60 protein-coding genes and 1 tRNA gene (2 of these 61 running past the window's edge) are annotated in these 53,708 nt (G+C 66.3%); 40 read left to right on the top strand and 21 right to left on the bottom strand.

Going from position 1 to position 53,708, the window contains the following annotated elements:
- The 4 genes from fliF to ACFQ24_RS18175 form a co-directional block, all read right to left on the bottom strand.
- Positions 1-1,228, bottom strand: partial view of a flagellar basal-body MS-ring/collar protein FliF gene (gene fliF / locus ACFQ24_RS18160; protein ID WP_380913814.1) — the 5' portion only. The gene continues 542 nt to the left of window position 1, outside the view; the window shows 1,228 of its 1,770 coding nt (coding positions 1-1,228); it begins with the start codon at positions 1,226-1,228; its stop codon lies off the left edge, out of view.
- Positions 1,229-1,231: 3 nt separating this feature from the next.
- Positions 1,232-1,591, bottom strand: coding sequence for a flagellar hook-basal body complex protein FliE (fliE, locus tag ACFQ24_RS18165; RefSeq protein ID WP_380914361.1), 360 nt, complete (start codon positions 1,589-1,591; stop codon positions 1,232-1,234).
- A gap of 20 nt (positions 1,592-1,611) precedes the next feature.
- A complete protein-coding gene (locus ACFQ24_RS18170; RefSeq protein WP_380913817.1) occupies positions 1,612-2,889 on the bottom strand; it encodes a sigma-54 interaction domain-containing protein in 1,278 nt (425 codons plus the stop codon).
- 67 nt (positions 2,890-2,956) lie between these two features.
- Entirely contained in the window at positions 2,957-3,283 is a 327-nt protein-coding gene (locus tag ACFQ24_RS18175; RefSeq protein ID WP_380914405.1) for a hypothetical protein, read from the bottom strand.
- Between ACFQ24_RS18175 and ACFQ24_RS18180 the strand changes: the two genes are divergently transcribed.
- The 3 genes from ACFQ24_RS18180 to mdoH all read left to right on the top strand — a co-directional run bounded on the left by ACFQ24_RS18180 (position 3,228) and on the right by mdoH (position 7,712).
- Positions 3,228-4,052 carry a flagellin N-terminal helical domain-containing protein gene (locus ACFQ24_RS18180; RefSeq protein ID WP_380913819.1) on the top strand — a complete coding sequence of 275 codons (825 nt, stop codon included), beginning with the start codon at positions 3,228-3,230 and terminating at the stop codon, positions 4,050-4,052. The two genes, ACFQ24_RS18175 and ACFQ24_RS18180, sit on opposite strands and share 56 nt — an antisense overlap.
- Before the next feature lie 232 nt (positions 4,053-4,284).
- On the top strand, positions 4,285-5,772 hold the full coding sequence (locus tag ACFQ24_RS18185) for a glucan biosynthesis protein (protein ID WP_380913821.1): 1,488 nt from the start codon (positions 4,285-4,287) through the stop codon (positions 5,770-5,772).
- Between the two features lie 59 nt (positions 5,773-5,831).
- Entirely contained in the window at positions 5,832-7,712 is a 1,881-nt protein-coding gene (mdoH, locus tag ACFQ24_RS18190; RefSeq protein ID WP_380913823.1) for a glucans biosynthesis glucosyltransferase MdoH, read from the top strand.
- 21 nt (positions 7,713-7,733) lie between these two features.
- Here mdoH and ACFQ24_RS18195 read toward each other — a convergent pair whose 3' ends face one another.
- The 8 genes from ACFQ24_RS18195 to ACFQ24_RS18230 all read right to left on the bottom strand — a co-directional run bounded on the left by ACFQ24_RS18195 (position 7,734) and on the right by ACFQ24_RS18230 (position 14,009).
- Positions 7,734-8,465 carry a sigma-70 family RNA polymerase sigma factor gene (locus tag ACFQ24_RS18195; RefSeq protein WP_380913826.1) on the bottom strand — a complete coding sequence of 244 codons (732 nt, stop codon included), beginning with the start codon at positions 8,463-8,465 and terminating at the stop codon, positions 7,734-7,736.
- Between the two features lie 14 nt (positions 8,466-8,479).
- The gene (flhA, locus tag ACFQ24_RS18200; protein WP_380913828.1) at positions 8,480-10,600 is read right to left on the bottom strand and encodes a flagellar biosynthesis protein FlhA; all 2,121 of its coding nucleotides are present in this window, start codon (positions 10,598-10,600) and stop codon (positions 8,480-8,482) included.
- Between the two features lie 9 nt (positions 10,601-10,609).
- Positions 10,610-11,425, bottom strand: a complete 816-nt coding sequence (locus ACFQ24_RS18205; RefSeq protein ID WP_380913830.1) for a lytic transglycosylase domain-containing protein — start codon at positions 11,423-11,425, stop codon at positions 10,610-10,612.
- Between the two features lie 145 nt (positions 11,426-11,570).
- Positions 11,571-11,879, bottom strand: a complete 309-nt coding sequence (locus tag ACFQ24_RS18210) for a hypothetical protein (protein ID WP_380913832.1) — start codon at positions 11,877-11,879, stop codon at positions 11,571-11,573.
- 11 nt (positions 11,880-11,890) lie between these two features.
- On the bottom strand, positions 11,891-12,163 hold the full coding sequence (gene flgM, locus ACFQ24_RS18215; protein ID WP_380913834.1) for a flagellar biosynthesis anti-sigma factor FlgM: 273 nt from the start codon (positions 12,161-12,163) through the stop codon (positions 11,891-11,893).
- A gap of 45 nt (positions 12,164-12,208) precedes the next feature.
- Positions 12,209-12,745 carry a flagella basal body P-ring formation protein FlgA gene (locus ACFQ24_RS18220; protein WP_380914363.1) on the bottom strand — a complete coding sequence of 179 codons (537 nt, stop codon included), beginning with the start codon at positions 12,743-12,745 and terminating at the stop codon, positions 12,209-12,211.
- Positions 12,746-12,846: 101 nt separating this feature from the next.
- Entirely contained in the window at positions 12,847-13,344 is a 498-nt protein-coding gene (locus ACFQ24_RS18225; protein WP_380913836.1) for a flagellar motor protein MotB, read from the bottom strand.
- The gene (locus ACFQ24_RS18230) at positions 13,341-14,009 is read right to left on the bottom strand and encodes a motility protein A (protein ID WP_380913838.1); all 669 of its coding nucleotides are present in this window, start codon (positions 14,007-14,009) and stop codon (positions 13,341-13,343) included. Before ACFQ24_RS18230 ends, ACFQ24_RS18225 begins: the two co-directional genes overlap by 4 nt.
- 241 nt (positions 14,010-14,250) lie before the next feature.
- On the opposite strand from ACFQ24_RS18230, the gene flgB reads away from it, so the two are divergent.
- The 13 genes from flgB to ACFQ24_RS18295 all read left to right on the top strand — a co-directional run bounded on the left by flgB (position 14,251) and on the right by ACFQ24_RS18295 (position 24,592).
- A complete protein-coding gene (flgB, locus tag ACFQ24_RS18235) occupies positions 14,251-14,619 on the top strand; it encodes a flagellar basal body rod protein FlgB (protein WP_380914365.1) in 369 nt (122 codons plus the stop codon).
- Between the two features lie 17 nt (positions 14,620-14,636).
- Entirely contained in the window at positions 14,637-15,029 is a 393-nt protein-coding gene (flgC, locus tag ACFQ24_RS18240; protein ID WP_380914367.1) for a flagellar basal body rod protein FlgC, read from the top strand.
- Positions 15,026-15,682, top strand: a complete 657-nt coding sequence (locus ACFQ24_RS18245; protein WP_380913839.1) for a flagellar hook assembly protein FlgD — start codon at positions 15,026-15,028, stop codon at positions 15,680-15,682. The genes flgC and ACFQ24_RS18245 overlap by 4 nt, the downstream gene beginning before the upstream one ends.
- 39 nt (positions 15,683-15,721) lie before the next feature.
- Positions 15,722-16,561 (top strand): flagellar hook-basal body complex protein, encoded by an 840-nt coding sequence (locus ACFQ24_RS18250; protein WP_380913841.1) that lies wholly within the window; start codon positions 15,722-15,724, stop codon positions 16,559-16,561.
- A gap of 23 nt (positions 16,562-16,584) precedes the next feature.
- The gene (locus ACFQ24_RS18255) at positions 16,585-17,328 is read left to right on the top strand and encodes a flagellar basal body rod protein FlgF (protein WP_380913843.1); all 744 of its coding nucleotides are present in this window, start codon (positions 16,585-16,587) and stop codon (positions 17,326-17,328) included.
- Positions 17,329-17,412: 84 nt separating this feature from the next.
- The gene (gene flgG, locus ACFQ24_RS18260; RefSeq protein WP_066770620.1) at positions 17,413-18,201 is read left to right on the top strand and encodes a flagellar basal-body rod protein FlgG; all 789 of its coding nucleotides are present in this window, start codon (positions 17,413-17,415) and stop codon (positions 18,199-18,201) included.
- Between the two features lie 9 nt (positions 18,202-18,210).
- The gene (locus ACFQ24_RS18265) at positions 18,211-18,888 is read left to right on the top strand and encodes a flagellar basal body L-ring protein FlgH (RefSeq protein WP_380913845.1); all 678 of its coding nucleotides are present in this window, start codon (positions 18,211-18,213) and stop codon (positions 18,886-18,888) included.
- A 20-nt stretch (positions 18,889-18,908) separates the two neighbouring features.
- Entirely contained in the window at positions 18,909-20,009 is a 1,101-nt protein-coding gene (locus ACFQ24_RS18270) for a flagellar basal body P-ring protein FlgI (RefSeq protein WP_380913847.1), read from the top strand.
- Positions 20,009-20,353: a rod-binding protein gene (locus ACFQ24_RS18275; protein WP_380913849.1), complete on the top strand. Its 345-nt coding sequence runs from the start codon at positions 20,009-20,011 to the stop codon at positions 20,351-20,353. Before ACFQ24_RS18270 ends, ACFQ24_RS18275 begins: the two co-directional genes overlap by 1 nt.
- Complete coding sequence (flgK, locus tag ACFQ24_RS18280) at positions 20,350-21,684, top strand: flagellar hook-associated protein FlgK (protein WP_380913851.1); 1,335 nt, start codon at positions 20,350-20,352, stop codon at positions 21,682-21,684. Before ACFQ24_RS18275 ends, flgK begins: the two co-directional genes overlap by 4 nt.
- Before the next feature lie 17 nt (positions 21,685-21,701).
- The gene (locus tag ACFQ24_RS18285; RefSeq protein WP_380913853.1) at positions 21,702-22,547 is read left to right on the top strand and encodes a flagellin; all 846 of its coding nucleotides are present in this window, start codon (positions 21,702-21,704) and stop codon (positions 22,545-22,547) included.
- A 119-nt stretch (positions 22,548-22,666) separates the two neighbouring features.
- Complete coding sequence (gene motA / locus ACFQ24_RS18290; RefSeq protein WP_066770629.1) at positions 22,667-23,530, top strand: flagellar motor stator protein MotA; 864 nt, start codon at positions 22,667-22,669, stop codon at positions 23,528-23,530.
- Positions 23,531-23,533: 3 nt separating this feature from the next.
- Positions 23,534-24,592, top strand: coding sequence for a flagellar motor protein MotB (locus tag ACFQ24_RS18295; RefSeq protein WP_380913855.1), 1,059 nt, complete (start codon positions 23,534-23,536; stop codon positions 24,590-24,592).
- Between the two features lie 56 nt (positions 24,593-24,648).
- Here the strand turns inward: ACFQ24_RS18295 and ACFQ24_RS18300 are convergent.
- Positions 24,649-24,738, bottom strand: a tRNA-Ser gene (locus ACFQ24_RS18300).
- Between the two features lie 122 nt (positions 24,739-24,860).
- Here ACFQ24_RS18300 and hspQ point away from each other — a divergent pair.
- The 6 genes from hspQ to ACFQ24_RS18330 all read left to right on the top strand — a co-directional run bounded on the left by hspQ (position 24,861) and on the right by ACFQ24_RS18330 (position 28,712).
- On the top strand, positions 24,861-25,250 hold the full coding sequence (hspQ, locus tag ACFQ24_RS18305; protein ID WP_380913857.1) for a heat shock protein HspQ: 390 nt from the start codon (positions 24,861-24,863) through the stop codon (positions 25,248-25,250).
- Entirely contained in the window at positions 25,207-25,965 is a 759-nt protein-coding gene (locus ACFQ24_RS18310; RefSeq protein WP_380913859.1) for a GDSL-type esterase/lipase family protein, read from the top strand. Before hspQ ends, ACFQ24_RS18310 begins: the two co-directional genes overlap by 44 nt.
- A 108-nt stretch (positions 25,966-26,073) precedes the next feature.
- Positions 26,074-28,011, top strand: a complete 1,938-nt coding sequence (locus ACFQ24_RS18315; RefSeq protein WP_380914369.1) for an OPT family oligopeptide transporter — start codon at positions 26,074-26,076, stop codon at positions 28,009-28,011.
- 84 nt (positions 28,012-28,095) lie between these two features.
- On the top strand, positions 28,096-28,272 hold the full coding sequence (locus ACFQ24_RS18320) for a DUF3606 domain-containing protein (protein WP_380913861.1): 177 nt from the start codon (positions 28,096-28,098) through the stop codon (positions 28,270-28,272).
- A gap of 50 nt (positions 28,273-28,322) precedes the next feature.
- A complete protein-coding gene (locus ACFQ24_RS18325; RefSeq protein ID WP_380913863.1) occupies positions 28,323-28,517 on the top strand; it encodes a hypothetical protein in 195 nt (64 codons plus the stop codon).
- Positions 28,518-28,520: 3 nt separating this feature from the next.
- Positions 28,521-28,712, top strand: coding sequence for a DUF3606 domain-containing protein (locus ACFQ24_RS18330; RefSeq protein WP_380913865.1), 192 nt, complete (start codon positions 28,521-28,523; stop codon positions 28,710-28,712).
- A gap of 56 nt (positions 28,713-28,768) precedes the next feature.
- Here ACFQ24_RS18330 and ACFQ24_RS18335 read toward each other — a convergent pair whose 3' ends face one another.
- Positions 28,769-31,540, bottom strand: coding sequence for a TonB-dependent receptor (locus ACFQ24_RS18335; RefSeq protein WP_380913867.1), 2,772 nt, complete (start codon positions 31,538-31,540; stop codon positions 28,769-28,771).
- A gap of 199 nt (positions 31,541-31,739) precedes the next feature.
- On the opposite strand from ACFQ24_RS18335, the gene ACFQ24_RS18340 reads away from it, so the two are divergent.
- Positions 31,740-32,816: a phytase gene (locus tag ACFQ24_RS18340; RefSeq protein ID WP_380913869.1), complete on the top strand. Its 1,077-nt coding sequence runs from the start codon at positions 31,740-31,742 to the stop codon at positions 32,814-32,816.
- A gap of 44 nt (positions 32,817-32,860) precedes the next feature.
- Here ACFQ24_RS18340 and ACFQ24_RS18345 read toward each other — a convergent pair whose 3' ends face one another.
- Entirely contained in the window at positions 32,861-35,512 is a 2,652-nt protein-coding gene (locus ACFQ24_RS18345) for a M1 family metallopeptidase (protein WP_380913871.1), read from the bottom strand.
- A 161-nt stretch (positions 35,513-35,673) separates the two neighbouring features.
- Positions 35,674-36,135 (bottom strand): preQ(1) synthase, encoded by a 462-nt coding sequence (gene queF, locus ACFQ24_RS18350; protein WP_380913873.1) that lies wholly within the window; start codon positions 36,133-36,135, stop codon positions 35,674-35,676.
- Between the two features lie 91 nt (positions 36,136-36,226).
- Between queF and ACFQ24_RS18355 the strand changes: the two genes are divergently transcribed.
- The 6 genes from ACFQ24_RS18355 to ACFQ24_RS18380 all read left to right on the top strand — a co-directional run bounded on the left by ACFQ24_RS18355 (position 36,227) and on the right by ACFQ24_RS18380 (position 42,247).
- Positions 36,227-37,432, top strand: coding sequence for a hypothetical protein (locus ACFQ24_RS18355; RefSeq protein ID WP_380913875.1), 1,206 nt, complete (start codon positions 36,227-36,229; stop codon positions 37,430-37,432).
- 112 nt (positions 37,433-37,544) lie between these two features.
- On the top strand, positions 37,545-38,390 hold the full coding sequence (locus tag ACFQ24_RS18360) for a sulfurtransferase (protein WP_380913877.1): 846 nt from the start codon (positions 37,545-37,547) through the stop codon (positions 38,388-38,390).
- Positions 38,345-39,610, top strand: a complete 1,266-nt coding sequence (gene metC / locus ACFQ24_RS18365; RefSeq protein ID WP_380913879.1) for a cystathionine beta-lyase — start codon at positions 38,345-38,347, stop codon at positions 39,608-39,610. Before ACFQ24_RS18360 ends, metC begins: the two co-directional genes overlap by 46 nt.
- Before the next feature lie 25 nt (positions 39,611-39,635).
- Positions 39,636-40,157 carry a beta-carotene hydroxylase gene (locus ACFQ24_RS18370; RefSeq protein ID WP_380914371.1) on the top strand — a complete coding sequence of 174 codons (522 nt, stop codon included), beginning with the start codon at positions 39,636-39,638 and terminating at the stop codon, positions 40,155-40,157.
- Between the two features lie 301 nt (positions 40,158-40,458).
- Positions 40,459-41,844, top strand: coding sequence for a class II fumarate hydratase (fumC, locus tag ACFQ24_RS18375; RefSeq protein ID WP_380913881.1), 1,386 nt, complete (start codon positions 40,459-40,461; stop codon positions 41,842-41,844).
- A gap of 40 nt (positions 41,845-41,884) precedes the next feature.
- Positions 41,885-42,247 (top strand): hypothetical protein, encoded by a 363-nt coding sequence (locus tag ACFQ24_RS18380; RefSeq protein WP_380913883.1) that lies wholly within the window; start codon positions 41,885-41,887, stop codon positions 42,245-42,247.
- Here the strand turns inward: ACFQ24_RS18380 and ACFQ24_RS18385 are convergent.
- The gene (locus ACFQ24_RS18385; RefSeq protein WP_380913885.1) at positions 42,244-42,816 is read right to left on the bottom strand and encodes a DUF2585 domain-containing protein; all 573 of its coding nucleotides are present in this window, start codon (positions 42,814-42,816) and stop codon (positions 42,244-42,246) included. The genes ACFQ24_RS18380 and ACFQ24_RS18385 overlap by 4 nt on opposite strands.
- A 54-nt stretch (positions 42,817-42,870) precedes the next feature.
- Between ACFQ24_RS18385 and gmk the strand changes: the two genes are divergently transcribed.
- Positions 42,871-43,536, top strand: a complete 666-nt coding sequence (gene gmk, locus ACFQ24_RS18390) for a guanylate kinase (RefSeq protein WP_380913887.1) — start codon at positions 42,871-42,873, stop codon at positions 43,534-43,536.
- A gap of 45 nt (positions 43,537-43,581) precedes the next feature.
- Here gmk and ACFQ24_RS18395 read toward each other — a convergent pair whose 3' ends face one another.
- Together ACFQ24_RS18395 and lgt are read right to left on the bottom strand one after the other, a co-directional pair.
- Positions 43,582-44,661 carry a class I SAM-dependent methyltransferase gene (locus ACFQ24_RS18395; protein ID WP_380913889.1) on the bottom strand — a complete coding sequence of 360 codons (1,080 nt, stop codon included), beginning with the start codon at positions 44,659-44,661 and terminating at the stop codon, positions 43,582-43,584.
- Positions 44,651-45,517: a prolipoprotein diacylglyceryl transferase gene (gene lgt, locus ACFQ24_RS18400; RefSeq protein WP_380913892.1), complete on the bottom strand. Its 867-nt coding sequence runs from the start codon at positions 45,515-45,517 to the stop codon at positions 44,651-44,653. The genes ACFQ24_RS18395 and lgt overlap by 11 nt, the downstream gene beginning before the upstream one ends.
- A 522-nt stretch (positions 45,518-46,039) precedes the next feature.
- On the opposite strand from lgt, the gene ACFQ24_RS18405 reads away from it, so the two are divergent.
- Positions 46,040-46,432 (top strand): endonuclease domain-containing protein, encoded by a 393-nt coding sequence (locus ACFQ24_RS18405; RefSeq protein WP_380913894.1) that lies wholly within the window; start codon positions 46,040-46,042, stop codon positions 46,430-46,432.
- A gap of 13 nt (positions 46,433-46,445) precedes the next feature.
- Here the strand turns inward: ACFQ24_RS18405 and ACFQ24_RS18410 are convergent, their stop codons facing one another.
- Positions 46,446-46,925, bottom strand: a complete 480-nt coding sequence (locus tag ACFQ24_RS18410; protein ID WP_380913897.1) for an SspB family protein — start codon at positions 46,923-46,925, stop codon at positions 46,446-46,448.
- 84 nt (positions 46,926-47,009) lie between these two features.
- Between ACFQ24_RS18410 and hisB the strand changes: the two genes are divergently transcribed.
- The 7 genes from hisB to ACFQ24_RS18445 all read left to right on the top strand — a co-directional run bounded on the left by hisB (position 47,010) and on the right by ACFQ24_RS18445 (position 51,067).
- Positions 47,010-47,597 carry an imidazoleglycerol-phosphate dehydratase HisB gene (hisB, locus tag ACFQ24_RS18415; protein WP_380913899.1) on the top strand — a complete coding sequence of 196 codons (588 nt, stop codon included), beginning with the start codon at positions 47,010-47,012 and terminating at the stop codon, positions 47,595-47,597.
- Positions 47,598-47,603: 6 nt separating this feature from the next.
- A complete protein-coding gene (locus ACFQ24_RS18420; protein ID WP_380913901.1) occupies positions 47,604-47,900 on the top strand; it encodes a YciI family protein in 297 nt (98 codons plus the stop codon).
- On the top strand, positions 47,897-48,514 hold the full coding sequence (gene hisH / locus ACFQ24_RS18425; RefSeq protein WP_380913903.1) for an imidazole glycerol phosphate synthase subunit HisH: 618 nt from the start codon (positions 47,897-47,899) through the stop codon (positions 48,512-48,514). Before ACFQ24_RS18420 ends, hisH begins: the two co-directional genes overlap by 4 nt.
- Complete coding sequence (gene hisA / locus ACFQ24_RS18430) at positions 48,511-49,248, top strand: 1-(5-phosphoribosyl)-5-[(5-phosphoribosylamino)methylideneamino]imidazole-4-carboxamide isomerase (RefSeq protein ID WP_380913905.1); 738 nt, start codon at positions 48,511-48,513, stop codon at positions 49,246-49,248. Before hisH ends, hisA begins: the two co-directional genes overlap by 4 nt.
- A 4-nt stretch (positions 49,249-49,252) precedes the next feature.
- Positions 49,253-50,017, top strand: a complete 765-nt coding sequence (gene hisF / locus ACFQ24_RS18435; RefSeq protein ID WP_380913907.1) for an imidazole glycerol phosphate synthase subunit HisF — start codon at positions 49,253-49,255, stop codon at positions 50,015-50,017.
- A 71-nt stretch (positions 50,018-50,088) separates the two neighbouring features.
- The gene (locus ACFQ24_RS18440) at positions 50,089-50,409 is read left to right on the top strand and encodes a phosphoribosyl-ATP diphosphatase (RefSeq protein ID WP_380913909.1); all 321 of its coding nucleotides are present in this window, start codon (positions 50,089-50,091) and stop codon (positions 50,407-50,409) included.
- An 82-nt stretch (positions 50,410-50,491) separates the two neighbouring features.
- The gene (locus ACFQ24_RS18445) at positions 50,492-51,067 is read left to right on the top strand and encodes a hypothetical protein (protein ID WP_380913911.1); all 576 of its coding nucleotides are present in this window, start codon (positions 50,492-50,494) and stop codon (positions 51,065-51,067) included.
- Here the strand turns inward: ACFQ24_RS18445 and ACFQ24_RS18450 are convergent.
- Positions 51,064-51,969, bottom strand: a complete 906-nt coding sequence (locus tag ACFQ24_RS18450) for a histone deacetylase family protein (RefSeq protein ID WP_380913913.1) — start codon at positions 51,967-51,969, stop codon at positions 51,064-51,066. The two genes, ACFQ24_RS18445 and ACFQ24_RS18450, sit on opposite strands and share 4 nt — an antisense overlap.
- 72 nt (positions 51,970-52,041) lie before the next feature.
- Between ACFQ24_RS18450 and ACFQ24_RS18455 the strand changes: the two genes are divergently transcribed.
- Together ACFQ24_RS18455 and ACFQ24_RS18460 are read left to right on the top strand one after the other, a co-directional pair.
- Complete coding sequence (locus tag ACFQ24_RS18455) at positions 52,042-53,487, top strand: L,D-transpeptidase family protein (protein ID WP_380913915.1); 1,446 nt, start codon at positions 52,042-52,044, stop codon at positions 53,485-53,487.
- Between the two features lie 6 nt (positions 53,488-53,493).
- Positions 53,494-53,708: the 5' portion of a hypothetical protein gene (locus ACFQ24_RS18460; protein WP_380913917.1), read on the top strand. 97 nt of this gene lie beyond the right edge of the window; only the first 215 of its 312 coding nucleotides appear in the window; the start codon lies at positions 53,494-53,496; the stop codon falls past the right edge of the window.

Here is a 53,708-nt window from a genome sequence, read left to right on the forward strand (position 1 = left end):
CCGACAGGCGCTTGACCGTGCCGATCGCATCCTTGGTCACGGACACTTCGCGACCCAGTTCGAAGCTGCGGTTGAAGGTTTCTTCGGTCTTCATCAGCGGATTGGGCGGCGTGCCGGGCTGGCCCGCCTGCGCACCCTGGGCCGTCTGCCCCTGCGCCACGGCCTGACCGTTCGGATTGGTCTGGGTCACGGTGGGATTGACCGGCGCCTGATTGCTCAGCGCACCGGGGATGCCTGACGCTTCGCCAGCGCCCTGGCCGCGCGGGTCGGACGCCCATGTGCCCTGTTCGGTGCGCAGCCGCGCTTCGTCCTGCGGATAGGTTTCCCGCGTCGCCTGACGCTCGGCGAAATTCAGTTCCGCATGAACCTCGGTCGAAAAATTGCCCTGCCCCAGGATCGGGGTCAGCAGCGCGATCACCGACTGGCGATAGCGGTCTTCCATCTTCGACTGGACGGCGAGCTGGCGATCGTCGGCGGCATTGCCGTCATTGTTGCTGAGCAGGCGGCCATTCTGGTCCACCAGCGATATGTCGTCCGGGCTGAGTTCAGGGATCGAGGAAGCAACGAGATGGACGATGGCGCTCACCTGCTGGTCGGTCAGCGTGCGGCCGTTGGCAAGGCGCAGCATGACGGACGCAGAAGGCTTCGCCCGATCGCGCAGGAAGACGCTGGGCGGTTCGACCGCAAGGTGCACCTTGGCGCTTTCGACGCTGTCGATTGCCTCGATCGTGCGGGCAAGGTCCATTTCGCGGGCGGACCGCAGCTTTTCGCCCTCCACCGCGCGGCTTGCGCCCATGGGCAAGCTGTCGATCATGCTGTTGCCGTCGGGTGCGCTCTTGGGCAGGCCCTGGGCGGCGAGCATCATCTTCGCCTTGAAATAGTCGCCTTCGCCGACGGTCATCGCGCCGCCATTGTCGAAGTCGTACTTGATGCCGTTCTGGTCCAGCACCTGCGCCACCGCGGACTTGTCGGCATCGGGCAGGCCGCGGAACAGGTCGCGCTGCGGCGGCTCCCGCAGCGCCAGCCAGGCCGCGCCGGCCACGGCGACCGTGCCCAGCAGGCCGATCAGCGGCAGGCTCTTGGCGACCGCCGGCTGCCTCATGAAGCCGGTGAAGCGCGCCTTGATGGCGTCCATGCCCATGGGGCCGGTCCCGAAGGATGCGGCCGGGGCGGCGGGAAGAGCAGGCGCAGCAGCGCCGACCGAGGTGGAGAGTGCGTTCTCGCTCATCGTTTATACCGGCATGCTCATGATGTCCTTGTAGGCGGACAGGAGTTTGTTGCGGACCTGGAGGGTCGCTTCGAAGCTGACCGACGCCTGCTGCTTGGCCAGCATCACGGCGGCAATGTCGGTTGTTTCGCCCCGTTCGAACGCGGCGGCGGCTTCGCCCGCCTGGTTCTGAAGGCCGTTCACCTGCTGCAGCGCGTTGCTGAGCGCTTCGGTGAAGGCACCGGGCTTGGCGTCCTGTGCGCCGCCGACCGGAGCGTTGCCGCCGACGGTGCCGGTCGAAGACACGTCGCGAAGCGCGGCGTTCTTCTGCAGGATGGCGTTGCGGATCGCCATCACGCTGTCGGTCGGGGATAGGCCGTTGATCGCCATGGTTCAGCGCTCCTTCAAGCCGCGGCCAGCTCGCGCATCTCGGCGAGCCGGTAGCGCAGCGTGCGTTCGGAAATGCCCAGCTTGCGGGCGGCGGCGGCGCGGTGTCCGTCCGTCTCGCGAAGGGCGGTGCGGATCGCCTCCAGCTTGGAATGGCGGGCGACGTCCCTCAACCGGATCGGCTCGGCAGGCGCGAAGGAAGCCGGTGTGACGATCGGCTGAGCGACCGCGGGCGTAATCTGCGGTGCCGACCCCATATGCAGGTCGTCCGCTTCGATCCGGTCGCCGTCACGCAGCACCAGCGCACGCTGCAGGATGTTGCCCAACTCGCGCGCGTTACCTGGCCAGCTATGGGCGGCCAGCTTCTCGATGGCATCGGCAGTCGGCCAGACCAGCCCTGCCTTGCCTAGGTCCGACAGGCGCAGCAGCATGGCGGCGGTGATGGCGCTCACGTCGCCGCGACGCTGGTTGAGCGGCCGCAGTTCGAGCGGCATGACGTTGAGGCGCCAGTAGAGGTCTTCGCGGAAGCGGCCTGCAGCGACTTCCTCGGCAAGGTTGCGGTTGCAGGCCGCGATGACGCGGACATTGACCGGTACGGGATGGGTCGCGCCGACGGGCAGCACTTCGCCTTCCTGCAGTGCGCGCAGCAGCTTGGCCTGGAGCGCCAGCGGCAGTTCGGCGATTTCGTCGAGGAACAGCGTACCGCCGTCGGCGGCAAGGAAAAGGCCGTCGGACGCATTGGCCGCGCCGGTGAAGCTGCCCTTCTTATGGCCGAAGAGCATGGCTTCCATCATGGTTTCGGGAAGCGCGGCGCAATTGACCGCGATGAAGTCGTGAGCGGCGCGACCGGACTGGGCATGGAGGAAGCGAGCCATCCCCTCCTTGCCGGTGCCGGTATCGCCCTGGATCAGGACGGTGGCATCGCTGCGTGCGACCCGCCCGGCCAGCGTCATGAGGCGCGCGCTGCCAGCGTCGCCAACAGCGGGAACGAAGGCGGGGCGCGCCAGTTCGGCGATCAGGGCGAAGGCAAAGCCCATATCCTCCATGCCGAAGGCGACCCGCGCAGGCAGGCCATTCGCCGCGGCGACGAGTGAAGGGGCGCCATCGATCAGGTTGATGAGGATGTCGCGATGCGTGGCATGACCGATTTCGGTCGCCAGCAGCACGCGGCGGCTCTCTTTGTCGCGCGGGCTGGCGGCGTCGACGATCCGCACGGCGTAAAGCGCATTTTCGAGCCAGTGCTGCAGCCCAGGAACGAGCGCGCAGACGCCACGGCTCACGTCAAGCGATGACATGAACAGGAACCCCAAATTCGACTGGCTTGTACCCCCGTACGCCCCAGGCACCTTCGATGGTTAATGTTTACGCCTGCGTGGTTATCAGATGGTTAATGCCGTCCGGCAGCTTGCCGGTCGGCGGCAATTTTTTTCCGGCAAAAACGGCAATTTCTTCGACCTTGATATGACGCGCGCGCGTTGTGCGCACGTAAGGGCCGGAAAAGACCGTCGATTCGGCCCGCCGATCAAAAAAATCGCGCGACGTGTTAAAGGCTCCCGACCGCCTGCCGTTATCCCCTTTCGAGGCCGCAAGCGCTTTGATGGCAGCGACCTGATAGACACGGAAAGGGAACATCATGACTGTTATCGGAACCAACTCGCCGGCCCTGCGCGCATCCAACTCGTCGGCCATGGCCAACAAGGCTCTGCAGACCGCGATGGAGCGCCTGTCAACCGGCAAGCGCATCAACAGCGCGAAGGACGACGCCGCCGGCCTCGCCATCGCCTCCAGCATGACCGCCTCGATCCGCGGCATGACCCAGGGCATCCGCAACGCCAACGACGGCATCTCGATGGCGCAGACGGCGGAAGGCGCGCTGGGCGAAGTCAGCAACATGCTGCAGCGTATGCGTGAACTTCAGGTCCAGGCTGCCAACGGCACCTACTCGACGACCGACACCGCCAACATCCGTTCGGAACAGCTGGAACTCAAGAACCAGATCAACGACATCGTCACCAAGACCTCGTTCAACGGCAAGCTTCTGTTCGACGCCACCGCCGCAACCGGCTTCTCGATCCAGACCGGCGCCAGCGCCACCGACACCGTCACGCTGAAGTCGGTCGACCTGACCGCGGCTGCCGGCGGCGTGGGCGTCATCAACGCCGAAACCTTTGCCGACGCCGCGAACGTCGCGACGCTGGCGGAATATGACACTGCTCTCTCGCAGATTTCGAACGCCCGCGCCGCCCTTGGTGCAACGCAGAACCGCCTGGAATCGGCCGTCAACAACATGACCGCGAACGTCACCAACCTGACCGACGCCCGCAGCCGCATCGAAGACGCCGACTTCTCGGCCGAAACGACCGCGCTCGCCAAGCAGCAGATCCTCAGCCAGGCTTCGACCGCGATGCTGGCGCAGGCCAACCAGAGCCAGCAGGGCGTGCTGAAGCTGATCGGCTAATACCTGACTAGAAATTGGTCGGCTGAGGTCATGGTCACCTGACAGCCGCCCAAGTGGTCCCCGGCGCATCAACAGTCCCCACCGCGCCGGGGGCGACACCTTCGATCGAACGACCAGAAATCCCGAAGCCTCCGTCCCCCCGGGCGGAGGCTTCATCGCGTCGGCCGGTCTCCGGTGCGGATCGTGGATACAAGGCTTGGCTTGGTCGTTCTGGCGTTCCATGATCGATCCCATGACAAAGCTAGACCGGCGCGCGATGATCGCCGCCACCGGTGCCGCCATGTTCCTGCCCTTCCCCGCCGCCGCGCAGGACGGATCGCGTTCGTTTTCATGGCAGACTGTCGTGGACCAGGCCCGGGCGCTGGCCCGCGCGCCCTATCGCGACACCCCCCTCTATCCCGCCGCGGCGAAGGTCGATTATGACGCGCTGCATGCCGCGCGCTTCCGCGACGACCGCACGCTATGGGGCGATCTTCCCGGAGACACCGGCATCCGTTTCTTTCCGCTGTCGGCCAATGCGGCCCAGCCGGTTCAGATCGCGATCGTGAACAAAGGGCGTGCCACGCCGTTGCGCTACGATCCGACCATGTTCGACGCGCCTGCCGGCAATGCCGTCGCCGCGCTCGGGCCGGATGCCGGCTTTGCCGGGTTCCGCATCATGAACGCCGCGCGCGACGGCGACTGGCTCTCCTTCCTCGGTGCCAGCTATTTCCGCGCGCCCGGCCCGACCAAGCAGTTCGGCCTGTCCGCCCGCGCCGTTGCAGTGAACACCAGCATGCCGGGGCGGGAGGAATTTCCGCGCTTCACCCATTTCTGGCTGGAACGGACCGGCGCGAGCAGCGTGACGGTCTACGCCCTGCTCGACGGCGCATCCATCACCGGGGCTTATCGCTTCATCAACAGCCTGGGCCGGGCAGGCGTGAGGCAGGAGGTGACCGCCGCCCTCTTCCCTCGCCGTGCGATCGAGGAACTCGGCCTGATGCCGATGACCAGCATGTTCTGGTACGACCAGTCGAGCCGGGCCAAAGGAACGGACTGGCGACCGGAAATCCATGATTCCGACCTCCTGTCCATCGCCAGCGCGGACGGCACGGCCCAGGCCCGACCGATCGTCAATCCTTCCACCCCGCATTTCAGCGCCTTTCGGGAAACCAGTCCCAAGGGGTTCGGGCTCCTGCAGCGCGACCGGGACTTCGATCATTATCAGGATGACGGCGTCTTCTACGACCGGCGCCCATCCCTGTGGGCAACGCCGACCCGTCCGCTTGGCGCGGGCCAAGTCCGCCTCTACGCCTTTCCGACCGATAGCGAATATACGGACAATGTTGCGGCCTTCTGGACCCCAGATGCCCCCACCAGAGCCGGTTCGAGGATCGACATCGCCTATCGGCTCGACTGGACGGCCGACCGCACGCCGGCGGGCAACGGCATGGCCATATTGCAGGATGTCTGGCGTGGGCGCGGCGACGATGCCGGGTCCGAGCGCCTCATACTCGACTTTTCGGGATTACGCGCAGGGACGAAGCCTGACATCTGGACCGATATCGCGCGTGGCACCTTGCTGAAAAGAGCCGGCTATCCGCTTGTGAACAAGGCCGGCATCTATCGCGTCATCCTCGACCTGAGGCGCGCGGGCACCGCCCCGGCCGATATTCGCGTGCAATTGCGGTCCGGCAATCGCGCGTTCAGCGAATATGTGCATTATCCTCTGGGTGCGTAACGGAACCGACCGGCTTAACATAGGTTCCCACGCCTGGGTTAACAGCGGACGAGTGGATCATGGCAAATCGAGGCACGCCGGTGGCAGGCGCCCCGGCAGAGGACCGGCCGTTGGCGCGCGCTTTTGAAAGCGTGCCGGCAGAAAGTCCGCTGGCCATGCCGGAACAGGATTTCGCATCCCGGCCCGTGTCGTCCGACCGCCGCCCCCTCAACATAGACATCTGGGCGCGCCGCCTGCTGGTCGTGGCGCTCGCCCTGCTACCGGCGGCGGTCGCCGCGCACGAGATGCGCCGGTCTATTGGGCTTGACGGGATCAGTCCCATGGAGGGCATCTATCTCGTCCTCTTTATCGCGCTCTTCGCCTGGATTGCGTTCGGCTTTTCGACAGCGACCATCGGCTTCCTGCTGCTGACGGTGGGCAAGGGCCGGGGCGTCACCCCTCGCCCATTGCATGCATCGGAACGGCTTCAGGGCAGGACGGCAATCCTCCTCCCGGTATGCAACGAGGATTTCCTGGGCGTATTGGGACGGCTGTCGATCATGGAGCGGTCGCTGGCGCAGGTACTGGGCGGCGAACGGTTCGAATTCTTCATCCTGTCGGATTCGAACGCGGACAATGGCGAGGCGGAGCGGCGCGCCTATCTCGAAATGCGCGACTCCTTCTCCCGCCCCGTCCATTATCGTCGCCGGGCGCTCAACATCGGCCGCAAGCCGGGCAATATCGCCGAATGGGTGCAGCGGTTCGGCGGCGCCTACGACTATATGGTGGTGCTGGACGCCGACAGCGTGATGAGCGGCCAGACCATGGCGCGCCTCGCCGCAGACATGGAACGTCACCCACATGTCGGCCTCATCCAGACGGTGCCGACCGTCATGGGCGCGGCGACGCTGTTCGCTCGCTGGCAGCAGTTCGCGAGCCGCCTGTTCGGGCCGATCTCGGCTGCCGGCATGATCTGGTGGGCGGGGTCCGAAGGCATGTTCTGGGGCCATAATGCCATCGTGCGAGTGCGGGCCTTCGCGGAAAGCTGCGGCCTGCCCGAACTGCCTGGCCGCGCACCGTTCGGCGGCCATATCATGAGCCACGACATGCTGGAGGCGGCGCTGCTCCGCCGGCGCGGCTGGGACGTCCACATGGTGACGGCGGACGACAGTTTCGAGGAATTCCCGCCCTCCATGCCCGATGTCTTCACGCGCGACCGGCGCTGGTGCCAGGGCAATATCCAGCATGTGCCGCTGCTTTTCCGCGTAGCCGGGCTGCATCCGGTCAGCCGGTTCCAGCTTTTCGTCGGCGCCAGCGCCTATTGCACGTCGCCCATGTGGCTGGCGCTGATCCTGGTGGTGCTGGGCGGGGCGGCGAGCGGCCTGTGGCCGCCGGCCGCCGTGCTTCCTTCGGGCGCCCTGCTGGCGGTGACGGCGGTGCTGCTGTTCGGCCCCAAGATACTGGCCATCCTGTGGGCGATGGCAGACCCCGCGCGGCGCATCGGCTTTGGCGGCGCCACGACCATGATCCGCGGCGTGATAGCTGATATCATCCTGTCCATCCTGATGGCTCCGGTCGCCATGCTGACGCAGACGATCAATCTGTTCGGTATCCTGATGGGCCGGAAGAGCAGCTGGAACGGGCAGACCCGCGATCGGGACGGAATGGCGATCTTCAGCGCGATCTGGCTGTTCAAATGGCACCTGTTGCTCGGCGCAGGACTCACGGCGCTCGCGATCCGCGCCGGCGCGCTTGGCTGGACCCTTCCCGTGGTGGCCGGTCTGTTCGCCGCTCCCTTGCTGGCGGCGATCACGGCGCGCAAGGATCTGGGGCGCAAGGCCGAACAGGGCGGGCTGTTCAGGGTGGCGGATCCCTGGTGGCGGACGCAAAGCTATCGCCCCCTGCGCTTCCGCTGGCCGACCGGTGCCGAGCGGCCGGTGATCGCTGCGAACGACGAGTGAAACGGCCCCGCGCCGGCTGCGTTAATCGTTCCAGTCGCGCAGCTTTTCGCGCAGCTTGTCCAGCGCCGATTTCTTGATCTGGCACACGCGCGCCGCGCCTATGTCCAGCGTCTGGCCGATTTCCTCCAGATTGAGTTCCTCGACGAAATAGAGCTGGAGCACCATCGCCTCGCGCTGCGGCAGTTCGCCGATGCAGGCGGCCAACGCCTTTTTGAGCGATTCCCGCTCCATCACCGCGTCCGCGCGGTCCTCAACATCGGCGAACCACATGGACTGGTCCGAATAGACCTCGTCCATGCTGGTGTGCTGCACCATCTCGACGCTGTCGGCCACTTCGCGATAGGCGGCAGGATCCAACCCCATGTCGGCGGACATTTCCGCTTCGGTCGGCAGGCGGCCGAGCTTCTGTTCCAGCCGGTTGCGCACGCCCGCCAGTTCCTTGCGCTTGGCCATGGCGGACCGGCATAACGTCGCCTGCCGCCGCAGATGATCGATCATCGCGCCGCGAACCCGCAACTGCGCGTAGGCCGCAAAACCCAGGCCCCGGTCCTCGAAACTGTTCGCCGCCTCGACAAGGGCGACCATGCCGATCTGAAGCAGGTCTTCCACTTCGATGGCGGTCGAAACCCGGCCATGGACGTGCCAGGCGATCTTGCGCACCAGCGGCATATATTGGCGGGCGAGCCGTTCGGGGCTGTTTTCCCCAGGCTTGCCATAGGTGTGGGTGCCGGCCGCGATCTTGTTCATGTACATGGCTCAGTCTTCCCTCAGGCCACCCGTTCCCGTTGCGGCAGCGGATCGTGCCGCGGCGTGGGCCGTGATTCGTTTCCTACGACCGCAACCACTTCCACTCCCTTACCGTCGGGAATTTCGAGGAATGACAGAACCGGCGTTTCGGGCAAATGCGGCTTGAACAGGCGGGCGAGCGCGCGGCGCGCCACCGGCGATGTGACGATGGCGAAGTTGCGAGCCTGACCCATGATCGGGCGGGCCGCCTGGACGACCTGTTCGACGATGCGGTTGGCAAGGCTGGGTTCGATCGGATGCTTGGCGTCGCCCGCCACGCGCATCGCCTGCGCCAGCATGGCTTCCAGCTCGCCGTCCAGCGTGATGACGGGCAGCGGCATCTTCACCGGCACCAAGCCCTGGATGATGAGCGCGCCGATGCGCTGGCGCACCGCCTCCACCAGCTGCTCGTGGCTCATGTCCGGCCGTGCCGCGTCTACCATCGCCTCGCAGATGCGGCGGAAATCCTTGAGCGCAATCCCTTCGGACAGCAGAGCGCGGCAGAGCGCGCTGATCTGCGTCAGGCTCAGAACGCCCGGCGTCAACCCATCGACCAGTTGCGGCGCAGCGTCCTTCAAATTGTCGAGCAGCTTGCGCGCTTCGTCCAGACCGAACATTTCCGACGCGTTCATCGCGATCAGCTGATTGAGATGCGTCGCGACGACCGTGGGCGGATCGACCACCGTGTAGCCCGCAACCACCGCCTCGCTGCGCTTTGCCTGCGAAATCCAGACCGCATCGAGGCCGAAGGTCGGATCCTTGGCGACGCGGCCCTGCACCGTCCCTTCCAGTGCGCCGCTGTCCAGCGCCAGCAGGTCGTCGGGCCAGATCTCGTCTTCACCAACAACGACGCCGGCTATGGTGATGCGATATTGATGTGGCTCCAGCGCCAGATTGTCCTTCACGCGCACCATCGGCACGACGAAGCCCAATTCCTTGGACAACTGGCGACGGATGCCGGTGATGCGGGCCATCAGCGGCGCGCCCTTGCGCTCGTCCACCAGGGAGATAAGGCCATAGCCGATCTCCAGCCCCAGGATCGCGCCGTCCGACACGTCGTCCCATTCGATGACGGCGGGGTTGGGTGCGGGGGGCAGCGGCGCGGGTTCGGCCGCCTTCTTCTGGCTCGCCTTGCGCAGCTGCCAGGCGATGCCGCCCGCAACCGCCGCGGCGGGCAGGATTATCATGTGCGGCATGCCGGGCAACACGCCCAGGAAGCCCAGGATGGCGGCGACGGGAACCCAGGCCTTGCCGGTGCCGAACTGGCCCGCGACCTGCGCCGACAGATCCTGCTCGCTCTTGACGCGGGTGACGATGGAGGCCGCCGCGATCGAAAGCAGCAACGCGGGGATCTGCGCGACCAGCGCGTCGCCGATCGCCAGGATGACATAGGTCTGCGCCGCCTCGCCGATGGGTAGCTTGTGGCTGACGACGCCCAGGATGATGCCGCCGACGATGTTGATCGCCAGGATCAGGATGCCGGCAACGGCGTCGCCCTTCACGAACTTGCTCGCGCCGTCCATCGAACCGTAGAAATCGGCTTCGGTCGCGACTTCCTGCCGGCGGACCTTGGCCTCCTCGGGCGTCAGCAGGCCTGCGTTGAGGTCCGCGTCGATCGCCATCTGCTTGCCCGGCAAGGCGTCCAGGGTGAAGCGCGCCGACACTTCGGACACGCGGCCCGCGCCCTTGGTGATGACGACCAGGTTGATGATCATCAGGATCGCGAAGACGAAGATGCCCACGACATAGTCGCCGCCGATCAGGAAGTGGCCGAACGCCTCGATCACCTGCCCCGCCGCGTCCGATCCTTCATGGCCCTGCACCAGCACGACCCGGGTCGATGCGACGTTGAGCGCCAGCCGCAGCAGGGTAGCGAACAAAAGGACCGTCGGGAAGCTGGAGAAATCGAGCGGCTTGGCCGCGTTCAGCGCCACCATCAGCACCGCAAGGCTGATCATGATGTTGATGATGAAACCGATGTCCAGCATGATCGCGGGGACCGGCACCATCATGAACAGCACGACCATCAGCGTGGCGATAGGCAGCACCGCCCCCTTGGCGGCGCTCATCCAGATCTTCGCTTTGACTTGGGCGGGGGTCATATCGGGCCGTTACCTTCCGAGGGTGGCGAGCATGAGATAGGCGAGGCGTGCGGTCTGCGGTTGCGGCGCGACGGTGACGTCGGGCCGTTCGGCAAGGCGCTGGGTTTCGATCCGCACATAGTCGGCGGGCTGCACCGTCTTCGCGCCCGAAGGCAGCGAGGCGTCGGCATATTGGACGGGGCCGCCGAGCATGTCGGAACCCTTTTGCAGCTTGGCGGCGAAGCGGTCCCGGATTTCGGTGAAGCTGCGCGGCGTGCCTTGCCGGTCGTAGAAGATGGAACGGTTGGCGCGCGCTGCCGCTGGAAAGAGCGACGCGGCGGTGGCGTCGGGCGCGCGATCGTGCGCGGACAGGAATTTGGCCGCGCCTCCCACGCCCAGGAAATGGGCAAGGTAAAGGTCCACCGGCTGCGCCTCGCGGCCGAGACGGCCTTCCAGATAGGCCTTGTTGTCTGCGGCATGTTCGGCCGCCATGACCGACGCAGTTTCGGGATGTTTGCGCAGGTCCAGGATCTGCTGACGGAGTTCGGGATCGGCGACATAATAGCGACCGCCGCTCTGCTGGATGGCATCGGCCGCCCAGCCCAGCCCATATTGCGCGCCATGCTTGTCGACGATGGCAAGCCAGCTCTGGTCGATAAACTGGTAAAGGCCGGTCGCGGAGGATGTCGCCGCGCGGGCAGTGGGATTGAGGCTCGATTCGATCTTCGCCTGCCCTAGGAGATAGCTGAAGTCGACGCCGGTGCGCCGGCTCGCCATGGCGATCGCGTTGGTGACGCGATTGCCCGCCGATCCTGCGGTTGCCGAAATGTCAGCGAAAAGCGACACGAACCCGAATGTCCTCACTTGCTAGCGAGGACATTAGAGCAAGGCTTGTGCCAAGATTTGGTTAACGCGCCTTCATCAAAATGGCGGGTAAAACGAAAAACGACGCCGATCGGCGCCGCTTTAGAGACATGCGATAAAATTTAGCTCAGCGGCCGTAAGTCAGGGGCGCGGTGCTGGATCCGTGCGACGCCAGTAAGGCGAGACGCTGATTCGTGTGGTCGGCGAGCAGGCTGGTGCGGATGCGCGCGCTTTCCAGCAGCGGCAGCATCGCGTTCAGCCGTTCGGTCACGGCGGCGTCGGACCGCCACGCGCCAATGGCGCGAACGGCAGCCGTCGCGCGGCTTACACGCTCACAGGCCGCTTCGATGGTGACCGCATCATTCCCGTCCAGCGCACCGCGAAGCTCCTCGAACGCATCGAAGAGGTCATCCAGCGCGGCCAGACCCAGTGGCATGGGACGCTCGTTCAGGCCGGCAGGTCGAGCGCGATCATGCGCTCGGCGATGGCATCGGGATCGACAGGATAGTTGCCGGACGCGATCGCGGCCTTGATCTGTGCGATGCGGTCCAGGTCGACCGGTGCACCTTCCGCTGCCATGCGGGCGGCGGGGCTGGCCGACGTCGAGGCTGCAGCAGATACGCTGGAGCCGGTGGCAGTGGATGCACGCGTCTTGCCGCTTTCACGCAGGCTGTTCGCGCCGATCGCGCTGCTGATGCCTTGGCCAACGGAGTTGATCATTGGGTTCAATCCTTCACTCGTCCCTACCGCCTATAACGGACAAGTTCAAAAATCATTAAATCCCGGAATGCGCACAACCCCCATTTCCACGACCTGCGCGAAAATCGGCGCGCTTTTCTTGTCTTCGCGCACGCGAATGGTCTCGCCGGCGGCGCCATCCTCATCCGCGACCATCATGCGCGACACGCTGAAAGCCGCATTGCCGGCCATCAACTGCACCGGGTCGCCCTTGCGCACCACGGCTTCACGCGGAGCTGCGGCGGCGGGGCGCGCGAACCGGGATGCGGGCACCGCGGCGGTGCGCGGCACCGGCCCGGCGGTAGCCGCAGCCCCGCCTGCCACCAGCGGCACGCGAATGCGCCAGCCCAGCGCGTCGCACTTCACCATTGCCGCACCGAGCACCGGTCCTTCGACAGTGGGCGTGGAAGGGCAGGCCGCCAGTCGCAGGCGACGATCGACCGGCGCAGCGGGGCCGCCCGGCTCACCGAGGTTCGCGCCCACGGTCATCGCGACCAGGCTGTCGATACGATCGAGATTCTCGAATTTCTGCTGCGCGAGCGCGGGCTGAACACCCGCCAGCATGGCGACGGCAGAAAGAAGGAACGAAGGGCGGAACACGGCCTGTCTCCTGATAAGGCGGACACTCTATGCCGCTTCATCAGCAAAATCCGTGCCATCCGGTATCAACGGGCACCGGAGGGCCTAGTCGCAATGCGGATCGTCTGCCCCCTGCCCGGCCCGTCCTGCGCCTGGTCCAGTCCGCGAATGACCAGGCGGTGCTGCGCCACGCCATTCGCGCGCAAGGCCCGCGCGACAGCGCCCAGCCGCGCCGCCGCCAGATCCCATCCGTCGAAGCGACGGGCGGACGAATCGATGCCGTCGCTGCTCAGTTCGATGCTGCCCTGCGATCCGCTATCGTGTGCGATCTGCGCCAGTCGCGCTCGCCCTCTCGGACTCAGCAGCGCCTCATCCGGCAGGAACAGGTCAGCGGCGCGCAGCTCGATGCCGCGTCGCACTGCCTTTCCCCCGAATTGTGCGCTCACCTGCGCCAGCATGGCATCGCGCTTGCCGCCGCTCGCCTGCAGCAGGACGAAGAAGCCCAGCAGCAGCAGCAGCAGGTCGGCAAAGCTGATTGCCCAGCGATTGCGCCGGGCGGCAGCGGTCGCAGCGGGGCCGGTCATGCGACCTCGCGGATCGTCGCGCGGCGCAGCGGCGCATTTTCGCGTCGCGCGATCAGCAGCATCCGGTCGGCAACCTCCTGCTGCCATGCCAGCTCCCGTTCCGACAGGTCGGCAAGGCGGGCGGCAATGGGCGCGGCGATCATGTTGGCGATGACGACGCCATAAAGGGTGGTGAGCAGCGCCAGCGCCATCGACGGACCCAGTTTGGCGGGGTCGTCCATTGCCGCGAACATGCCGACAAGGCCGATGATCGTACCCGCCATCCCCAGCGCGGGCGCGGCGTCGGCGATCGACAGCCATGATTTGTGGACGGCACCGTGGCGCTGGGCGCGATCGGACAGCGTCTGCGCCGCCCATTGCTCGAACTGTTCGGCGCGCTCGCAATTGGCGAGCTTTCGCGCGGCCTCGGTCAGGAAGGCATTGGCGGTCTTCACCCGGTCGGTGCAGGCAAGGCCGCGCAGCTGCGCCACCTGATCGATCTTCAGCATCGCGGCGCGCGCGCCATCGCGGGCGCGATCGGGGTCGGCGGTCAGCAGGGGCCGCAGCGCCGCGAAGGCACGCGCCATGGACGCCCAGCCATTCTGGAACAGCGCCACGAGCGCGATCCCGCCCAGCATCGCTACGAGAGTTACGGGATCGAACAAATGGCCGAAAATCGCGATCATAATGCCCGTCCCTCGTCATCCGCACCTGCGGCGGCAACAGCCTGCCGCCGGCCGGCAAAAACTTGCCGCCCTTGCCGCCCGCCTACGCACAAGCCCGGTTTCCCGCCGATTTCCGCACCAACCCTGCGTCACCCACGCAAATTGGCACGGCTCTTGCTGATTACAGGCTGGATCACCCGCAGGAGACGCCGTCAGGGTTCAGAACGGCGGGTGAAGGCAAAACTTTAGAGCGAATATGAGCATGTCGGTCGAAGACAATCTGTTCGGGATACACGGGAAAGCGCTGGCGCTGCGGTCGCAGCGCCTGTCCCTGCTCGCGTCCAACATCGCCAACGCCTCCACGCCCGGTTACAAGGCCCGGGACATCGATTTCGAGGCGGCGCTGAAGGAAGCCACCGCCCAGGGCGGCGGGTCCGCGACCAACGTGTCGAAGGCGGTGGACGATGCGATGGGCTATCGCGTCCCGCTCCAGCCCAGCCTGGACGGCAACACGGTCGAACTCAGCACCGAACAGACGCTATTCGCGGAAAATGCGGTCAAATATCGCACCACCCTCTCCTTCCTTGAGGGCCGCATCAACACCATCAACCGCGCGCTGAAGGGAGAATGAGCATGAGCAATCCGCCCATGAACGTCTTCGATATCGCCGGCCGCGCCATGAGCGCGCAGCTGGTCCGCCTGAACGCCACCGCATCGAACATGGCGAACGCCGGCAACGTCACCGGAAGCGCCGGCGAAGCCTATCGCGCGATCAAGCCGGTGTTCGAATCCGTCACCGACACGCCGGGCGTATCGACGGTGAAGGTCAAGAATGTCGTCACCACCAACGCGCAGCCGACCAAGCGCCACGACCCCAATCATCCGCTCGCGGACGCGAACGGCGACGTATGGGAGGCGGCGGTGGACGAGAATGCCGAGCTGGTCGACATGATCGAGACGGCCCGCATGTACCAGAACAACGTCCAGGTGCTGAACACCGCCAAGTCGCTGATGATGGAAACCATAAGGATCGGCAAATGACGACGACCACCGCCACCGATGGCGCGGGCCTTTCGGTCTATAATCCCAAGGCCAATGTCGGCACCGGCAGCGCGACGATGGACCAGTCGAGCTTCCTGACGCTGCTGACGGCGCAGATGCAGTTCCAGGATCCGTTCGAGCCGGTGAAGAACAGCGACATGGTGGCGCAGATGGCGACCATCACCAATTCGTCCGGCATCGCGGAAATGAACGCGTCGATAAAGGCGCTCGCCAGGGAAATGACCGGCACCCGGCTGGGCGACGCCGCCAGCTGGATCGGCAAGTCGATGCTGGTGAAGAGCAACATCGCCGCGCCCGACGCCGCCGGCACCTATGCTGGACAGGTCACCTTGCCCGCTGCGGTCGATGGGGCGTCGATCGATCTGGTCGATGCCGCCGGCAATATCGTCAAGACCATCGACATGGGTCCGCAAAAGGCCGGCGACGTCACCTTTTACTGGGACGGCAAGAATGACGCCGGCGAGACGGTCGCCACCTCCGCCCTCCAGGTCAAGGTCAATGGCGCGACGCCCACCAAGGTCGCGACCTGGGCAACCATCGCTGCGGTCCAATCGCCCGCCGACGGATCCTCCTCAAAGCTCATCACCGCGCTCGGCAGCTACAGCCCGTCCGACGCGATCAGCCTCATGTAACTTCTTCTAACCCATCCTTTTCACCCAAGGAGCAACGCCATGTCCTTCTACATCTCCCTCTCGGGCCTCAAGGCTTCGCAGGTCGATCTTGCGACAATCTCCAACAACGTCTCCAACGTGAGCAGCACCGCCTTCAAGAAGAGCAAGACGATCTTCGGCGACATCTTCGCCGCCGCGCCGATGCAGACCACCAACCAGGTCGCAGGCCAGGGCGTGCGCGTCCAGGGCGTGACCCAGCAGTTCACGCAGGGCACGCTGGAAACCACTGACAAGACGCTGGACCTCGCCATCGCGGGCGAGGGCTATTTCACCGTGAAGGGTGAGGATGGCACGATCAGCTACACCCGCAACGGCGCCTTCGCAGTCGATGACAACCGCTTTGCCGTCGACACGACCGGCGCGCGCATCCAGATTTTCCCCGTCGATCCGCAGACCGGCGTGACGACGATCGATCCCACGACGGCGACGCCCGCCAACCTCGTTGACCTCAACATCCCGACCAACAACCCCAATACACCGACCGCGCAGCTCACCAGCGTCGGCGTGGACAAGAAGGGCCTGGTTTCGGCAGTCTATGCCGATGGCAGCACGCTCTATCTGGGTCAGGTCGCCATGGCGTCCTTCAACAGCCAGGAAGGCCTGCGCCAGGAAGGCGATGCGCACTGGAGCGCCACCGTCGCCAGCGGCAATCCGCTGCTGGGCACCGCCAACCAGGGCATGTACGGCAGCGTCAACAGCGGCATGCTGGAACGCTCGAACGTCGACATCACCGACGAGCTGGTGGCGCTGATCGCCGCCCAGCGCAACTTCCAGGCGAACAGCAAGGCGATCGAGGCGGCCAACACGCTGACCACCACCATCGTCAACCTGCGCACCTGATCGAATAGGAGAAGGGGCAGCCCATGGATCGGCTCGTCAACACGGCGCTTACGGCGATGCGCGGCGCGATGGCGCGGCAGGCGTCGGTCGCGAACAACCTCGCGAACGTCAACACGGTCGGCTTTCGCGCGGAAATCGCCAATGCCGAGACGCGCTGGATCCAGGGCGACACCTTCGACACGCGGGCGCAGGCGTCCGAACAGGTGATCGCCGCCGACATGGCGCAAGGCGCGGTCACCGCCACCGGCAATTCGCTGGACGTGGCCATGGACGGAGACGCCCTGCTCTCCGTCCAGGCCGCGGACGGCAGCGAAGCCTATACCCGCCGGGGCGACCTGCGCGTCACGGACAGCGGCCTCCTCACCACCGGCGAGGGCCTTGCCGTGCTGGGCGAAGGCGGCCCCATCGTCCTGCCGCAGATGGACAGCATCTCGATCGCGCAGGATGGCAGCATCTGGGGCGTGCCGCAGGGCGGCGATCCCGCCAATCCGCAGCAGGTCGACAAGCTGAAGCTCGTCAACGCGGCCGGATCCAGCATCGCCAAGGGCAAGGACGGCCTGTTCCGCGAAGTGAATGGCGGCGCCCTCCCCTCCGATCCGCTGGCGACCGTCACGTCGGGATCACTGGAGGGATCGAACGTCAACGCGACCGCCGCCCTTATTCAGATGATCGAGGCCAGCCGCGCCTACGAAACGCAGGTCAAGATGATCGACACCGCCAAGCAGCTGGACGATGGCGGCGCTTCGCTGATGCGCCTCGACGGCTGACGATAATGGTTAATATTGGCACGCCTCTTGCTTTGATGCGTGCATGAGCAGCCCGACCAGGGGCCGCACCACGGAGAAGTCACGATGAGCAACGCCGCCCTTCATGTCGCCCGCACCGGCCTCGACGCGCAGAACACGAAGATGCGCGTGATCGCCAACAACCTGGCGAACGTCAACACGACCGGCTTCAAGAAGGACCGGGCCGATTTCGAGACGCTGGCCTATCAGCAGATCGTCCAGGCAGGCTCCAACTCCGACAGCGAAAACAAGTTCGCCAACGGTCTGAACCTGGGATCGGGCGTCGCCCTTCAGGGCACCAGCAAGATCAACACGCAGGGCACGCTGAACCAGACCAGCAACGTGCTGGACATGGCGATCGAGGGCTCCGGCTATTTCCAGGTGCAAAAGCCCGACGGCTCCATCGCCTACACCCGCGCCGGCAATTTCAGCGTCACGGCGGAAGGCACGATCGTCACCGCCGACGGCCTGCCGCTGATCCCGCAGATCACGGTGCCGCAAGGCGCGACCTCGGTCTCCATCGGCAATGACGGCACCGTGGCGGCGACGCTGCAGGGCGAAAGCGAACCCAGCCAGCTCGGCCAGATCGAACTGGCGAGCTTCATGAACCCGGCCGGCCTCCAGTCGCTGGGTGGCAACCTGCTCGCGGAAACCGCCGCCAGCGGCACACCGCAGGTGGGCGTGGCGGGGCTGGAAGGCCGCGGCATGATCCGCTCGGGCTATCTCGAAACCTCCAACGTCAACATCGTGGAGGAACTGGTCGACATGATCGAGACGCAGCGCGCCTATGAGGTCAATTCCAAGATGATCAAGGCCACCGACGAAATGCTGCAATACGCCAACCAGAATATCTGAGCCTGATCGATGCGCCCCTCCCTCATCCTTGCCGCCCTCCCGGTCTTGGCGCTTGCCGCCGCTCCCGCCGACGCGGGCCGCAAGAAGCGCGACGTCGAACGCGAATTTTACGCGCCGACCGTGGTGGCTCAGCCGCCAGCGCCGGCGGCCAACGGTTCCATCTTCCAGGCGTCGATGGGCTACACCCCGCTCACCAGCGGCGCGCGCGCGACCAGCGTGGGCGACATCATCACCATCGTCCTCGTTGAACGCACGCAAGCGACCAAGAGCACCAGCGCCGACACCAGCCGCACCGGCAATATCGGCCTGACGCCGCCATCCACGGGCATCTTGTCAAAGCTCTTCTCGTCCAGCGACGTCGCGGCCGGCGGCCAGAACAGCTTCACCGGCAAGGGCGGGGCCAGCCAGTCCAACGCCCTGTCGGGCGAGATCACGGTGACGATCGCCGCCGTCTATCCCAACGGCACCATGCTGGTGAAGGGGGAGAAGGCGCTGACGCTCAACCGCGGCGACGAATATATCCAGCTGAGCGGCCTCGTCCGCCAGGCCGACATCGCGCCCGACAACCGCATCGCATCGACCCGCGTGGCCGACGCCAAGATCATCTACAAGGGCAAGGGCGAGATCGCCAATGCCAGCCGCCAGGGCTGGCTCCAGCGCTTCTTCTCCGCGATCAGCCCCTTCTGACGAGGGATTTGGATAGCATCATGACCCGCCTGTTCCGCTTCCTCCTCGCAGCGCTGGCACTCGCTTCGGCGCCTGCCGCCCATGCCGAGCGCGTCAAGGATCTCGGCAGCTTCCAGGGCGTCCGCCCGAACCAGCTGACCGGCTATGGCATCGTGGTGGGCCTTGCCGGCACGGGCGACGACAGCATCCAATATGCGACCGAAGGCATGAAGGGCGTGGTCTCGCGCTTCGGTCTCACCCTGCCGCCGGGCGTCAACCCGGCGCTCAAGAACGCAGCGGCGGTGCTGGTCACGGCCGACCTCCCCGCCTTCGCCAAGCCCGGCCAGCGGCTCGACGTCACCGTCTCTGCCCTTGGCAAGGCCAAGTCGCTGCGCGGCGGCACGCTCATCATGACGCCGCTGCGCGGTGCGGACAATGAAATCTACGGCATGGCGCAGGGCAATCTCGCCGTTGGCGGCCTTGGCGTTTCGGGCGCTGACGGCAGCCAGGTGTCGGTCAACATTCCCTCCGCCGGCCGCATTCCTGGCGGCGCAACGGTGGAGCGCGCAGTCGCGACCGGCTTCGACACTGCGCCGACCCTGACCTTCAACCTTGCCGAAGCCGACCTGACCACCGCACTGCGCGTCGCGGATGGCATCAATCGCGCCTTCGGCGACAAGCGCGCCAGCGCCGTCGATGCCGTGTCTGTCTCCATCGCCGCGCAGCCCGGTGCTGAAACCCGCATCATGATGATGGGCATGATCGAAAATATCGAGATCGCCCCTGCCGATGCGCCCGCCAAGGTCATCGTGAACGCGCGCACCGGCACGGTCGTCATCAACGGCGCGGTCAAGATCCATCCCGCCGCCGTGGCACACGGCAAACTGACCGTCAGCGTCAACGAAAGCCCCCGCGTCGTGCAGCCCGCCCCCTTCAGCCAGGGCCGCACCGCCGTCGAGCAATCGAGCAGCATCAGCATCGACGAGCAGAAAAAACCTATGGTTAATTTTAAAGGCGGGGCCTCGCTGGCCGATATAGTCAAGGCGGTGAACGCCATCGGCGCTTCGCCGGCGGACATGGTCGCGATCCTGGAAGCGCTCAAGCAGGCGGGCGCGATGAAAGCGGAACTGGTGGTGCTGTGATGCAGGTTTCTACACTTTCTGGCGCGTCGGCTCCGGCCGCCGCCAGCCAGCCCGGCAAGGCCGCGCTCGAAAAAGTCGCGCAGCAGTTCGAGGCGGTGTTCCTGCGCCAGATGATCGGCGCCATGCGCTCGGCGTCCCTCGCCGAGGGCATCACCGATTCGAGCGCCACGCAGCAGTTCCAGGACATGGCCGACGCGCGCACCGCCGACGCCATGGCCTCCAAGGGCGCGATGGGCATTGCCGAGCTTCTGATCCAGCAGTTCGGTTCGCGCGTCGCCCCTGCACCCGCCGACAAGCCTTCTCCCACGGCGCCCGATGGCCCCACCCCGGCTGAAGGCGCATGAGCGACCTTTTCATCATCGGCGCATCGGGAACGAAGGCCTATCGCTCGGCGATGGCCGCCATTTCCGAAAATATCGCCAATGCAAGCACCGCCGGCTATGCCCGCCGTTCCGTCTCCACGATGGAGTCCGGATCGTCCACGGCGACCATGGCGACCTATGTCTCTCGCGCCAATTTCGGTGGCACGCAGGTCAGGAGCATCAACCGCGCGGCCGACCCCTATCTGGACTCCACCATGCGGTCGACCGGCATGGCGCTGGGCAGCGCAGCGGCGCGCCTGCGCTGGCTGAGCGACGCGGAAAACGCGCTCAACGACAGCAGCACCGGCATCGGCCAGTTGATGAGCGGCATGTATCAGAATTTCGAGAAGCTGGCCGCCAGCCCGTCGGACAAGTCGCTGCGGGTCACCACGCTCGACAGCATCACCCGCGTCGCGCAGGCCTTCAACCAGACCGCGTCCGACCTTCAGACCGTGTCCAGCGGCATCGCCACCGAAGCCCATTCGTCGATCGACACGATCAACGAATCCCTGTCGGCACTGGCGAACATCAACAACAGCCTGCTTCGCGCGCAGCCGGGCACGTCGGCCTATGCGCAGTTGCTGGACAGCCGCGATTCCGCGCTCCAGGATCTGTCCGCCAACCTGAACGTGACCGTCACTTTCGGCGCGCATGACAGCGCGCAGATCACCTACGGCAGCCAGACCCTGGTCAGCGGCGATCAGGCGGCGAGCGTCGCCGTGACGGCGGGCACGGATGGTCGACTGTCTTTCGCCCTGGCCGGCGGCGGGGCCCTCGACACGCCGGCGAGCGGCACGCTGGGAGGGCTTTTCTCCGCAGCCGGGACGGTGGCGACCCGGCGGGAAAGCCTGGATACGCTGGCGGCGCAATTCACCGCAGACCTCAATGCCTGGCACGCACAGGGGCGGACGGACGCCGGAACCGCGGGCGCGCCGCTGCTGTCGGGCACGACCGCAGCCACGGTCACCGCGCTGATCAGCGACCCGACGGCGCTTGCGACCCGGTCCACCGACGGCAAGCTCAACGGCAACCTGATCGCCGCTAACACCGTCCTGCGCGGTAACGGCAGCGTCGAACAGAATTGGACGGCGCTCATTTCCACGCACGCGACACTGCTTGCCTCGACCAAGGCGGAGCATGACACCGCCACCAGCCGCAACGATCAGGCCGTCGCCGCGCGCGAATCCGTCAGCGGCATCGATCTCGACATGGAGGCGGCCGATCTGCTGCGCGTCCAGCAGGCCTATTCGGCCAGCGCCAAGGTGCTTCAGATCGCCAAGGAAACGATCGACTCCATCCTCAACATCATCTGACCGCGAAGGGCTGACCCATGGTAGGCATCACCAGCAAGATCATGATCGCCGAAATGCGCCGGCAGCAGCAATTGTCGCAGGGCATCGTCGACGGGCAGACCGCCATTTCCAGTGGCGTGTCCCTGACCAAGCCATCGCAGGACGTGCTTGCCTGGGTCCAGCTGTCCGAAGTCGGCCGCGCCCAGGCGCAGCAGTCCGCCTGGCAGTCCAATATCAGCTATGGTTCGGCCCGCGCTGGCAATGCCGAGGCTAACCTCTCGGAAATGGATAATCTGCTGAAGCGCGCGCAGGAGCTGGTGACATCGGCCCGCAACGGGTCGCTGAACGACACCAGCCGCGCGGCGTTGACGGAGGAATTGTCGACCATCCGGGCAACCGTCAACGAACTGCTGAACCAGAAGGATTATCAGGGCACGCCCGTCTTCGACGACGGGCAAAGCGTGCTGGTGCCGGTCAGCCGCGGCCTCAATCTGGCCGTGGTCGGGACGAGGCAGGAAATATCGGAAGGCATCGACGTGAACGGCACGCCGATGTCGATCGACGACATCCTTGGCCAGAGTATCGCCGCGATCCAAACCGGCGGCGACGCCGGCATGGAGGCCGCGTTGAAGGCTGTTCAGGCGGCGCAGGGCCACATCGTCCTTGAACAAGCCAAGCAGGGCGTGCGCGCCGATCGGCTCGAAACGGTGGGCGATCGCCTGACCGATGTGGACCTCGACCTGGGAGACCGTCGCGAGGATCTGGAATCGACCAATCTGCAGGAAGTCATCTCCCGCGTGCAATCGCAACTGCTGCAGCTGGAAGCGGCGCAATCCGCCTTCGCCCGCATCAACCGCCAGACGCTGTTCGACCTCATCCGCTGAATAAAAAAGGCGGCGACTTTCCTAAACCGGATGTCAACCAGGCCGTATTAACCATCTCACAGGCATCGGGTGCGATGCTCAAACGCTTGGCGCCTTCGGGCCATTTTTCGGGGATATTCATGTTCGCAATCATCGGCCTGGTCGTCCTGCTCGGCATGGTGTTCGGCGGCTTCATCTTCACCGGCGGCGACATCGGCCCCGTGCTGCACGCGCTTCCCCATGAAATGATCATCATCGGCGGCGCGGCGGTCGGCGCGCTCATCATCGGCAACAGCGGCGCGGACCTGAAGGCGCTGGGCGGCGGCCTCGGCAAGGTGTTCAAGGGGCCGCAATATAAGAAGCAGGATTTTCTCGACTGCATCTTCCTCGTCAGCAAGCTCATGAAGACGCTGCGGGTCGAAGGGCCGGTGGCGCTGGAGCCGCATATCGAGGATCCGGCCAGCTCGACCATCTTTTCCGAATATCCCAAGCTGATGAAGGACAAGACCCTCATCCACCTGATCAGCGACACGCTGCGCCTGGTGGTCGTGTCGTCCGGCACGCTCGATCCGCATGCGGTCGAGGAGGTGATGGACAACAGCCTCAAGACTCACCACCACGAAGCCTTGAAGCCCGCAGACAATCTGCAGGGCCTGGCCGACGCCCTCCCCGCGCTCGGCATCGTCGCGGCGGTGCTCGGCGTGGTCAAGACGATGGGCTCCATCGACCAGCCGCCTTCGGTGCTGGGCGCGATGATCGGCTCGGCGCTGGTCGGCACCTTCCTGGGCGTGCTGCTCGCCTATGGCATGGTCAACCCCTTCGCCAACCGCTGCCGCGCGGTGATCGAGCAGGACGGCGCCATGTATCATGTCGTCAAGCAGATCATCATCGCCTCGCTCCACGGCCATCCGCAGCCGCTGGTGATCGAAGCCGCGCGCTCCAGCCTGATGCACGCCAACCAGCCCGGCTTTGCCGAGGTGTTCGACGGCATGCGGGGCAAATAAGCGATGGCCGAGAAGAAACGCGGCGCGAACGAGCCTGAACCAAGGCCCATCATCGTCAAGAAGATCATCGTCGACGGACATGGCGGCCATCATGGCGGCGCGTGGAAGGTCGCCTATGCCGACTTCGTGACGGCGATGATGGCCTTCTTCCTGCTGATGTGGCTGCTTGGCGCGACCACCGAGAAGCAGCGCAAGGGCCTGGCCGACTATTTCACGCCGACGCTGGTCGAGCTGAAGATGGCGTCGGCCGGATCGACCGGCCTGATGGGCGGCGACAGCATGATGAGCAAGGAAAACTACCCGACCACCGGCGGTCAGGGCAATCTCGCCATCACCATCCCGCGCGACGCCACCGGCACCAAGGATCAGGGCGGCAAGGCGATGCGCGCCGCCGACCGGCAGAAGTTCGAGGCGATCAAGAAGAGCCTTGAGAATCGCATGGCGAAGAAGGGGCTTGCCAAGCTGCGCAAGAACATCCGCTTCACCGAAACGCGTGAAGGGTTGCGCATCGACCTGATCGACGAAGCCGATTTCGCCATGTTCAAGTCCGGCACGGACCAGCTGGTGCCGCAGGCGCGTGCGCTGATCGCGGAAGTGTCGCAGGCGCTGCAGACCATGCCCAACCCGCTGATCGTGCGCGGCCATACCGATGGCCTGCCCTACGCAGCCGGACGGACGATGAACAACTGGATGCTGTCCTCCGCGCGCGCCGAATCGACGCGCCAGGTGCTAAGCCAGAGCGGCATCCCCAATGCCCGCTTCGCCCGGATCGAGGGGGTCGCCGACCGCGAGCCCTTCATCAAGACCGACGTCTATGATCCGCGCAACCGGCGCATGTCGATCATCCTGGGCTGGACCCGGGGCGGCGCAGGCAGCGACGACAGCGAGATGGACGCGGAAACCCGCGCCGCCATCAAGGAACGCGACGATCCGGTCCGGGTTGCGCGGGAGGAGACGCGCAAGCTCGACATGGGCGGCACTGGATTGCCCAGCGGCGTCCAGCTCATCAACCCCACCGCCGGCAGCAAAGAAGGCAAGGTCGGCAAGACGAGCAAGCACTAACGTTCCGGCCATTGGGGCCGGGCCGTCAACAGCAGGGCCGTATTGTACGGCTTGACTGGCGGAGAGGGTGGGATTCGAACCCACGGTACCCGTAAAGGCACACCGCATTTCGAGTGCGGCGCATTCGACCACTCTGCCACCTCTCCGCAGAAGGTTCGGCGCTGCCGACCCGGTCGAGCGGCGGCCATTAGCGAATGAAATCACCGTTGCCAAGCGGCCAGGCGGGTATTTTTCTTGTGTCGTGCAACAACGCCCCTAAATTGGGCGTATGAAAGACATGATCCAGAATTTTGGCTCCGGCAGCATCTTCGGCGCGGGCGTCACCGCGCCCCCCATCGTCCACGCCCGCTTCAGCATCGGCGACGTCGTCAAGCATCGCATGTTCGGCTTTCGCGGCGTGGTTTTCGATATCGATCCGGTCTTCGCCAACAGCGAGGAATGGTATGACGCCATTCCCGAAGGCGCCCGGCCCGACAAGCATCAGCCTTTCTACCACCTGCTGGCGGAAAATGGCGAATCCAGCTATGTCGCCTATGTGAGCCAGCAGAATCTGGACGCGGACGACAGCGATGAGCCGGTCGACCATCCGGCGATCCTGGGCATGTTCGGCGCCTATGCCGATGGCAAATATCGCCTGCGCCCGCTCCACCGCCATTAAGCGGATCGCCCTCGTCGCCGCGCTGGCCTGCACCGGCGTGACGGCGGCGGTGGCGCTCCCTGTGCGTCCGCCCGCCACGCCCAACGCGGACCCGGTCTTCCCCTTTTCCAATGAGGTCGAAGCGTTCGCCAGAGCCGACGCCAGCGGCCCGGCGGTGGCCGACGCCGTCCTGTTCCTCGGCAGCTCCAGCATCCGCCTCTGGGACATAGCGGCCAGTTTCCACGACATCGGCACGGTCAATCGCGGGTTCGGCGGCGCGACCACCGCGCATGTCCTCCATTATTACCGGCGGCTGCTGCCCACTGTGCCGCCGCGCGCGGTGGTCGTCTATGTCGGAGAGAATGACCTCGCCGCCGGGACGCCGCCGGATCGGGTCGCGCGCGACATCGCCGCCCTGCTCGGCCGCCTGCGCAAGGATTATCCCCGCGCGCCCATCGCCTTCCTGTCGCTCAAGCCCAGCCCGCTGCGCTGGGCCTTGCACGAAAGGATGACCGCGGTGAATGCCAGCGTCATCGACCTGACGAAGAAGCTGGACATCCGCTATCTCGATGTCGGCCGGCTGCTGCTGGCGCCGGACGGCCTGCCCGACGCATCCCTGTTCCGGCCCGACGGACTGCACATGAACGCCCGTGGCTATCAGCGCTGGACGGCCAGCGTTGACGCCTGGCTCGACAGCCTGCCGCCGTCCTCCGCCGCGCGGGCGAGCGCCTCCTGACACTTTACGATTGATCCACGCCCTCGCAACATTATTACCGGAGCTTTACGACGAGCGGACAATCGAGGGGAGTCGCCGGTGGCAACGGACAGAGCAGCAAGCGGAGCGATGGCGGAACTGACGCTGCGCGGCGTCATTCTCGGCGCGCTCATCACCCTCGTCTTCACCGCGGCGAACGTCTATCTGGGCCTCAAGATCGGCCTGACCTTCGCCACCTCCATTCCGGCGGCTGTCATTTCGATGGCGGTACTGCGGCTGTTTTCGACCGGCACGATCCTGGAAAACAACATCGTCCAGACGATCGCCTCCGCCGCCGGCACGCTGTCGGCGATCATCTTCGTCCTGCCCGGCCTCGTCATCATCGGCTGGTGGCAGGGCTTCCCCTACTGGCTGTCCGCCTTCACCATCGCGCTGGGCGGCATATTGGGGGTCATGTATTCGGTGCCGCTGCGCCGCGCGCTCGTCACCGGCTCCGACTTACCCTATCCCGAAGGGGTCGCAGCCGCCGAAGTGCTGAAGGTCGGCGCGGGATCGCGCGAGGGGCTTGAGGAAAATAAGCGCGGCCTGGCCGCCATTCTCGCCAGTTCGCTCGCCGCCGCCGCCTTCTCCATCGTCGCCAAGACCCGGCTGATCGCGGAAGAAGCCGCCACCTTCTTCCGCTTCGGCGCGGGCGCAACGTCCGTTTCGACCAGCTTTTCCATGGCCCTGATCGGGGTCGGCCATCTCGTTGGCCTGTCGGTCGGCGTCGCCATGTTCATCGGCCTGCTCATCAGCTGGATCGGCCTCGTCCCCTATCTCACCGCGCCGCTGCCGGCAGGAGCGGACCTCGCCGACATCGTCGGCACCGCCTTCCGCATGAAGGCGCGCTTCATCGGCGCAGGGACGATCGGCGTGGCGGCGATCTGGACCCTGCTCAAGATACTGGGACCGATCGTCAGCGGCATCCGGTCCGCGCTCGCGGCCAACGCCACGCGCAAGGCGGGCAACGCCGCCAGCCTGGACATCACCGAGCGTGATCTGCCCATCGGCATAGTCGGCGGCACCATCCTGCTGACGCTCGTGCCCATCGGCGTCCTGCTCTGGATCTTCGCGCAGGGCGGACCGATCGCGGCCAACCCGGTTCCGGTCATCGGCCTGACGCTTGCCTATGTGCTTGTCGCAGGCATCGTCATCGCGTCGGTCTGCGGCTATATGGCGGGATTGATCGGCGCATCCAACAGCCCGATCTCCGGCGTCGGCATCCTTGCCGTGCTCGGCGCGTCGCTGCTGCTCGCCGCCCTCTACGGGTCGGGCGGAGACCCGTCGCAGACGCAGGCACTGATCGCCTATGCGCTGTTCACCACCGCCATCGTCTTCGGCATCGCCACCATCTCCAACGACAATCTTCAGGATCTGAAGACCGGCCAGCTTGTCGGCGCGACGCCGTGGAAGCAACAGGTGGCGCTCGTGCTGGGCGTCATCTTCGGCGCACTGGTGATCCCGCCCGTGCTTGACCTGCTCAACAGCGCCTTCGGCTTTGCCGGCGCGAGCGGCGCGGGCGCCAACGCCCTGCCCGCCCCGCAGGCCGCACTCATCTCCGCCTTGGCGAAGGGCGTGCTGGGCGGCGATCTCGACTGGAACCTCATCGGCATCGGCGCGGGCATCGGCGTGGTCGTCATCGCCATCGACGAAGCGCTGGGCCGCGCGGGCAAGCTGCGCCTCCCTCCGCTGGCGGTCGGCATGGGCATCTACCTGCCGATGGCGCTGACGCTGCTGATCCCGGTTGGCGCGCTCATCGGCCATCTCTACAATCGCTGGGCGCTGCGCCAGTCGAACCCGGAATTTGCCGAACGCATGGGCGTGCTGATGGCGACCGGCTTCATCGTCGGGGAAAGCCTGTTCGGCGTGGCCTTCGCCGGCATCGTCGCGGGCACGGATAGTGACGCGCCGCTGGCGCTGGTCGGGGAAAGCCCCTGGGCGGTGCCGCTCGCCATCCTGATCTTCACCGCCGTGATCGCGGGCCTCTATGTCCGGCTCCGGCGCTGGGCCGCCGCCCCGCTGGCCTGACGCCCTGTCCTAAAGGGAAGCGGAAAAACCGCCCGATTTATGCGCTTCTCTCCTTTTGACGGCAAAAGGAGAAGGAAGGCCGGCATGAGCGATCAGGAACCCGACCGCGTGACGCTGGGCGACGAGGCGTCCATTCTCTACTGGACCTACCGCTTTGACGTCTCGCGCGAGGAGCTGGAGGAAGCGGTCGAGACAGTCGGGGACAGCGCAGCGGCGGTCGCCGCCTATCTCAATGTCGATCCGGCGCAGCGGCGCGGATAGTTCGCCCTTCCCGCGCGTTGCCTTTTTCGAACCGAGAAAGGAATTGCGCCATGACCCAGGATCATCAGCCCGACACATCGCGGGAACCCGCTGAAGGCCGCCCCGACATCCCTCCGCCCGAACAGGGATCACCCGGCGGCGACAGCGGCGAGGTCGATGAGGAGACGGCGAAGCGAACCGAACAGGGCGAGCATGAAGACCCCAACCCGCTCGCGCCGCCGGTCAATATAGAAGCGGGAAGCTGAACCATGACGGCCGCGCAGGAACCGCCCGTTCCCGCCGACCTCAAACGGATCAGCCTCGACGCGCCGCTTGATCGCCAATATTGGTCCAACCGCTTCGACGTGCCACCCGCGCTGCTCGAACGGGCGGTTGGCGCGGTGGGGAATGAGGTCGATGCCGTCGCCGCATGGCTGCGCCAACAGGAAGAAGACGGCTGACGAAAAAGAGGCGGCGGATAGGTTCCGCCGCCCCACACTAATCCAGGTGCCTCCGATCAGAAATTCACGCGAACGCCGCCGCTGTAACGGCGTCCGAACCGTTCCCATTCGATCGTCTGGTTCGTGACGCTCTTCGTCGGAATGCCTGTCGCGGTCAGCAGGCTTGCAGGATCGGAGAAGCGACGCCCCGGATGGTTGAGCAGGTTCGACGCGTCGAAATAGATTTCGACATTCTTGGTGATCGCGTAGCGCGCCGAAAAATCCAGTTCGTCGTCCGAATCCCAATAGGTGTCGCCGCCATCGGTCAGCGTGTCGGCGATCGTATCCAGCCACTTGCTGCGGTTCTGATATTGCAAGCGCAGCGACAGGCCATATTTCTCGTAATAGCCGCCGATATTGTAGACGAAATCGGACGTGCCGGGCAGCCGCACGTTGCGCGCGGGGATCGCGCCGACGCCAGGCTTTTCCACCTTGCTGTCGTTCAGCGTCACGTTGGCCGAAATGCCGAAGCCGCCCAGAAATTCGGGCAGGCCCAGATCCTGGGTCCAGGGTTCGAGCTGCAGCTGCGCCGCCGCCTCCATGCCGAAGATGCGGCCGGTGCCGCCATTGACGATGCCGCTATAGACATAGTCGGACCGGTCGATGCCGTTGCTGTTGAGCGCGGTCGAATTGAACGTCCGCGACGATGTGTAGAGCACGTCCTCGATCTTCTTGTAGAAGGTGCCGATCATCAGATAGCCCTGCGGACGCAGATACCATTCGAAATAGGCGTCCACGCCATAGGCGCGTTCGGGCTTAACGGCAGGGTTGCCGCCCGAAATGGTGCCGGCGGCATCGTTGACGACGACGTTGGGCCGCAACTGGTCATAGTCGGCCCGCGCAGCGCCGCTGTTGAACGACAGGCGCAGCTTCTTCGTGTCGTCTATATCATAATTGACGTGGAGGCTGGGGAAGGCGAGCGTCTGGCTGGCCTCGGCCACGACCAGGCCGGGCGTCGCGCCGATCGTGCCGATGGCGCGCCCCTCATTCCTGATATGCTCGACCCGAACGCCGCCCACGACGCTGCCCCAGTCGTAGCGGACCGTGCCCATCAGATAGCCGGCGAACACCTCTTCCTTGACGTTGTAATTGTTCCCGCTGTTGGGCGTGAAGGCGAAGGCCTTCTGCGCCGCCTGCGACGCCGCCCGCATCTTGTCCTGGTCGAAATAGCGGAACGTATATCCCATCGGGATCTTGCCCAGGAACTTCTGGTCCAGCGAGAACTGGTTGTAGTCGGTAGGCAGGACCGTCGCCGCCTGCGCCGCGTTCAACGTGATCTGGTTTTCATCCGCGATCTTGTTGCGGCGGTCATATTGGAAGCCCGCCTTCAGCGTCGCATCGTCCAGTTCGCGCGCCAGCACGACGCGGCCGGTATAGGCCTTGGTCGTGTCCACCGCATCCAGCACCGTGAAACCGCTCAGCGGCTTGGTAAAGCTGTCGACCGCCGTTACCTGCGCGCCCGCCGTGTAGCGCGTGGCCGCGCCGGTGCCGGTCTGGACGGTGTTGAAAAGCGTCAGCCGCGAATGGTTGGGATCGGTGAAGTCATAGGCGACCGTCGGGCGCAGGGTGCGGGTCGACGGGCTGTCCCAGGTCGCTTCGCCCACCACCGAACGGTCGTCCTTGGATTCGGTATAGTTGCCGACCCAGCTCAGCTTCCATCCGTCGGCGATGTCATGGCTGCCTTCCAGCGTGTTGGTGAAGACCGACTGGCGGAACGCGCGCAGCGTCGAACGCTGACGAATGTCGATGCCGTAGATGATGCCCTTCTGCGGCAAATTGCCTGCACAGATGTCGGCATAGCCCGACGTCGTGTTGGCCGTGCTGGCGCCGCAGGCCGCGCTGCTGTTCGACAGGTCGGACTCGCGGTCGTCGAGGTCGAATCGGTAATTGTCGCGCGCCTCGTCGTCGGTGAAGATGGTGTAGATGGACCGCGCCGAAATGGTGTTCCGGTCGTCCGGCTTCCAGTCGAGCCGGCCCGACACCGACCAGTTCTTGCGGGTCAGGCGATACAGCTTGTTCTCCGTCTCATGCACCCAGAAGCGGGTCGCGTTGCCGGGGCGCTGGTCGCGCGACACCCGCTCATAATCATTCTCGAAATTGTCGGTGATCATGTTGCGTTCGTAATAGCTGCCCGACAGCAGCACGCCGATCTCGCCGATGCCGGTGTCGAACCGGTCGGACACGACCATATTGGCTTCATATTCCTTGCGGTCGCCCAGTTCCGCAAAGCCAAGGCCCGCCTTCCCCGCCAGGTGGAACCCGTCATAGTCGAAGGCCGAACGCGTGACGACGTTGACGTTGCCTGCCACCGTCTCGCCGGGCATGTCGGGCGTCACCGCCTTCGACACGATGATCTTGGCCGCGATGGCGGACGGGATGGAATCGAACCGCGCGTCGCGCCCTTCCGGGCTCACCACATTGATGCCGTCGAACGACAGGGTGGTCCAGGTCTTCGGGCTGCCGCGCAGGTTGATGTAGCGCGCCTGGCCCTGGTCGCGCTCGACGCTGATGCCGGGCAGGCGACTGGCAGCCTGCGCGATATTCTGGTCCGGCAGGCGGCCGACCGAATCCGACGCCGCGACCGTGACCAACGAGTCCGTATTCTTCTGGATTTCCAGCGCCAGCGCCTCGGACTCCGCGATCGGGCGCGTGCCGGTGACGACGATCGCCTCCGCGTCCGCCTCGGCCGCCGGCGTCTGTGCGATGGCGAGGCCGGCAGGCGCGGCTGCGCTGGCAAGCAGGCACAGGATCAGGTCGCGGCGCACTGGCCGCTTGCGCGTGGAAGTCATGGTTGGTCCCCCGTATGGATCGCGCCTTGTCGGCGTTCCGGGCGGCACTTAAGCGCCGCCTGCTACGTCCAAATGACCCTTTGAAGTCAGTTCGATTTCATTCCCCGCGCCTTTTGCGACAATAGTGTCACGCAGGAGTCATCATGCTGTCACCACCGCTCTTCAGCAGGGCCGCGCTATCAGATCGGGGGATTCATCCATGTCCAGACGCCTGTCCATGGCCGCGCTCGCGGCCGGCCCGCTCCTGCTCGCCGGCTGCGCCACGGGCGAAACGGAGGTGCCCGTCGCCATGCGCATCGCCAACGCGACGCCGGCGGTCAGCGTCACGGCACGTGGGGAGACGACCCCGGTCGGCACGCCCAACGCCGACGCGGCCGACGATCCCGCCATCTGGCGCAACGCCGCCGATCCGCTCAAGAGCCTGATCGTCGGCACCGACAAGAAGGCGGGGCTCTATGTCTATGGCATCGACGGCCAAGCGCGCGACTTCCTCGACGCGGGGCGCGTGAACAATGTCGACCTGAAGGACGGCGTGGCGATCAGCGGCACGACCGGGATCCTCGTCGCGGCGTCCGACCGCAACGACATCGCCCATGCGAAGATCGCGCTGTTCCGCCTGGATCCCGCGACGGCGAAGCTGACGGCGCTCGGCAAATTGGATGGCGGCGCGGGCGAAGCCTATGGCATCTGCCTTGGCCGCGACGAAGCGGGCCTGTCCGCCTTCATCGTGCTGAAGGACGGCACGATCCACCAAGTCCTGATCGATGCGTCCGGCGCAGCGCCCACCGGCCGGATCGTCCGCACGATGAAACTCGGCACCCAATCGGAAGGCTGCGCGGTCGATGACCGCACCCACATCCTCTATGTCGCGGAGGAAGATGTCGGCCTCTGGCGCTTCGACGCGCGCGCGACCGGATCGACCACGCCGACGAAGATCGCTGCGGCGGACGGCCGGAACCTCGTCCCGGATGCAGAAGGCGTCGCCATCGCGCCGATCGGCGCAAAGGACGGTTACGTCCTCGTCTCCAGCCAGGGCGACAATGCCTATGTCGTCTACCGCCTGCGCGACGACAGCTATGTCGGCCGCTTCCGCGTCGTCGACGGCACGATCGGCGGGTCGAAGGAAACGGACGGGATCGAGTTGATGCTCGGCGATTTCGGCCCGGCCTATCCCGGCGGCCTCTTCATCGCGCAGGACGGCCATAATGCAGCCGCGGCACAGAATTTCAAGCTGGTCGCCTGGGACGACATCGTGAAGGCGCTCGGCCCCAAATAGGAAAAGGGGGCGGTGGATCGCTCCACCGCCCCAGCCCTTCGGCGTTAGCGCTTGCCGGCGAACCAGGCCGCCAGCGGTGCCTTCAAGCGTCCGCGCGTTTCGATCCGGGTCTTGATCGAAGAGATCGCCCGATCGACGACCTTGCGCGATTCCGGCGTCAGATACTGGGTGGCATAGGCATCCAGCTTGGCGGCCATCGCCGGATCGGCCGACCCGCCGCCCAGCCGCGCCAGCGCCTGGCTGCGCGCCGATACGTCGATCAGCGCCTCATATTGCTGGCGATGCGCCAGCACATAATCGACCGCCAGCATCGGATGCTCGTAACCCACCGCGCTGATGATCGCCGCGCTGGTCGTCTTGCCCGGCTCGTCAGTCAGCGCCAGGTCCAGTGCCTGAGCGGCAAGCTTCTGGTCCTTCGCCCCGCCCAGCAGGGCATAGGTGCTGCTCTTCTCCAGATCGGACTTCGCGCCCTTCGCCATGGCGCGCAGGCGGTCCCAGATCGCCTGATCGGCATTCTTGGCGATGATCGACAGCCATGTGTTGCGCAGCGGCCCGTCAAGCGCCGTCGGATCGGTCGTTAGCGCGGCGAACCGGCGATTGGCTTCGGCCACCACCGCCTTGTCGCCCATGTCGCCCAGCGTCGATACCAGCGACTGGCGCAGGACGGGAACCTGCGGGCCTTCGCCAGCCTTGGGATCATAGCCGATCGACGCCAGCACCGGCGTCAGCTTGCGCGAGGCATAGGCGATCACCCGGCCCTGCGCCGCCGCGTCGCCGTCCAGCATGTCATAGGCGCTGCTGAGGTAGGACGGCACTTCGGCCATCACCGCAGGCGTGGCCGACGCCGGCACCGCGTCCACCAGATCCAGCGCCAGCCCGATCGGCTGATAGCCCCCAAGGCCAAGCTGGAAATTGTCCGCGAGCAGGCCGGTCTGGTCGATGCTGGCCAGCTTCGTGAAGTCCTTCGCCAGCGCCTTCACATTGGCTTGCGGATAGAGCGAGCGGAAATAGCCCGTCTGCCCGGCATTGACGATGTACGCGCCGCAGCCCGGCAGCGTGACCTGGCCGTTGCCCTGAAGGATCAGGCGCTGCGCCTCCCCGCCGATCGTCTGCGCCTTCACCGGCACGTTCCACTTGAGCGGCGTCTTGCTCTTCTGGTCGCGGCTGAATTCGCCCTGGCTCAGCGTCAGGACGGTCTGGCCGCCCTTGCACTGGGCGCTGTCCACCTTGACCAGCGGGATGCCCGGCTGGCTGGTGAAATCGTGGGCGATGCTGACCAGCCCCTTCGCGCCCGCGCCCTCGACCGCCTTCCACAGGTCGTCGGTGACGGTGTTGCCGTAAGCGTGCGCCTTCATATAGGCCTGAATGCCGGCCTTCCAAGCATCCTCGCCGGCATAGCCTTCCAGCATGGTGATGACCGCCTCGCCCTTCTGGTAGGTGATGGCGTCGAACGCCTGGTTCACCTGATCGACGGTCGTGATCTTCTGCACGACGGGGTGCGTGGTGGCGAGCGAATCGAGGCTCATCGCCGCCTCCCGCCCGTCGACGCGGGTCAGCAGCATCTCCCAGTCGGGCTGCAGCTTGTCGGTGACCTTGGTCGCCATCCAGCTGGCAAAGCCCTCGTTCAGCCACAGATCGTCCCACCAGGCCATGGTGACGAGGTCGCCGAACCACTGGTGCGCCATTTCATGCGCAACGGTTTCGTAGATGCGGCGCTTGGTCGCTTCGGACGTGAAGCGCGGATCGACCAGCAGCGCGCGTTCGAAGGTGAAGATCGCGCCCCAATTCTCCATCGCGCTGAAGAACTGGCTCTGACCCGGCCCTGCGACATTGTCGAGCTTGGGCAGCGGATAGGGCACGCCGAAATAATCGTTATAATAGGGCAGGATCGCCGCCGACGCGTCGAGCGCCAGCTGCGCCTTGCCGGTGTTGCCCTTGCCGGTGATCACGCCGACTTCGGTGTTGCCCGCCATCTTCGTCGCGCGGTCGAGTTCGCCAAGGCCGAAGAAGAGCAGGTAGGACGACATTTTGGGGCTGGTGCCGAATGTCACCCGCGTCTTGCCGCCGCCCAGGTCCGTGGACGATTTGACGGGCATGTTGCCGACCGCCATCTGTCCTGTCGGCACCACGGCCGACAGGTCGAACGTCGCCTTGTAGCTCGGTTCGTCGAAGCTCGGCACGAAACGGCGCGCGTCGGGCGCCTCGAACTGGGTGAAGAGCGCGCGCTTCGCCGCGCCGGCATTGTCCGTATAGTCGAGCGCGAACAGGCCGTTCGCCTGTTGGTTGATGACGCCCGCATAGGCGATGGCGAGCTGATAGCGGCCCGGCGCGACCGGCTTGCCGAAATCGAGCGTCACGGTCTGCGCCTCGGCATCGACCTTCGCCGTCCCCTTGACCGGCTTGCCGCCCGCGCCCGTCAGCGTGACCTCGCCGAAGCTCAGGTCAGCCGCGTTCAGCACCAGCACGGGTTGGCTTTGCGCGACCGTCACGTCGATCACCGTCTTGCCGGTGAATTTGAGGTTGGCTGCGTCCGGCGTCACCTCGATCGCATAATGGCTGGGCGCCGCGCCGCGCGGCAGCTGCGTGGTGACGCCGGCGGCGGGTCCGGCCGGAACCGTGCTCTGCGCCATCGCCGGGAAGGCGAGCGCGATGGGGGCAGCCGCAACCAGCAGCGGCAGGATCTTGGTCAAGGACATAGGCGATGGGACTCCGACACGTCTGAACGATGCGCGGCACCCTAGGCCGCGCCCGATGAACGCGGGATCAACCGTTTCGCGCCCACGGTCAAGCGATGCCGTGCCCGCGCCATGTCATTCGTCGAACCTTGTTGCCCATTCGTCAAACAGGGCGGCGCGGATCAGCCCCTGCCGCGATAGCCCGGCACGTCCTGCGGCGGCAGCCACAGCCCGGCGGGCGGCTCGCCCGATTGCCAGAACACGTCGATGGGGATGCCCCCGCGCGGATACCAGTAGCCGCCGATGCGCAGCCACACCGGCCGCATCTCCGCAAACAGCCGCTCGCCGATCCCCACCGTGCAATCCTCGTGGAAGGCGGCATGGTTGCGGAACGCGCCCAGGAACAGCTTCAGCGACTTCGACTCGACGATCGTCTCGGCCGGGGCATAGTCGATCACCAGATGGGCGAAGTCGGGCTGACCCGTCACCGGGCAGAGCGAGGTGAATTCGGGCGCGGTGAAACGCACCAGATAGGGCTTGCCGGGACGCGGATTGGGCACATAGTCGAGCACAGCCTCTTCCGGGCTGGCGGGCAAGGCACTGGTCTGCCCCAGATGCAGGGGCGTCTTGCTAAGGTCGGTCATGGGCGGCCATCTACGCCATCGCACGGCCAATGTCATGCCCGCGCATTGTTCACTTGCGGTTCAGCCGATCTTGTGCCTTGGCACAGGGGCCATGGGGTCCATTCACCGTTCGTTGCTTGTTGCCGCGTCCTTGCTGTTCGCCACTGCCGCCCATGCGCAGCAGGCGCAGGATGCCGCGCCCGTCTTCTCGCTGCCGCCGTCCAATCCCGCGCCCGCGTCGGACCCCACCCGGCAGGGGCCGGAACTCGACGTCTTCCGCGAGCCCGCCACGCCCCGCGCCGCGCCGACGGTCGTCACGCCGACGATCAACCCGCCTCCGCCCGTCGTCGCGCAGCCCGCGCCGCAGACCCAGCCGCCGGCCGCCCGGCCGCAGCGGCCGCCCTCCGCCACGCCGGCCGAGGACCGCCCCGCCGCCCCGCCGCCCGCCGCCCAGCCGCAGCCCGAAAACGCATCGACGCCGGACGAAGCCCCAGCGCTCCAGCCGACCCCGCCTCCCGCCACCAACGCGGTAGAACCCGCTCAGTCCAGCCCAACGCCAGTGCCGGTCACACAGGACGAGGGCGGCAGCGCCCTGCCCTGGATCGTCGGCATCGTCCTGGCCGTGGCAGCGCTTGCAGCGGGCTTCCTCTTCATCCGCCGCCGCAAGGCCGCCCTGCCCACCGAACCCGCGGTCGCAGCCGAACCGCAACCCGCCCCACCACAACCCCGCCCAGCGCCCGCCGCAAAGCCCGCGCCGCCTCCGTCCCCACCCACGCCGGCTCCCGTCCCCGCCACCGATCGCCCCTGGCTGGACATGGACTTGGCCGTCACCCAGGCCCGCTTCTCGCTGCTCGGCGTGACCGTCAGCTACAGCCTCCTCCTGCACAATCGCGGCGAACGGCCCGCGCGGGAGGTGATGGTGCGCGGGCTGCTCGGCAATGGCGGCGCACAGCAACAGGCGTTGTTGGAAGGTTTCTTCGCTGGGCAGGACGGCCTGCCGCTGCACAGCGTCGTCGCCATCGCGCCGGGCGAGACGCAGAGCCTGTCGGGCGAACTGCGCCTGTCGCCGGAACAGATCGTGCCGGTGGAGATGGGCCAGCGCAGCCTGCTCATTCCGATCGCCGCGTTCGACGCCGCCTATCTGTGGGGTGAACAGGATGCCGAACCGGCAGGCCACGGCCGCACCGCCCGCGCCTTCGTCGTCGGGCAGGAGCAGGAACCGCCGGCTGACCGGCTCGCGCCCCTCCGCCTCGATCAAGGGCCGCGCCAATACCGCCGCCCCGCCGCGCGCGCCGCGGCCGAACTGACGCCCGCCTGACCCCTTCCCACCGCCGCTCCGGCATCCTACTACTCGTCCCGTTCCCCGGCGAAGGCCCAGGAACAACCGACATATTCAGCCAACATATTGGCATCAGACGTAAAGGCAGGGCATGACCATCTTCGTTACCACCGACGAACTGGCGGAGCAGCTGGGTACGCCGAACCTCGTCATCCTTGACGCCAGCCTTTTCCTGCCCGGCACGCCGCGCGACCCGCGCGCCGAATTCGAAGCCGCCCATATTCCCGGCGCAGCCTATCTGGACCTGCCCACCCTCAACGATCCGGACGATCCAACGCCCGGCATGTTGCCCCCCGACGCGATGATGACGGATCGGGCGCAGGCGCTCAGCATCCATCCCGACAGCCGCATCATCGTCTATGACAACAGCCCGACGCACAGCGCCGCGCGCGGATGGTGGATGATGCGCGTCTATGGTCTTGGCGCATCTGCTGCGATCCTGGACGGCGGCCTGCCCAAATGGGTGGCGGAGGGGCGCGCGATCGAAAGCGGCCCCGCCTCCCCAACGCGCGGCTCCGCGATCGCGCGGCTCGACCGGACGCAGGTCCGCACCAAGGCCGACCTGATCGCCAATCTCGCCAGCGGCGGCGCGCAGGTGATCGACGCGCGCGGCGCAGGCCGCTTCACCGGCGCGGAGGCGGAACCGCGCCCCGGCATGGCATCCGGCCATATTCCGGGCAGCCGCAACCTCCCCTCCTCCGCGCTGTTCGACGCCGACAACCGGATGAAGCAGGGCGACGAACTGCGCCGCCTGTTCGTGGAGGCGGGCACGGATTTCGACCGCCCCATCATCACCAGCTGCGGCAGCGGCGTCACCGCCGCCATCCTGCTCGCGGGGCTGGAGACGCTCGGCAAGACCGACGTGTCGCTCTATGACGGCAGCTGGTCGGAATGGGGCTTCGACCCCGCAACGCTCAAGGCGACGGGCGCGGCGTGAGCGAGAATGATACGCGCAAGCCGCTGACGAAGCTGGCGCAGGCCGGGCGCAGGCCGGAATGGACCGGCATGCCGGGGCAGCCCGGCGGTATCGTCAGCCCGCCGGTGTGGCGTGCCTCCACCATCCTCTACGATGATGTCGCGCACCTGCGGAAGGCGGCGGCCACCAGCACGCATGAACGGCTCTTCTACGGGCGGAAGGGAACGCCGACCGCCTGGTCTCTGGCCGACGCGCTCACCGAACTGGAACCCGGCGCGGACGGCACGATGCTTTTCCCCTCCGGCGTGGCGGCGATAGGCTGCGCGCTCATGGCGGTGCTCAAGCCCGGCGACCGGCTGCTGATGGTCGACAGCGCCTATGACCCCACCCGCAATTTCTGCGAACAGGTGCTGCGCCCCTGGGGCGTCGAGACCATCTATTATGATCCGACCGGCGCCTCGCTCGACGGCCATCTTGCCGACGGGCCGATCCGCGCGCTCTTCCTCGAAAGCCCCGGCAGCCTGACTTTCGAGGTGCAGGACGTGCCCGCGCTCGCCGCCTGGGCGAAGGCGAACGGGGTCGTCACCCTCATCGACAATACATGGGCGACGCCGCTCTATTTTCCGGCGCTGTCCCACGGCGTCGATATTTCCATCCTCGCGGGCACCAAATATATCGTCGGCCACAGTGACGTGATGATCGGCAGCGTCAGCGCCAATGCCGACTGGTTCGGCCGCATCCGCCAGACCGCCTATCTGTTCGGCCAGATGGTCAGCCCGGACGACGCCTGGCTCGCCTCGCGGGGCCTGCGCACGCTCGGCATCCGCCTTGCCCAGCATCGCGACAGCGCGCTCGCCATCGCCCATTGGCTGAAGGACCAGCCCGATGTCGCCCGCGTGCTCCACCCCGCCCTGCCCGACTGTCCGGGCCATGATCTGTGGCGGCGCGACTTCAGCGGCTCCACCGGGCTGTTCACCTTCATCCTGAACGGTGACGACGAGGCGGCGCGCGCCGCATTGATCGACGGGCTCTCCCATTTCGGCATCGGCTACAGCTGGGGCGGGTTCGAGAGCCTCGCCCTGCCCGTCGATCCGGCCCGCTATCGCAGCGCCACCCGCTGGGACGCGGAAGGGCCGGCCGTCCGCCTCCATATCGGGCTGGAAGACCCGGCCGACCTGATCGCCGATCTTGACGCGGGCCTCGCCCGTTTCCGGGCCGTGCGCGATGGGGGTCGCGCCTGACCGCGGGGCCGACTATATTCTCCCCATGCCGCCGCTCACCCTCCTGCTGATCTTTGTCGCCACCGTCGCCGGGATGGAGGGTTTCGCCTATGTCATGCACCGCTGGGTGATGCACGGACCCGGCTGGTTCCTGCACGCCAGCCACCATCGCCCCCGCACCGGCATGTGGGAGGCGAACGACCTCTATTTCGTCATATTCGCGCTGCCCTCCATCCTGCTCCTGCTGGGCGGCGTGCAATGGGGCTGGGGCGGCTGGGCGACGGCGATGGGCGCGGGGATCGCCGCCTATGGCGCTATCTATCTGGGCTTCCACGACATCATCGTGCATCAGCGGGTGCGCAACCGCTATGTCGCGCGCTCGCGCTATATGAAGCGGATCGTCCAGGCGCACCGGCTGCACCATGCGGTGGAGACGAAGGAGGGCACGGTCAGCTTCGGCTTCCTCGTCGCGCCGCATCCGACCGCGCTCAAGCGCCAGCTCGCCCACAACGGCCGCGCGGGCGTGCGCGCCGCGCGCGGCGTCGAACCAGTCGCGCCGCAGCCCTGAAGGCGGCCTTTCCTAATCGCGCCGTCTGCGCTTCACTGAGGCCATGCCAGGCCCCCGCCCGACCTCCTCGTAATGCCTCGTTTCACCCCTCACGCGCCAAAGGCGGGGAAGCGTCGCGAGCGCTTCGGGGACGCTTTGGGGACGCGTGCGAGAGGCCTCGCGAGCGCGTCGCGGGCGAAAATCGCGGTTTTGCGTGGCGTAACGGTGTGAACTTCGGTCGCGCTGATTTCGCGGGACGGTCATTGGCATTTACCACCGCCGCCCTACATCCCCTGCACCACCAGATAAGGCGACGACAGCGATGACCCTTACCCGCACCGAAACCGACAGCATCGGCGCCATCGAAGTGCCGGCCGACGCCTATTGGGGCGCGCAGACGCAGCGCAGCGTCGAGAATTTCCCCTTCGGCGCAACGGAACGGATGCCGATCGAGATCGTGCACGCGCTCGCCATCGTGAAGCAGGCGGCGGCGCGGGTTAACCGCACCCACGGCCTCGACCCGCAAATCGCCGACGCGATCGAGACCGCCGCGGCGGAGGTCGCCGCCGGCGACCATGACGACCAGTTCCCGCTCGTCATCTGGCAGACCGGCAGCGGCACCCAGTCCAACATGAACGTCAATGAGGTCATTGCCGGCCGCGCCAATGAAATCCTGACCGGCGCTCGCGGAGGCAAGTCCCCCGTCCATCCCAACGACCATGTCAACCAAGGGCAATCGTCGAACGACAGCTTCCCCACGGCCATGCACGTCGCCGCCGCGCTGGCCGCCACCCGTCGCCTGCTACCTGCGCTCCAGCGGCTCGAAAACGCGCTGCTCGACAAGGCCAAGGCCTGGAACCATATCGTGAAGATCGGCCGCACCCATCTTCAGGACGCGACGCCGCTGACGCTGGGGCAGGAGTTTTCGGGCTACTATACGCAGATCCGCCTGGCCCGCACGCGCACCATGCCACTCGTCGAACATGGCCTCGCCCGCCTGGCGCAGGGCGGCACTGCGGTGGGCACCGGCCTCAACGCGCCGGAAGGCTTTGGCGAGGACATCGCGCGCGAAATTTCGGCCATCACCGGCTTCCCCTTCGAAACCGCGCCGAACAAGTTCGAGGCGCTGGCGAGCCATGACACGCTGGTCGATTTTTCCGGCCGCCTGAACAGCATCGCGGTCGCGCTCACGAAGATCGCCAACGATATCCGGCTGCTGGGGTCAGGCCCGCGCTCCGGTCTTGGCGAGCTGGACCTGCCCGCCAACGAACCGGGCAGTTCCATCATGCCCGGCAAGGTCAACCCGACCCAGTGCGAGATGTTGACTATGGTCGCGGCGCAGGTGATCGGCAATCATCAGGCAGTGACGATCGGCGGCATGCAGGGCCATATGGAACTCAACGTCTTCAAGCCGCTGATCGGCGCGGCCGTGCTTCGCTCCATCCATCTGCTGAGCGTCGGCATGGACAGCTTCGTCGAACGCTGCATCGAGGGACTGGAAGCCAATGAGGGGCGGATCGCGGAGCTGGTCGACCGATCGCTGATGCTGGTCACCGCGCTCGCGCCCGAGATCGGGTACGACAATGCCGCCGCGATCGCCAAGCATGCCCATAAGAACGGCCTGACGCTGCGCGAGGCGGGGCTGGAACTGGGGCTGGTGGACGCCGAGTCGTTCGACCGACTGGTGCGGCCTGAAAATATGGTGTGAGAGTGGCGGAACCGGCGGCGTTGCGATACATTAACTTGGCATGAAGAAGAAAAGCCTCACCCCCGACGCACCGCTGGTGACGATCCGCCCGCCGAAGAAGGCCGGGCTGCTGCGAAAGGTCGCGCGGGTGGGCGCGACGGTGGTCGCGGCGCGCGTCGCCGCCGCCACCGGCAAGAAGGGCGTCGTTGGCCTGCTCGCCGGGGCCGGCGCGAAGCGGGTCATCATGCGCTATCCTGCCGGCGCGCTGTTCGTGACTGGCGCCTATATGGCCGGCAAGCTTTACGAGGCCAAGCGCGAGGCGCAGCGGCGCAAGACGCAGAAGCTGCTAACCGATCAAAGCGGCGACCATGCCGGGAACGACGCCATCCCGATCGAAAGCGCGCGCAAAACCGGCAAAGCCTAAAGCGCTGCCTGCCACTGGCGGATTGCTTCGATGGGCCAGGTCAGCATCAGGATGTTGAGCGCCAGATTGTCGCGGATGATGGCGAGCGCGAGCAATTCCATGAGGATGGCGACGGCGATAGTGACGCGCACGGGCGCGCGCGCCGCGAAGAGGAACCCGGCCGTCATCATCCCGATATCGCTCATGGAATTGACGATGGAGTCGCCCGAATAGCCGAGTGCGATGGTCGCCGTCCGATAGCGGTCGATGATGATCGGGGAATTTTCGAGGATTTCCCAGGCCGATTCCACCGCCACCGCGGCGGCGAGCCGGATGCCGAGCGGCTTCCCGCGCAGCAGCCAATTCGCGAGGGCGTAGAAGAGGAAGCCGTGGATGATGTGACTGAGGCTGTACCAGTCTGCGATATGCTGGCTGTTGCCGCTGTCGAGCGCGCCGTGCCATAACTCCACGCGCCCGCAAGCACAGATGGACGGCCGGTGCATCAGGAACAGGATCAGGCACGCTGCTGCCGCGACCAGTGCGGCAACAATGAAGCCCCGCCGATTGCCGCTGCTGCCCCTGCCCCTCATCCGTCTCGTTCCCCACCCTCTTGCAAAAAACCCGCTTCGGCGTCACTAGCGGCCATGGCCGACAGCATCCAGAACCAGACCCCCGACTTCAAGCGCCGGGGCCTGCTCTTCGTTCTGTCCTCGCCTTCGGGCGCGGGCAAGTCCACCATCGCGCGCAAGCTGCTCGCCGCCGAGCCGGATCTGTCCATGTCGGTATCCGCCACCACGCGGCCGATGCGGCCGGGCGAGGTGGACGGCAAGGACTATCATTTCGTCGATATCGAAGAATTCCGCCGCATGGCGAACGACCAGGAATTCCTCGAATGGGCCCATGTGTTCGGCCAGCGATACGGTACGCCGCGGGCGCCGGTGGAAGCGATGCTGAAGTCCGGCAAGGATGTGTTGTTCGACATCGACTGGCAGGGCGCGCAGCAGTTGCACCAGATCGCGGGCGGGGATGTCGTGCGCATCTTCATCCTGCCCCCGTCGATGGAGGAACTGGAGCGCCGGCTGCGCGGACGCGCGACCGACAGCAACGAAGTGATCGAGGGCCGCATGGCCCGCGCCGCTGGCGAGATCGCCCATTGGGACGGATATGATTATGTCCTGTGCAATGTGGATGCGGAGGATTGTTTCCAGCGGGTCCAGACCATCCTGCATGCCGAACGGATGAAGCGCAGCCGCCAGACCGGCCTCATCGGCTTCATCCGCAAGCTGAGCCGCTATCATCAGGAAGACTGAGCGCGTCACCGCTGCGATATGCGCGTCCGGTCGCGGATAGGACAGCTATTCGTCGAACCCTGCCGGAACGGCCCAGTCGGGATGGGTCCAGGCCATCGCCTTGAACAGGGTGCCCATCTGGTCTGAATCAGTCAGGCGGCGGCGGGCGGTGTCCACCTCCAGCGCGCGGTCCGGGCTGGCGGCGGCGAGTTGATCGGCGCGGGCATGGATCCCGAGTTGCGCCAGGAAATCGCCCTGCCCGGTTGGACCGTGCACCCGCAGCCCCGCTTGCCGCGCCATATTGCCCAGCATGGTGAAATCGACGTGGGTGGTGAGGTCCACCTCGCCCGGATCGGCGAAGGGATCGGCGAAGGCGTGGTCTTTGACCGCCTGAAGCGTGTCGCCCAGGGCCGGGCCTTCATAGCCATAGTCGATCAGGATCGCGACGCCGCCCTGTTTGGCGATGCGGTTGGCGAGCGCATAGGCGATGCCCGCGCCGACGATGGGGGATTCGATGATCGCGCCGTCCTCCGCCTGCGCAGCAAGCGGCGGAAGGCCCGATTCGATGCGGCGATAGCCGGGGACGGCGAGGAAGCGCCCTTCCGCTTCCCGCGCGACCACGACGCGCTCCCGCCATTCGTCGGCGACGCGGACGCACTGGCGCACCGGCAGCGCGTCGAAAAATTCGTTGGCGACCACCAACAGCGGGCCTTTTTCCGGCAGGCTGTCGATCGTGTCGTGGTGGACGGCGGTGGGAAGCATCGCCCGTTGCCGGTCGCGCAGGACGGGGCTGGTTTCCACCAGATGCGGTTTGGGCACGAGCGCCGCCCGTTCCATCGCGCGCAGCGCATCCGACGCCAGCGTACCGCGCCCCGGCCCCAGTTCGACATAGGCGGGGTCTGGCCGCCGGCCCGAGCGCATCCACACATCCGCAAGCGCGAGGCCGACCAGTTCCCCGAACATCTGGCTGATTTCGGGGGCGGTGGTGAAATCGCCGTCCGCCCCCAGCGGATCGCGGGTGGCGTAATAATGCTGGTTCGCCTCCCCGATATAATGGGCGACGGAGATCGGCCCGCCCGCAGCGATCTGGCGCGCCAGCCGGCGGGCGAGCGGTTCGGCACCTTCCGGGACTGATTCAGCCGACACTGGCGCTGCCGGCGACCGGCTCCACCCGCAGGCGGCGGCGCTTCGCCGTCGCGATGAGGTAGAGGCCGCCGACGATCATCGGGATGCAAAGCCACTGCCCCATGTGCAGGCCGGTGCGCGCGGCGAACTCCATCAGCTGGGCGTCGGCTTCGCGGACATATTCGACAGCGAAGCGGAAGCAGCCATAGCCGAGCAGGAAGAGGCCTACGAGCTTGCCGGGTTCGTAGCGCGCCTTCGTCCGCCAGAAGGCATAGGCGAGGATGAGGAACAGCAGCACGCCTTCCAGCAGCGCTTCGTAGAGCTGGCTGGGATGGCGGGGATAGGGTCCGCCGGTCGGGAAGATGATGGCCCAGGGAACGTCGGTTTCCTTGCCCCAAAGCTCTCCGTTCACGAAGTTGGCGAGCCGGCCGAAAAAGAGGCCGAAAGGCACCACGCAGGCGACATAGTCGTGGATGCGCAGCCAGCTGAGCTTTTCCTTCCACGCCATGTAGAGGATGCCGAGCGAGACGCCGATCGCGCCGCCGTGAAAGGACATGCCGCCATTCCACAGCTTGAAGATGTCGAGCGGGTGGCTGAGGATTTCGGGCTGGTAGAAGATCACATAGGCGAGGCGGCCGCCGATGATGATGCCGAGCGTGGCGTAGAAGATCATGTCGTCGGCATGGCGGCGCGCCATCGGCGATCCGGGCTGCGCCACCAGTTTCAGCAGATACCAGTAGCCGATCAGGATGCCCGCCAGATAGGCGAGGCTGTACCATTTGATGGTGAAGAAGCCGAGGTCGAGGGCCACGGGGTCCAGCCCCAGATCTTCGAAACGAATGGCGCCCGAAGCGGCGGCGGCGAGGTCCAGGATCAAAATCGAGCCCCTTAAAGGATGAGGAGTGCGGCCATAGAGCAAGCGCGTCCGAAGATGAAGGGGCGACGGGCGATTCGGTCGCGTCCCGGCCGGTCCACCGCTTCCTACGAAGTTCATACCGTTACGCCACGCAAAACCGCCGAAAATGCCCGCGACGCGCTCGCGAGGCTTCGCGCAAGCGCCGCCGACGCTTCCGCCACGCGCTCGCGACGCCTCTCGTCCTATCGAGCGTCGCGGTGGATAGGAGTGTCGAGCGAGGGGTGGGCCGCAGGTCATGAGGCGGAGTGGACCAGTGGCGGGGTGGATAGGAAAGGCGCGAGGAAGCGGGATGCCGGGTCGCGTTACCCGATCATCGTCACCCCAGCGGAAGCTGGGGTCTCAGGCGGCGGCGCGCAGTGGCCTGAGATGCCAGCCTGCGCTGGCATGACGGCGGGGGGCGAATTCTTGTCCGTCTCCCCTCCTTTGAGGGAGGGGCCGGGGGTGGGTAGGCGAGCGCAGCAAGCAGCGCTACGCTGCCTATCCATGCGACGCGTTCCCGAACATATGACTGCTAACGCCCGTGCCTTGCGGAACGGCCAGACAGACGCGGAGAGACAAGTATGGCGCCGCATTTCACGCTACCGCCCGCGCTTTACACGACAATTGGTTGTCGGCCCTTATATCGTCGATCTAGCGTGCCGGTCAGCTAAGCTCGCAGTGGAATTCGACGGTTCCCAGCATCTGGATGCCCGAGCCTATGATGACCTGCGGACGGAGTTCCTGATCGAGAATGGTTGGACGGTATTGCGTCTCTGGAACGGCGACGTTTTCGAAAATCCCGACGGGGTGGTGGAAGCCATCTTGCACAAGGCCGCCGAGTGCCTCGGCGGAACCCACCCCCAACCCCTCCCTTCCAGGGAGGGGAGACGAACTTAGCCGGCCGTCCCTTCTATTTCTTCTTGCCGAAGTCCACGGTCACGACGTTGGAGCCGTCTTCGCTCGTCACCTGCGGGGCGTCGTTTTCGGCTTCCTCGTGGGGCTGGGGCGCGTCGTCGTCCGAGTTGACCTGGAACTGGAGCGCGAAGTTGACGGCGGGATCGACGAAGGCGGTGATCGCCGCGAAGGGGATGTAGAGGTGCGCCGCGACCTGGTTGAAGGTCAGGCTCACCTCGAAATGGCGGTCGCTGACCTTCAAGTCCCAGAATTTATTCTGGAGGACGATGGTCATTTCGTCCGGGAAGCGCTCCACCAGATGGCGCGGGATGTCTACGCCGGGCGCCTGCGTCTTGAAGGTGATGTAGAAGTGATGCACGCCGGGCAAGCCGCCGGTTTCCTGCACTTCGCCAAGAACGCGGCCGACGACCGCGCGCAGCGCCTCCTGCACGATCTCGTCATAGGGAATCAGGCTGTCGGGCAGGTCGTCGCTCATGGGCCAATGTCCTAGCGGCGGGAAACGGAGGGTCAACCCCGCCCGCGCGATTGCATGCGTGGCGGGACACGCTATAGGGCGGCCATGCGCACGGCCGAGATTCACCGCAACACCGCGGAAACGCAGATCGACGTCACCGTCAACCTGGACGGCACGGGGCTCTATTCCGTATCGACCGGCATCGGCTTCTTCGACCATATGATCGAGCAGCTGTCGCGCCATTCCCTGATCGACATGGACGTGAAGACGGTGGGCGACCTGCATGTCGACCAGCATCACACGACCGAGGATACGGCGATCGCGATCGGTGAGGCGGTGGCGAAGGCGCTGGGCGACAAGCGCGGCATTTCCCGTTACGGCAGCGTCTATTCCCCGATGGACGAGACGCTGACGCGCGTGGCGCTCGACATTTCGGGCCGGCCCTGGCTGGTGTGCAAGCTGCCCTTCACCGTGCAAAAGATCGGCGAATGGGACGCGGAGATGGTGGAGCATTTCTTCCACAGCTTCGCGCAGGCGGCGGGCATCACGCTGCACATCGAAAATCTTTATGGCGGCAACAACCACCATATCGTCGAAAGCGCGTTCAAGGGCCTGGCCCGGGCGTTCCGGCAGGCGGTGGAGATCGACCCGCGCAAGGCGGACGCGATCCCGTCGACCAAGGGCATATTGTAAGAGGTCATGGCGATGTTCCTGATTTCCATCACCTACACCGCCCCTCTTGAGCAGATCGACGCCCATCGGCCGGCACACCGCGATTGGCTGGATGCGGCGATCGCGGACGGGTGGCTGCTGCTGGCGGGACCGCGCGAGCCGCGCACCGGCGGCGTGCTGCTGGCGCGGGGCACGCGGGCCGAGTTGCAGGAGAAGGCGGCGGGCGACCCCTTCTTCCTCAACGGACTGTCCACGTTCGAGCTGATCGAGTTCATACCGGTCAAAGCCGCTGCGGGCGTGACGCTGGAGAGCCTGCTGGCGTGACCATCGCCCTCATAGACTATGGCGCGGGCAACCTCCATTCGGTGCACAATGCGCTGCGCAAGGCGGGGGCAGACGATGTCGTCATCACCGCCGACGCCGAAACCGTGGCGCGCGCGGACCGCATCGTCCTGCCGGGCGTGGGGGCGTTCCGCGCCTGCCGCGACGCGCTGGTCGGGATCGACGGCATGGTCGAGGCGATGGGCGAGGCGGTCGGCAAGCGCGGCACCCCTTTCCTGGGCGTGTGCGTCGGCATGCAGTTGCTGGCCGATGCGGGCGAGGAGTTCGGGCGGCACGAGGGGCTAGGCTGGATCCCCGGCACGGTGCGGGTGATCGAGCCGGCCGACCCGGAGACCAAGGTTCCGCACATGGGCTGGAACGATGTGACGCTGACGGACGGCGCGCCGGCGCTGCTGGAGGGCGGGGAAGCCTATTTCCTGCACAGCTATCATTTCGACGCAACCGATCCGGCCGATGTCGCGGCGGTCACCGACCATGGCGGGCCGCTGGTCGCGGCGGTGGCGCGCGACACCATCATCGGCTGCCAGTTCCACCCGGAAAAGAGCCAGCGCTACGGCCTTTCCTTCCTGTCCCGTTTTCTGGAGTGGCGTCCGTGAGCCTGATCGTCTTCCCTGCCATCGACCTCAAAGGCGGTCAGGTCGTCCGCCTGGCCGAGGGCGACATGGACCGCGCCACCGTCTATGGCGACGATCCCGCCGCACAGGCTGTCCTCTTCGCGCAAGCAGGCGCGCAGCATCTGCATGTCGTCGACCTGGACGGCAGCTTCGCCGGCCATGCGGTGAACGCGGCGGCGGTCGAGGCGATCGTCGAGGCCTTTCCGGGTCATGTCCAGCTGGGCGGCGGCATCCGCAACCGGGAGGCGGTGGAGCGCTGGTTTGACCTCGGCGTATCGCGCATCGTGATCGGCACGGCGGCGCTCAAGGATCCCGCCTTCGTCAAGGCGGCGGCGCGCGACTTTCCCGGCGGGATCGTGGTGGCGGTGGATGCGCGGGACGGCTTCGTCGCGACGGACGGCTGGGCCGAAAAGAGCGACATGGCGGTGATCGATCTGGCCCGCAGGTTCGAGGATGCGGGCGTCGCCAGCTTGCTCTTCACTGATGTGGGCCGCGACGGGTTGCTCAAGGGGTGTAATATCGACGCGACGGTGGACCTTGCCCGCGCGACCGGCATTCCGGTGATCGCCAGCGGCGGCGTCGCGGGCATCGCCGACATTCGGGTGCTCAGCCTTCATGCCGACGAGGGGATCGAAGGCGTCATCACCGGCCGTGCGCTGTATGACGGGCGACTGGACCTCAAGACCGCGCTGGCGGTGGCGCAGGCGGCGGCGTGACAGCATGACCGTCCGTACCCGCGTCATCCCCTGCCTCGACGTCGCCAACGGGCGCGTGGTGAAGGGCGTCAATTTCGTCGACTTGCGCGACGCCGGCGATCCGGTGGAGCAGGCCAAGCTCTATGACGCGGCGGGGGCGGACGAACTCTGCTTCCTCGACATCACTGCCAGCCATGAGGCGCGCGGGACGATATTGGATGTGGTGCGCAGGACCGCCGAGGTCTGCTTCATGCCGGTGACCGTGGGTGGCGGGGTGCGCAGCGCGGAGGATGCGCGCGCGCTGCTGCTCGCAGGCGCCGACAAGGTCGCGGTGAACAGCGCCGCCGTCGCGCGGCCCGAGATCGTGGCGGACATCGCCGACCGGTTCGGCAGCCAGTGCATCGTCGGATCGGTGGACGCGCGACGCGTCAGCGAGGGCAAGTGGGAAATCTTCACCCATGGCGGGCGCAAGCCGACCGGAATCGATGCGCTGGACCATGCGCTGCGGCTGGCGGAACTGGGCGCGGGCGAGTTGCTCGTCACCTCGATGGATGGAGACGGCACGCGGCGGGGCTATGACCTGGCGCTGACCCGCGCCATCGCCGACGCCGTATCCGTGCCGGTGGTGGCGAGCGGCGGGGTCGGGACGCTCGACCATCTGGTCGAGGGGGTGGTGGAGGGACACGCCAGCGCGGTGCTGGCGGCGTCGATCTTCCATTTCGGCCAGCACAGCATTGCCGAGGCGCATGAGGCGCTGGCGGCGGCGGGCATCGCGGTGCGGCGGCACTGAGCTGGCCGGGACATCGCCTGCCGTACAGAAATGATTTGACGCTTCGCGCGCACGGCGCTTGATGCTGGGCCATGCGCGATACCCTACATCTTCTGGAACAGACGATCCGCGAACGCCGGAGCGCCGATCCGACCGCATCCTATGTGGCGAAGCTGGCGAGCAAGGGCCGGGCCAAGATGGCGCAGAAGCTGGGCGAGGAAGCGGTCGAGACGGTGATCGCCGCGATGGCGGGCGACCGCGACGGCGTGGTGGGCGAAAGCGCGGACCTGTTGTTCCACCTGCTGATGCTGATCGCGGACATGGACGTGCCGCTGGACGCGGTGCTGGATGAGCTGGACCGGCGCGAGGGGGTGTCGGGCATCGCGGAAAAGGCGGCGCGGCCAAAGGACTGACCGGAAAGAAATCCCGGAAAGAAATCATTCCCCCTGCGTTATGGTGTGGTTTCCCGCATCATAGCGACGAAGGGGAGGTTCCATGATTCGCTCCGTGATCGGCGGGCTGCTCGGCGGCCTGGCCCTGTTCATCACCGGCTTTCTCTTCTGGGGCACGCCGCTGTCCGCGCTGGCGATCAGCCGCGCGGACGAACAGTCGAGCGCCAATCTGCAGGCCGCGCTGGCGCAGGCACTGAACGCCACCGGCACCGGCGTCTACACCATCCCCGATCCGTCGAGTGCGCAGGGGACGATCCTGTACGGACGCGGGCCGGTGGCGCAGGTCTTCTACAATAGCGGTGGATTCCCGGTGATGGACGGCGGGTCGCTGATCGGCGGACTGATCCTGTCGCTGCTGGTGGGGCTGCTGATCGGGCTGGCGCTGCGTTTCTGCCTTCCCGACTTCATCAGCCGGGTGCGGGCGGCGATCTTCCTGTCGCTCGCCGCCGTGCTGTGGATCGACATCGGGCAGGCCGTGTTCATGCACGCGCCCTGGGGCTATATCCTCTATCTCGGCTTCAGCGATTTCGTCGGGCTGGCGCTGGCGGGGCTGATCGCTGCGAAGTTGATGGAGACGAAGGCGGCAAGCGCAACCGGCGAGGCGGGCACGCTGCACTAGGCGGCGGCGTCCGCCTCCTGCGCCATGCGGATCATGCAGGCGGCGTGGCGGTGGGCGATGGCCATACGGTCCGCGCCATAGCCGCCGCCCATGGTGCTGGCGAGCGGGATGGCGCGGGCCAGCGCCTGCCGCATCACATAGCGGTCGCGCGCGTCGAGGCCGGCATCGGTGAGCGCCAGCCGCCCCAGCCGGTCGCCGCCATGCGGATCGACCCCCGCCTGATAGAGGATGAGATCCGGCGCGAAATCATCGAGTACGCGCGGCAGCGTGTCGGCGAGGATGGCGAGATAGGCGTCGTCCTGCGTCCCGTCCGAAAGGCCGATGTCGAGCGTCGAGCGCGCCTTGCGCACCGGGAAATTCTTTTCCGCGTGGATCGACAGGGTGAAGATGTCGCTGCGGCCCGCGAGCAGCGAGGCGGTGCCGTCGCCCTGATGCACGTCGAGGTCGAGGATCAGGATGCGCGCGGCGTCCCCTTCCGCGATCAGGCGGTTGGCGGCGATGGCGAGATCGTTGAACACGCAATAGCCTGCGCCCGTGTCGCTGAGCGCGTGATGGCTGCCGCCGGCCGCATTGGCGGCGTAGCGGTGCCGCTGCGCGAGTTTCGCAGCCAGCCAGGTGCCGCCCGGCGACAGCAGGGAACGGCGCATGACCCGCTCCGTCACGGCAAAACCGATGCGGCGCTCCTTTTCCGGCGGCACCGTCATGGTCAGCACCTGATCGACATAGTCGGGATCGTGCACCGCCTCCAGCCATAGCCGCGGCATGGGTTCGGGCTGGTGCAGGGTGAAGAGGGCGGCGCTTTCCTTCAGCGCCTCCATCACCAGCCCATATTTATCGAAACGAAAGCCGCTGCCGGGTGTTGCAGGCGAGACATAGGCGGGGTGGTGAACGACGTGCAGCATGATCTTTTCGGGCTATCGCGATTTGAACGATGGCCGCTTTGCGCTATCTGGTCCAGCATGAACCGCCTTAAGATGACCCAAAGTCCATGGCTGGCGATCGCCGGCCTGATTGCCCTTCCCGTTTTCGCCCCCGCATCCGGGCAGACCCCGCCGCCCGTCGTCGCGCCGACGCTGACTCCGCCCACGGTGCAGCAGTTGCCCCCTGCGCCCCTGCCCGCGCCGATCCCGCCGCTGTCGCCGGCGCAGGAAGCCTGGGCCAATGACTGGCTGAAGAACGGAGCGGCGCAAGGATTGATGGCGCGGCAGAAGGCGAGCGGGGCGTTGAAGGGCGAGGCGCTGGTGACGGCGCTGCTCGACCGGGCGAAGGCGCTCAGCACCGGCCGGGTGGACACGGCCGACTTCCTCAACATCTGGGCGCTGCGCCCGGCCGCCTTCGATCCCCGCCCCGGCCTTGCCAAGGCTGTCGCGGAAAACCGGCTGGCGCAATGGGCGGGCGGCCTGACCCCGCCCTGGGCAGGCTATGAGACGCTGCGCAAGGGGCTCGCCAAATATGAGGCGATCCGCGACAAGGGCGGCTGGCCGACGCTGACCGCGACATCCGCCCCCGATGTCGTGCGCGCGCGCATCGCGCTGGAAGACCCGGCGGTGACGCCCAACGAGAATCTGGTCGACGTGATCCAGCGGGCGCAGCGGCGCTATGGGCTTGAACCGACCGGCCAGCTTGGCGCACGCACGCTGGCGGCGCTCAATGTCGGCGTGGACGAGCGGATCGCCGCGATCATGGCGAATATGGAACGGTGGCGCTGGATGCCGCGCAGCCTGCCCGTCAACCGGGTGCAGGTGAACATCGCCGCCGCCGTGCTGACCGTGTTCGAGGGCGACCAGCCGGTCAGTTCCATGCGCGCCGTCACCGGCAGCCCCGACAATGCGACGCCGATGCTGGCGTCCAGCATCCATTCGATCGTCGTCAATCCGCCGTGGAACGTGCCGATGTCGATCGCCAAGCGCGAGCTTTTCCCCAAAGGGCGCGCGACGCTGATCCGGCAGGGGTACAAGATCATCAAGACGCCCGAAGGCGGCGAGCGGATCGTGCAGCCGGCCGGCCCCTCCAGCGCGCTGGGCCGCTTGAAGTTCGACTTCGACAATCCCTTCGCCGTGTACCTGCACGACACGCCGTCGCGCGGCAAATTCTCGAGCTACGACCGGCTGGCGAGCCATGGCTGCATCCGCCTGGAAAAGCCCGTCGCTCTGGCCGAGAAAATGGTCGCCGCCGATCCCAATCTCAACGGCCAGATCCAGACGCTGATCGACGAGGGCAAGACGCAGCGCGTGTCGCTGCCGCAGCAGGTCGCGGTCTATCTGCTCTACTGGACCGCCTTCGCCAATAATGACGGGGTGGTCAGCTTCCGGTCCGATCCCTATGGCTGGGACAAGCTGCTGGCCTCGAAGATCGAGGCGTCGAGCCGCCGGGTCGATCCGACCGCCGCCCCTTCCCCTGCCCTCGCATCCAAGGACTGAACGCCCATGCGCAAGATCGCCCTTCTGACCCTGGCCGGCGCGCTGGCCCTTTCCGCCTGCGGCAAGAAGGAGGAGGAAGCGCCGGCGACCAACAATCTGGTCGAGCCGCCGGTCGAGAATGTCATCATCGACGAGCCCGAAGCGCCGTTGCCCGAACCGCAGAATAATGCGGCGGCGACTCCGCCCGCGCCGCCGCCGTCCGTGTCCGAACAGCAGCAGAT

Origin of the sequence: Sphingobium olei (assembly GCF_042678845.1) — a bacterium.
In the GTDB taxonomy this organism is placed as follows: domain Bacteria; phylum Pseudomonadota; class Alphaproteobacteria; order Sphingomonadales; family Sphingomonadaceae; genus Sphingobium; species Sphingobium olei.

Excerpts from the sequence above, each read along its gene's own strand:
- ACFQ24_RS18170 (WP_380913817.1), bottom strand. The coding sequence starts at position 2,889 with ATGTCATCGCTTGACGTGAGCCGTGGCGTCTGCGCGCTCGTTCCTGGG.
- ACFQ24_RS18180 (WP_380913819.1), top strand. The coding sequence starts at position 3,228 with ATGACTGTTATCGGAACCAACTCGCCGGCCCTGCGCGCATCCAACTCG.
- ACFQ24_RS18175 (WP_380914405.1), bottom strand. The coding sequence starts at position 3,283 with ATGGCCGACGAGTTGGATGCGCGCAGGGCCGGCGAGTTGGTTCCGATA.
- ACFQ24_RS18185 (WP_380913821.1), top strand. The coding sequence starts at position 4,285 with ATGACAAAGCTAGACCGGCGCGCGATGATCGCCGCCACCGGTGCCGCC.
- mdoH (WP_380913823.1), top strand. The coding sequence starts at position 5,832 with ATGGCAAATCGAGGCACGCCGGTGGCAGGCGCCCCGGCAGAGGACCGG.
- ACFQ24_RS18195 (WP_380913826.1), bottom strand. The coding sequence starts at position 8,465 with ATGTACATGAACAAGATCGCGGCCGGCACCCACACCTATGGCAAGCCT.
- flhA (WP_380913828.1), bottom strand. The coding sequence starts at position 10,600 with ATGACCCCCGCCCAAGTCAAAGCGAAGATCTGGATGAGCGCCGCCAAG.
- ACFQ24_RS18210 (WP_380913832.1), bottom strand. The coding sequence starts at position 11,879 with ATGCCACTGGGTCTGGCCGCGCTGGATGACCTCTTCGATGCGTTCGAG.
- flgM (WP_380913834.1), bottom strand. The coding sequence starts at position 12,163 with ATGATCAACTCCGTTGGCCAAGGCATCAGCAGCGCGATCGGCGCGAAC.
- ACFQ24_RS18220 (WP_380914363.1), bottom strand. The coding sequence starts at position 12,745 with ATGCTGGCGGGTGTTCAGCCCGCGCTCGCGCAGCAGAAATTCGAGAAT.
- ACFQ24_RS18225 (WP_380913836.1), bottom strand. The coding sequence starts at position 13,344 with ATGACCGGCCCCGCTGCGACCGCTGCCGCCCGGCGCAATCGCTGGGCA.
- ACFQ24_RS18230 (WP_380913838.1), bottom strand. The coding sequence starts at position 14,009 with ATGATCGCGATTTTCGGCCATTTGTTCGATCCCGTAACTCTCGTAGCG.
- flgB (WP_380914365.1), top strand. The coding sequence starts at position 14,251 with ATGTCGGTCGAAGACAATCTGTTCGGGATACACGGGAAAGCGCTGGCG.
- flgC (WP_380914367.1), top strand. The coding sequence starts at position 14,637 with ATGAACGTCTTCGATATCGCCGGCCGCGCCATGAGCGCGCAGCTGGTC.
- ACFQ24_RS18245 (WP_380913839.1), top strand. The coding sequence starts at position 15,026 with ATGACGACGACCACCGCCACCGATGGCGCGGGCCTTTCGGTCTATAAT.
- ACFQ24_RS18250 (WP_380913841.1), top strand. The coding sequence starts at position 15,722 with ATGTCCTTCTACATCTCCCTCTCGGGCCTCAAGGCTTCGCAGGTCGAT.
- ACFQ24_RS18255 (WP_380913843.1), top strand. The coding sequence starts at position 16,585 with ATGGATCGGCTCGTCAACACGGCGCTTACGGCGATGCGCGGCGCGATG.
- flgG (WP_066770620.1), top strand. The coding sequence starts at position 17,413 with ATGAGCAACGCCGCCCTTCATGTCGCCCGCACCGGCCTCGACGCGCAG.
- ACFQ24_RS18265 (WP_380913845.1), top strand. The coding sequence starts at position 18,211 with ATGCGCCCCTCCCTCATCCTTGCCGCCCTCCCGGTCTTGGCGCTTGCC.
- ACFQ24_RS18270 (WP_380913847.1), top strand. The coding sequence starts at position 18,909 with ATGACCCGCCTGTTCCGCTTCCTCCTCGCAGCGCTGGCACTCGCTTCG.
- ACFQ24_RS18275 (WP_380913849.1), top strand. The coding sequence starts at position 20,009 with ATGCAGGTTTCTACACTTTCTGGCGCGTCGGCTCCGGCCGCCGCCAGC.
- flgK (WP_380913851.1), top strand. The coding sequence starts at position 20,350 with ATGAGCGACCTTTTCATCATCGGCGCATCGGGAACGAAGGCCTATCGC.
- ACFQ24_RS18285 (WP_380913853.1), top strand. The coding sequence starts at position 21,702 with ATGGTAGGCATCACCAGCAAGATCATGATCGCCGAAATGCGCCGGCAG.
- motA (WP_066770629.1), top strand. The coding sequence starts at position 22,667 with ATGTTCGCAATCATCGGCCTGGTCGTCCTGCTCGGCATGGTGTTCGGC.
- ACFQ24_RS18295 (WP_380913855.1), top strand. The coding sequence starts at position 23,534 with ATGGCCGAGAAGAAACGCGGCGCGAACGAGCCTGAACCAAGGCCCATC.
- hspQ (WP_380913857.1), top strand. The coding sequence starts at position 24,861 with ATGAAAGACATGATCCAGAATTTTGGCTCCGGCAGCATCTTCGGCGCG.
- ACFQ24_RS18310 (WP_380913859.1), top strand. The coding sequence starts at position 25,207 with ATGCCGATGGCAAATATCGCCTGCGCCCGCTCCACCGCCATTAAGCGG.
- ACFQ24_RS18315 (WP_380914369.1), top strand. The coding sequence starts at position 26,074 with ATGGCGGAACTGACGCTGCGCGGCGTCATTCTCGGCGCGCTCATCACC.
- ACFQ24_RS18320 (WP_380913861.1), top strand. The coding sequence starts at position 28,096 with ATGAGCGATCAGGAACCCGACCGCGTGACGCTGGGCGACGAGGCGTCC.
- ACFQ24_RS18325 (WP_380913863.1), top strand. The coding sequence starts at position 28,323 with ATGACCCAGGATCATCAGCCCGACACATCGCGGGAACCCGCTGAAGGC.
- ACFQ24_RS18330 (WP_380913865.1), top strand. The coding sequence starts at position 28,521 with ATGACGGCCGCGCAGGAACCGCCCGTTCCCGCCGACCTCAAACGGATC.
- ACFQ24_RS18335 (WP_380913867.1), bottom strand. The coding sequence starts at position 31,540 with ATGACTTCCACGCGCAAGCGGCCAGTGCGCCGCGACCTGATCCTGTGC.
- ACFQ24_RS18340 (WP_380913869.1), top strand. The coding sequence starts at position 31,740 with ATGTCCAGACGCCTGTCCATGGCCGCGCTCGCGGCCGGCCCGCTCCTG.
- ACFQ24_RS18345 (WP_380913871.1), bottom strand. The coding sequence starts at position 35,512 with ATGTCCTTGACCAAGATCCTGCCGCTGCTGGTTGCGGCTGCCCCCATC.
- queF (WP_380913873.1), bottom strand. The coding sequence starts at position 36,135 with ATGACCGACCTTAGCAAGACGCCCCTGCATCTGGGGCAGACCAGTGCC.
- ACFQ24_RS18355 (WP_380913875.1), top strand. The coding sequence starts at position 36,227 with ATGGGGTCCATTCACCGTTCGTTGCTTGTTGCCGCGTCCTTGCTGTTC.
- ACFQ24_RS18360 (WP_380913877.1), top strand. The coding sequence starts at position 37,545 with ATGACCATCTTCGTTACCACCGACGAACTGGCGGAGCAGCTGGGTACG.
- metC (WP_380913879.1), top strand. The coding sequence starts at position 38,345 with ATGGGGCTTCGACCCCGCAACGCTCAAGGCGACGGGCGCGGCGTGAGC.
- ACFQ24_RS18370 (WP_380914371.1), top strand. The coding sequence starts at position 39,636 with ATGCCGCCGCTCACCCTCCTGCTGATCTTTGTCGCCACCGTCGCCGGG.
- fumC (WP_380913881.1), top strand. The coding sequence starts at position 40,459 with ATGACCCTTACCCGCACCGAAACCGACAGCATCGGCGCCATCGAAGTG.
- ACFQ24_RS18380 (WP_380913883.1), top strand. The coding sequence starts at position 41,885 with ATGAAGAAGAAAAGCCTCACCCCCGACGCACCGCTGGTGACGATCCGC.
- ACFQ24_RS18385 (WP_380913885.1), bottom strand. The coding sequence starts at position 42,816 with ATGAGGGGCAGGGGCAGCAGCGGCAATCGGCGGGGCTTCATTGTTGCC.
- gmk (WP_380913887.1), top strand. The coding sequence starts at position 42,871 with ATGGCCGACAGCATCCAGAACCAGACCCCCGACTTCAAGCGCCGGGGC.
- ACFQ24_RS18405 (WP_380913894.1), top strand. The coding sequence starts at position 46,040 with ATGCGACGCGTTCCCGAACATATGACTGCTAACGCCCGTGCCTTGCGG.
- ACFQ24_RS18410 (WP_380913897.1), bottom strand. The coding sequence starts at position 46,925 with ATGAGCGACGACCTGCCCGACAGCCTGATTCCCTATGACGAGATCGTG.
- hisB (WP_380913899.1), top strand. The coding sequence starts at position 47,010 with ATGCGCACGGCCGAGATTCACCGCAACACCGCGGAAACGCAGATCGAC.
- ACFQ24_RS18420 (WP_380913901.1), top strand. The coding sequence starts at position 47,604 with ATGGCGATGTTCCTGATTTCCATCACCTACACCGCCCCTCTTGAGCAG.
- hisF (WP_380913907.1), top strand. The coding sequence starts at position 49,253 with ATGACCGTCCGTACCCGCGTCATCCCCTGCCTCGACGTCGCCAACGGG.
- ACFQ24_RS18440 (WP_380913909.1), top strand. The coding sequence starts at position 50,089 with ATGCGCGATACCCTACATCTTCTGGAACAGACGATCCGCGAACGCCGG.
- ACFQ24_RS18445 (WP_380913911.1), top strand. The coding sequence starts at position 50,492 with ATGATTCGCTCCGTGATCGGCGGGCTGCTCGGCGGCCTGGCCCTGTTC.
- ACFQ24_RS18450 (WP_380913913.1), bottom strand. The coding sequence starts at position 51,969 with ATGCTGCACGTCGTTCACCACCCCGCCTATGTCTCGCCTGCAACACCC.
- ACFQ24_RS18455 (WP_380913915.1), top strand. The coding sequence starts at position 52,042 with ATGACCCAAAGTCCATGGCTGGCGATCGCCGGCCTGATTGCCCTTCCC.